62 protein-coding genes, 3 pseudogenes and 1 riboswitch (1 of these 66 cut by a window edge) are annotated in these 55,324 nt (G+C 55.0%); of the genes and pseudogenes, 57 read left to right on the top strand and 8 right to left on the bottom strand.

Annotated elements, in window-relative coordinates; genetic code table 11:
* Nucleotides 1-367, bottom strand: partial view of a DUF309 domain-containing protein gene (locus GJ1_RS06920; RefSeq protein WP_066230308.1) — the 5' portion only. 173 nt of this gene lie to the left of the window's left edge; 367 of the gene's 540 nt are visible here — the first part of the coding sequence; its start codon is at nt 365-367; the stop codon falls past the left edge of the window.
* Nucleotides 368-551: 184 nt separating this feature from the next.
* On the opposite strand from GJ1_RS06920, the gene GJ1_RS06915 reads away from it, so the two are divergent.
* The 3 genes and pseudogenes from GJ1_RS06915 to GJ1_RS06905 form a co-directional block, all read left to right on the top strand.
* The gene (locus GJ1_RS06915) at nt 552-1,307 is read left to right on the top strand and encodes a segregation/condensation protein A (RefSeq protein ID WP_066230343.1); all 756 of its coding nucleotides are present in this window, start codon (nt 552-554) and stop codon (nt 1,305-1,307) included.
* Nucleotides 1,308-1,528: 221 nt separating this feature from the next.
* Complete coding sequence (gene scpB, locus GJ1_RS06910) at nt 1,529-2,185, top strand: SMC-Scp complex subunit ScpB (RefSeq protein WP_066230305.1); 657 nt, start codon at nt 1,529-1,531, stop codon at nt 2,183-2,185.
* A gap of 18 nt (nt 2,186-2,203) precedes the next feature.
* Nucleotides 2,204-2,602, top strand: a pseudogene (locus tag GJ1_RS06905) (hypothetical protein); the annotation flags it as partial.
* A 195-nt stretch (nt 2,603-2,797) separates the two neighbouring features.
* Here the strand turns inward: GJ1_RS06905 and GJ1_RS19250 are convergent.
* Nucleotides 2,798-3,052, bottom strand: coding sequence for a hypothetical protein (locus tag GJ1_RS19250; protein ID WP_066230303.1), 255 nt, complete (start codon nt 3,050-3,052; stop codon nt 2,798-2,800).
* Between the two features lie 162 nt (nt 3,053-3,214).
* On the opposite strand from GJ1_RS19250, the gene GJ1_RS06895 reads away from it, so the two are divergent.
* The 38 genes and pseudogenes from GJ1_RS06895 (at nt 3,215) to GJ1_RS06710 (ending at nt 37,552) form a co-directional block, all read left to right on the top strand.
* Complete coding sequence (locus GJ1_RS06895) at nt 3,215-4,528, top strand: superoxide dismutase (RefSeq protein ID WP_066230298.1); 1,314 nt, start codon at nt 3,215-3,217, stop codon at nt 4,526-4,528.
* Between the two features lie 269 nt (nt 4,529-4,797).
* Nucleotides 4,798-5,946, top strand: a complete 1,149-nt coding sequence (locus tag GJ1_RS06885) for a D-alanyl-D-alanine carboxypeptidase family protein (RefSeq protein ID WP_066230292.1) — start codon at nt 4,798-4,800, stop codon at nt 5,944-5,946.
* Nucleotides 5,939-6,535: a nucleoside recognition domain-containing protein gene (locus tag GJ1_RS06880; RefSeq protein ID WP_066230289.1), complete on the top strand. Its 597-nt coding sequence runs from the start codon at nt 5,939-5,941 to the stop codon at nt 6,533-6,535. The genes GJ1_RS06885 and GJ1_RS06880 overlap by 8 nt, the downstream gene beginning before the upstream one ends.
* Entirely contained in the window at nt 6,536-7,069 is a 534-nt protein-coding gene (locus GJ1_RS06875; protein ID WP_066230287.1) for a spore maturation protein, read from the top strand.
* 136 nt (nt 7,070-7,205) lie between these two features.
* Complete coding sequence (gene rluB / locus GJ1_RS06870; protein ID WP_066230284.1) at nt 7,206-7,937, top strand: 23S rRNA pseudouridine(2605) synthase RluB; 732 nt, start codon at nt 7,206-7,208, stop codon at nt 7,935-7,937.
* A 141-nt stretch (nt 7,938-8,078) separates the two neighbouring features.
* Complete coding sequence (resA, locus tag GJ1_RS06865) at nt 8,079-8,603, top strand: thiol-disulfide oxidoreductase ResA (RefSeq protein WP_066230282.1); 525 nt, start codon at nt 8,079-8,081, stop codon at nt 8,601-8,603.
* 13 nt (nt 8,604-8,616) lie between these two features.
* Complete coding sequence (resB, locus tag GJ1_RS06860; RefSeq protein ID WP_066230279.1) at nt 8,617-10,275, top strand: cytochrome c biogenesis ResB family protein; 1,659 nt, start codon at nt 8,617-8,619, stop codon at nt 10,273-10,275.
* Nucleotides 10,262-11,452, top strand: a complete 1,191-nt coding sequence (gene ccsB, locus GJ1_RS06855) for a c-type cytochrome biogenesis protein CcsB (RefSeq protein WP_066230277.1) — start codon at nt 10,262-10,264, stop codon at nt 11,450-11,452. Before resB ends, ccsB begins: the two co-directional genes overlap by 14 nt.
* Before the next feature lie 94 nt (nt 11,453-11,546).
* Entirely contained in the window at nt 11,547-12,272 is a 726-nt protein-coding gene (locus GJ1_RS06850) for a response regulator transcription factor (protein ID WP_066230275.1), read from the top strand.
* Entirely contained in the window at nt 12,272-14,065 is a 1,794-nt protein-coding gene (locus GJ1_RS06845; protein WP_066230273.1) for an ATP-binding protein, read from the top strand. The genes GJ1_RS06850 and GJ1_RS06845 overlap by 1 nt, the downstream gene beginning before the upstream one ends.
* Nucleotides 14,066-14,208: 143 nt before the next feature.
* Nucleotides 14,209-15,471, top strand: a complete 1,263-nt coding sequence (gene nagA, locus GJ1_RS06840; protein WP_245629352.1) for an N-acetylglucosamine-6-phosphate deacetylase — start codon at nt 14,209-14,211, stop codon at nt 15,469-15,471.
* Nucleotides 15,440-16,204 (top strand): glucosamine-6-phosphate deaminase, encoded by a 765-nt coding sequence (nagB, locus tag GJ1_RS06835; RefSeq protein ID WP_083509966.1) that lies wholly within the window; start codon nt 15,440-15,442, stop codon nt 16,202-16,204. Before nagA ends, nagB begins: the two co-directional genes overlap by 32 nt.
* Entirely contained in the window at nt 16,194-16,925 is a 732-nt protein-coding gene (locus tag GJ1_RS06830; RefSeq protein ID WP_066230271.1) for a GntR family transcriptional regulator, read from the top strand. The genes nagB and GJ1_RS06830 overlap by 11 nt, the downstream gene beginning before the upstream one ends.
* Nucleotides 16,925-17,305 (top strand): annotated as a pseudogene (locus GJ1_RS06825) (PTS transporter subunit EIIC); the annotation flags it as partial. The gene GJ1_RS06830 and the pseudogene GJ1_RS06825, both read left to right, overlap by 1 nt.
* Before the next feature lie 49 nt (nt 17,306-17,354).
* Nucleotides 17,355-17,483: a PTS sugar transporter subunit IIB gene (locus GJ1_RS19420; RefSeq protein WP_245629354.1), complete on the top strand. Its 129-nt coding sequence runs from the start codon at nt 17,355-17,357 to the stop codon at nt 17,481-17,483.
* Nucleotides 17,484-17,758: 275 nt separating this feature from the next.
* Nucleotides 17,759-18,508: a sensor histidine kinase gene (locus tag GJ1_RS06820; protein WP_066230268.1), complete on the top strand. Its 750-nt coding sequence runs from the start codon at nt 17,759-17,761 to the stop codon at nt 18,506-18,508.
* 3 nt (nt 18,509-18,511) lie between these two features.
* Nucleotides 18,512-19,213 carry a helix-turn-helix domain-containing protein gene (locus tag GJ1_RS06815; RefSeq protein WP_066230265.1) on the top strand — a complete coding sequence of 234 codons (702 nt, stop codon included), beginning with the start codon at nt 18,512-18,514 and terminating at the stop codon, nt 19,211-19,213.
* A complete protein-coding gene (locus tag GJ1_RS06810) occupies nt 19,213-20,502 on the top strand; it encodes a hypothetical protein (RefSeq protein ID WP_066230262.1) in 1,290 nt (429 codons plus the stop codon). The genes GJ1_RS06815 and GJ1_RS06810 overlap by 1 nt, the downstream gene beginning before the upstream one ends.
* 81 nt (nt 20,503-20,583) lie before the next feature.
* Entirely contained in the window at nt 20,584-21,489 is a 906-nt protein-coding gene (locus GJ1_RS06805; protein WP_066230259.1) for an acetamidase/formamidase family protein, read from the top strand.
* A gap of 12 nt (nt 21,490-21,501) precedes the next feature.
* Nucleotides 21,502-21,930 (top strand): annotated as a pseudogene (locus GJ1_RS06800) (APC family permease); the annotation flags it as partial.
* Nucleotides 21,931-22,076: 146 nt separating this feature from the next.
* Entirely contained in the window at nt 22,077-23,189 is a 1,113-nt protein-coding gene (gene tnpB, locus GJ1_RS06795) for an IS200/IS605 family element RNA-guided endonuclease TnpB (RefSeq protein ID WP_066230251.1), read from the top strand.
* A 367-nt stretch (nt 23,190-23,556) separates the two neighbouring features.
* Complete coding sequence (locus GJ1_RS06790) at nt 23,557-24,171, top strand: PH domain-containing protein (protein ID WP_066230248.1); 615 nt, start codon at nt 23,557-23,559, stop codon at nt 24,169-24,171.
* Between the two features lie 257 nt (nt 24,172-24,428).
* Nucleotides 24,429-24,627: riboswitch (cobalamin riboswitch) on the top strand.
* Nucleotides 24,628-24,761: 134 nt separating this feature from the next.
* Nucleotides 24,762-25,721, top strand: coding sequence for an ABC transporter substrate-binding protein (locus tag GJ1_RS06785; protein ID WP_066230245.1), 960 nt, complete (start codon nt 24,762-24,764; stop codon nt 25,719-25,721).
* Nucleotides 25,687-26,742 carry a FecCD family ABC transporter permease gene (locus tag GJ1_RS06780; protein ID WP_066230242.1) on the top strand — a complete coding sequence of 352 codons (1,056 nt, stop codon included), beginning with the start codon at nt 25,687-25,689 and terminating at the stop codon, nt 26,740-26,742. Before GJ1_RS06785 ends, GJ1_RS06780 begins: the two co-directional genes overlap by 35 nt.
* Nucleotides 26,739-28,208 carry an adenosylcobinamide amidohydrolase gene (locus tag GJ1_RS06775; RefSeq protein WP_066230240.1) on the top strand — a complete coding sequence of 490 codons (1,470 nt, stop codon included), beginning with the start codon at nt 26,739-26,741 and terminating at the stop codon, nt 28,206-28,208. The genes GJ1_RS06780 and GJ1_RS06775 overlap by 4 nt, the downstream gene beginning before the upstream one ends.
* Nucleotides 28,205-29,176, top strand: a complete 972-nt coding sequence (cbiB, locus tag GJ1_RS06770) for an adenosylcobinamide-phosphate synthase CbiB (RefSeq protein ID WP_066230237.1) — start codon at nt 28,205-28,207, stop codon at nt 29,174-29,176. The genes GJ1_RS06775 and cbiB overlap by 4 nt, the downstream gene beginning before the upstream one ends.
* Complete coding sequence (gene cobD, locus GJ1_RS06765) at nt 29,133-30,203, top strand: threonine-phosphate decarboxylase CobD (RefSeq protein ID WP_066230234.1); 1,071 nt, start codon at nt 29,133-29,135, stop codon at nt 30,201-30,203. The genes cbiB and cobD overlap by 44 nt, the downstream gene beginning before the upstream one ends.
* Entirely contained in the window at nt 30,200-30,757 is a 558-nt protein-coding gene (locus tag GJ1_RS06760) for a bifunctional adenosylcobinamide kinase/adenosylcobinamide-phosphate guanylyltransferase (RefSeq protein ID WP_066230230.1), read from the top strand. The genes cobD and GJ1_RS06760 overlap by 4 nt, the downstream gene beginning before the upstream one ends.
* Nucleotides 30,754-31,542: an adenosylcobinamide-GDP ribazoletransferase gene (locus GJ1_RS06755; RefSeq protein ID WP_066230225.1), complete on the top strand. Its 789-nt coding sequence runs from the start codon at nt 30,754-30,756 to the stop codon at nt 31,540-31,542. Before GJ1_RS06760 ends, GJ1_RS06755 begins: the two co-directional genes overlap by 4 nt.
* Nucleotides 31,500-32,150 carry a histidine phosphatase family protein gene (locus GJ1_RS06750; protein ID WP_066230223.1) on the top strand — a complete coding sequence of 217 codons (651 nt, stop codon included), beginning with the start codon at nt 31,500-31,502 and terminating at the stop codon, nt 32,148-32,150. Before GJ1_RS06755 ends, GJ1_RS06750 begins: the two co-directional genes overlap by 43 nt.
* On the top strand, nt 32,084-32,500 hold the full coding sequence (locus GJ1_RS06745; RefSeq protein ID WP_066230220.1) for a bifunctional adenosylcobinamide kinase/adenosylcobinamide-phosphate guanylyltransferase: 417 nt from the start codon (nt 32,084-32,086) through the stop codon (nt 32,498-32,500). Before GJ1_RS06750 ends, GJ1_RS06745 begins: the two co-directional genes overlap by 67 nt.
* Before the next feature lie 14 nt (nt 32,501-32,514).
* A complete protein-coding gene (locus GJ1_RS06740; protein ID WP_066230217.1) occupies nt 32,515-33,093 on the top strand; it encodes a cob(I)yrinic acid a,c-diamide adenosyltransferase in 579 nt (192 codons plus the stop codon).
* Entirely contained in the window at nt 33,090-33,578 is a 489-nt protein-coding gene (locus tag GJ1_RS06735; RefSeq protein ID WP_066230213.1) for an ECF transporter S component, read from the top strand. The genes GJ1_RS06740 and GJ1_RS06735 overlap by 4 nt, the downstream gene beginning before the upstream one ends.
* Nucleotides 33,571-34,287 (top strand): AIR synthase related protein, encoded by a 717-nt coding sequence (locus GJ1_RS06730; protein ID WP_066230210.1) that lies wholly within the window; start codon nt 33,571-33,573, stop codon nt 34,285-34,287. The genes GJ1_RS06735 and GJ1_RS06730 overlap by 8 nt, the downstream gene beginning before the upstream one ends.
* A gap of 111 nt (nt 34,288-34,398) precedes the next feature.
* Nucleotides 34,399-34,944: an RNA polymerase sigma factor SigX gene (sigX, locus tag GJ1_RS06725; protein WP_066230207.1), complete on the top strand. Its 546-nt coding sequence runs from the start codon at nt 34,399-34,401 to the stop codon at nt 34,942-34,944.
* Nucleotides 34,922-36,040 (top strand): RsiX family anti-sigma factor, encoded by a 1,119-nt coding sequence (locus GJ1_RS06720; protein WP_066230204.1) that lies wholly within the window; start codon nt 34,922-34,924, stop codon nt 36,038-36,040. The genes sigX and GJ1_RS06720 overlap by 23 nt, the downstream gene beginning before the upstream one ends.
* Nucleotides 36,041-36,338: 298 nt before the next feature.
* Nucleotides 36,339-37,151: a histidinol-phosphatase gene (locus tag GJ1_RS06715; protein WP_066230201.1), complete on the top strand. Its 813-nt coding sequence runs from the start codon at nt 36,339-36,341 to the stop codon at nt 37,149-37,151.
* 113 nt (nt 37,152-37,264) lie between these two features.
* Nucleotides 37,265-37,552 (top strand): nucleotidyltransferase family protein, encoded by a 288-nt coding sequence (locus tag GJ1_RS06710; protein ID WP_217994765.1) that lies wholly within the window; start codon nt 37,265-37,267, stop codon nt 37,550-37,552.
* A gap of 143 nt (nt 37,553-37,695) precedes the next feature.
* Here the strand turns inward: GJ1_RS06710 and serA are convergent, their stop codons facing one another.
* The 3 genes from serA to GJ1_RS06695 form a co-directional block, all read right to left on the bottom strand.
* Nucleotides 37,696-39,270, bottom strand: coding sequence for a phosphoglycerate dehydrogenase (gene serA / locus GJ1_RS06705; protein ID WP_066230196.1), 1,575 nt, complete (start codon nt 39,268-39,270; stop codon nt 37,696-37,698).
* 228 nt (nt 39,271-39,498) lie between these two features.
* Nucleotides 39,499-40,002, bottom strand: coding sequence for an inorganic diphosphatase (locus GJ1_RS06700; RefSeq protein WP_066230193.1), 504 nt, complete (start codon nt 40,000-40,002; stop codon nt 39,499-39,501).
* A 188-nt stretch (nt 40,003-40,190) separates the two neighbouring features.
* Complete coding sequence (locus GJ1_RS06695; RefSeq protein ID WP_011231729.1) at nt 40,191-40,439, bottom strand: ferredoxin; 249 nt, start codon at nt 40,437-40,439, stop codon at nt 40,191-40,193.
* Nucleotides 40,440-40,696: 257 nt separating this feature from the next.
* Between GJ1_RS06695 and GJ1_RS06690 the strand changes: the two genes are divergently transcribed.
* The 5 genes from GJ1_RS06690 (at nt 40,697) to GJ1_RS06670 (ending at nt 44,912) form a co-directional block, all read left to right on the top strand.
* Nucleotides 40,697-41,743: a YpbB family protein gene (locus GJ1_RS06690; protein WP_066230191.1), complete on the top strand. Its 1,047-nt coding sequence runs from the start codon at nt 40,697-40,699 to the stop codon at nt 41,741-41,743.
* Entirely contained in the window at nt 41,731-43,242 is a 1,512-nt protein-coding gene (locus GJ1_RS06685) for a RecQ family ATP-dependent DNA helicase (protein WP_066230188.1), read from the top strand. Before GJ1_RS06690 ends, GJ1_RS06685 begins: the two co-directional genes overlap by 13 nt.
* Complete coding sequence (locus GJ1_RS06680) at nt 43,239-43,823, top strand: CPBP family intramembrane glutamic endopeptidase (protein WP_066230185.1); 585 nt, start codon at nt 43,239-43,241, stop codon at nt 43,821-43,823. Before GJ1_RS06685 ends, GJ1_RS06680 begins: the two co-directional genes overlap by 4 nt.
* On the top strand, nt 43,820-44,353 hold the full coding sequence (locus GJ1_RS06675) for a LysM peptidoglycan-binding domain-containing protein (protein ID WP_066230182.1): 534 nt from the start codon (nt 43,820-43,822) through the stop codon (nt 44,351-44,353). Before GJ1_RS06680 ends, GJ1_RS06675 begins: the two co-directional genes overlap by 4 nt.
* A 112-nt stretch (nt 44,354-44,465) precedes the next feature.
* Nucleotides 44,466-44,912 carry a YpbF family protein gene (locus GJ1_RS06670; RefSeq protein WP_066230179.1) on the top strand — a complete coding sequence of 149 codons (447 nt, stop codon included), beginning with the start codon at nt 44,466-44,468 and terminating at the stop codon, nt 44,910-44,912.
* Nucleotides 44,913-44,940: 28 nt separating this feature from the next.
* Here the strand turns inward: GJ1_RS06670 and GJ1_RS06665 are convergent, their stop codons facing one another.
* The 3 genes from GJ1_RS06665 to GJ1_RS06655 are packed head-to-tail and all read right to left on the bottom strand — an operon-like array spanning nt 44,941 to nt 46,031.
* On the bottom strand, nt 44,941-45,510 hold the full coding sequence (locus tag GJ1_RS06665) for a manganese catalase family protein (protein WP_066230176.1): 570 nt from the start codon (nt 45,508-45,510) through the stop codon (nt 44,941-44,943).
* 33 nt (nt 45,511-45,543) lie between these two features.
* Nucleotides 45,544-45,804 (bottom strand): spore coat protein CotJB, encoded by a 261-nt coding sequence (locus GJ1_RS06660; protein WP_031408620.1) that lies wholly within the window; start codon nt 45,802-45,804, stop codon nt 45,544-45,546.
* Nucleotides 45,801-46,031, bottom strand: a complete 231-nt coding sequence (locus GJ1_RS06655; protein WP_012820740.1) for a spore coat associated protein CotJA — start codon at nt 46,029-46,031, stop codon at nt 45,801-45,803. The genes GJ1_RS06660 and GJ1_RS06655 overlap by 4 nt, the downstream gene beginning before the upstream one ends.
* A gap of 104 nt (nt 46,032-46,135) precedes the next feature.
* Between GJ1_RS06655 and GJ1_RS06650 the strand changes: the two genes are divergently transcribed.
* The 11 genes from GJ1_RS06650 to GJ1_RS18605 all read left to right on the top strand — a co-directional run.
* Nucleotides 46,136-46,528 (top strand): hypothetical protein, encoded by a 393-nt coding sequence (locus tag GJ1_RS06650; RefSeq protein WP_066230172.1) that lies wholly within the window; start codon nt 46,136-46,138, stop codon nt 46,526-46,528.
* Nucleotides 46,529-46,571: 43 nt separating this feature from the next.
* Nucleotides 46,572-46,832, top strand: coding sequence for a metallophosphoesterase family protein (locus GJ1_RS06645; RefSeq protein ID WP_245629350.1), 261 nt, complete (start codon nt 46,572-46,574; stop codon nt 46,830-46,832).
* A gap of 88 nt (nt 46,833-46,920) precedes the next feature.
* Nucleotides 46,921-47,511 carry a genetic competence negative regulator gene (locus GJ1_RS06640; protein ID WP_066230169.1) on the top strand — a complete coding sequence of 197 codons (591 nt, stop codon included), beginning with the start codon at nt 46,921-46,923 and terminating at the stop codon, nt 47,509-47,511.
* Between the two features lie 162 nt (nt 47,512-47,673).
* A complete protein-coding gene (locus tag GJ1_RS06635; protein ID WP_025948501.1) occupies nt 47,674-48,945 on the top strand; it encodes a Glu/Leu/Phe/Val family dehydrogenase in 1,272 nt (423 codons plus the stop codon).
* Between the two features lie 310 nt (nt 48,946-49,255).
* The gene (locus tag GJ1_RS06625; protein ID WP_066230165.1) at nt 49,256-50,248 is read left to right on the top strand and encodes a YpdA family putative bacillithiol disulfide reductase; all 993 of its coding nucleotides are present in this window, start codon (nt 49,256-49,258) and stop codon (nt 50,246-50,248) included.
* A 55-nt stretch (nt 50,249-50,303) separates the two neighbouring features.
* Nucleotides 50,304-51,275: an asparaginase gene (locus tag GJ1_RS06620; RefSeq protein WP_066230163.1), complete on the top strand. Its 972-nt coding sequence runs from the start codon at nt 50,304-50,306 to the stop codon at nt 51,273-51,275.
* Nucleotides 51,276-51,363: 88 nt separating this feature from the next.
* Nucleotides 51,364-52,041, top strand: coding sequence for a glutamic-type intramembrane protease PrsW (gene prsW / locus GJ1_RS06615; RefSeq protein WP_066230160.1), 678 nt, complete (start codon nt 51,364-51,366; stop codon nt 52,039-52,041).
* A gap of 92 nt (nt 52,042-52,133) precedes the next feature.
* Entirely contained in the window at nt 52,134-52,928 is a 795-nt protein-coding gene (gene sleB, locus GJ1_RS06610) for a spore cortex-lytic enzyme (protein WP_066230156.1), read from the top strand.
* A gap of 16 nt (nt 52,929-52,944) precedes the next feature.
* Nucleotides 52,945-54,288, top strand: coding sequence for a germination protein YpeB (gene ypeB, locus GJ1_RS06605; protein ID WP_066230153.1), 1,344 nt, complete (start codon nt 52,945-52,947; stop codon nt 54,286-54,288).
* Nucleotides 54,289-54,440: 152 nt separating this feature from the next.
* Nucleotides 54,441-55,109 carry a flagellar brake protein gene (locus GJ1_RS06600; RefSeq protein ID WP_066230337.1) on the top strand — a complete coding sequence of 223 codons (669 nt, stop codon included), beginning with the start codon at nt 54,441-54,443 and terminating at the stop codon, nt 55,107-55,109.
* A gap of 52 nt (nt 55,110-55,161) precedes the next feature.
* Nucleotides 55,162-55,324 (top strand): YpfB family protein (locus GJ1_RS18605; RefSeq protein WP_167346095.1); only part of this gene is annotated, 163 nt, incomplete at its 3' end.

Here is a 55,324-nt window from a genome sequence, read left to right as displayed (position 1 = left end):
CCCGGCATTGCTCGTACAGCGAGCGGTCGCGAATCGGCAGTTCGACGCTTTCGTACGGTTCGCCGTGGACGATCCGCTCGGCTGTCTCGTCGAGCAAGCGGGCGAGCGCTCTGTCATCGAGGCCGAGCCGCCGAATCATTTCTTGCGCTTCGTCAAGCAGCGCCCGCGCCCGGCGAATGAGGCGCAGCGCTCCCGAGACGTTGCCGCGCCGATAATGGTAAAAGGCGACCGCGATTTGGATGAGCACAAGCCAGCCTGTTTTTCGACCGTCTTGTTTCCAGTGTTCCTCTAAAATTTCGTGGCATTCAAAATAGTCGCGGTCGCCATGAAAATGGACTAAATATTCGATATACGCTTTCGGGTACATCAGCCATCGTTCCTTTCAAAATCGGACCGCGCCATGTGAAGACGGACGGCTCTCCTTCGATTATACGACTTCGGCGGTCTGTGGCGCAAAAAAGAGGCTGTTTTCTGTTCGCCTCGTTATGATACAATAAATGTACCGCAGCCGGGGACGAGCTGCACGAGCGGTGTTTGGAAAAAATGATGGGATGGATGTGCAATTGCCGTACAACGTCAAAATCGAAGCGTTTGAAGGGCCGCTTGATCTGCTTTTGCATTTGATCAACCGCTATGAAATCGATATTTACGATATTCCAGTCGCGCAAATTACGGAGCAGTACATGGCGTACATTCACGCCATGCAGGAGCTTGAGTTGGATATCGCCAGCGAATATTTAGTGATGGCGGCCACCTTGCTGGCGATCAAAAGCAAAATGTTGCTGCCGTCGCCCAATGAGGAAGCCATCGACGGCGACGTCGAATGGGTCGATGACAGCGACCCGCGCGAGGAGCTAACGCAGCGGCTACTTGAATATAAAAAGTTTAAAGAGGCGGCGCGCGAACTGAAGCGGCGCGAAGAGGAGCGGGCGCTCTTGTTTACAAAGCCGCCGAGCGACTTAAGCGCATATGCTGATGAGAAAAAGGCGGCGCCGCTTAATGTGGACGTATACGATATGCTTGGCGCCTTGTCGAAGCTGTTGCGCCGCAAAAAGCTGCAAAAACCGATGCGGGCGAAAATCGCTCGCCAAGATATTTCCGTTGAACAGCGCATGGCGGAAATTTTGCAGGAATTAAAGAAGGCGAACGGTCGGAAAAACTTTTACGAGCTGTTTCCGTCCTTCGATCGTTCGTATATCGTCGTGACGTTTTTAGCCATTTTAGAGTTGATGAAGCAAGATGAAATCATCGTTGAACAGGAACGGAATTTCAGCGATTTGTTTCTTGCGGCTAAACCAGCCGGCTGAGGCGGCGCGGTTTGGCCGCGGCGGTTCGCCATGGCGGGCCGCTTTCCTTTTGTCGTCCGTTGGGCCTAGGCCATGATGAGGCGGAAGGGAAGCCGCTGATTCACGATTTCGCTTGGCGAGACCGGAAAGGCTGGCGAATGGAGCAACCGTTAAGTAATGATGGAAACAGGAGGAAAGGAGGAAGGGGCGCCAACGAAGGAGTTTGGCGCGGTACAAGGACGATGGAACAAAACGAAACGGAAAAAACAGGCGGCGCCGGCGCGCCAAATCCAGCAAAGGCGATTGTGGAAGCGCTGCTGTTTGCCGCTGGTGACGAAGGGCTGTCGCTTTCGCAAATCGCCGCTGTGTTGGAAGTCAGCGAGCCGGAGGCAAAAGCGGTGATCGCTGAGCTGCAGGAAGACTGCCGCCGGGAAGAGCGCGGCATCCAGCTCGTGGAGCTTGGCGGCGTGTTTTTGCTGGCGACGAAAAAAGAGTACGCTCCATATTTAAAAAAGTTGGTTGAAGCGCCGGGGGCGTCGCCGCTGTCGCAGGCGGCGCTTGAGACGCTCGCCATTATCGCATACCGCCAGCCGATTACGCGCGCGGAGATTGAGGAAATTCGCGGCGTAAAAAGCGACAAGCCATTGCAGACGCTGATGGCGCGGGCGCTCATTAAAGAGGTTGGACGAGCCGAAGGAACCGGGCGGCCGATTTTGTACGGGACAACCCCGGAATTTCTCGATTATTTCGGGCTAAAAACGCTCGAGGAGCTGCCGCCGCTGCCGGAATGGGCGGACGATGGCGAATCCGAGCGGGAAGCGGATTTATTTTTCGGAAAATTAGCAGAAAATTTGAGCGATGGGCAGCCGAAATATGGTAAACTAAAGAAAAATGGCTGATCGGGAAGGAGAGCGCTCATGAACGTTTGCCGCCTGTACGGTGAAGAGCTGCAAAAGTCGCAATCGAACACGTTTGAAGACTATTTCAACCGCTCGGAAGTCACGTATCGCGACGGCGGCGAAGAGCGGACGCTGTCTGTGTTGTATTTGCGCCATTTTGAGGCGGCGCTGCTTGATTTGTTGCCGTATGAAAACGACCCGCTGTTTACAGTCAACGGGCGCGACATTTATTTGCGCGACATCGTTGCTCTCGTCTGTTTATGGCAAAATCCGGCGTATCGGCAGCGCAAGCGCGTCTATATTCACGATGAAGATGAATTGTGCCGCTATTTTGCCGGCGTCGATGCCAAAACGCTTCAGGCGCTCATCAGCGAATGGGCGGAAACCGGCGCGTGCCGTCTGCCGGAACGGTCGGCGCAACAGGGAAAAGCGGTTAGTGGGGCGTCTTTTGTCCGTTCCACGAGGAATGTAGCCAACAGGCGGGTTGGCCGAAACGGTTCCTAAATGGCAGGTCGGTCCATTCTTTATATGGAAAAAAAGCGGTTCCGTGAAGCGAACCACTTTTTTGTTGTTAAAAACGCCTGCTTAGCGAGCGGTTTTGTTGTTACTCCTCTATTCGGTCCGCGGCTTTGTAGGATCGCATGCCGGCGGCTTCACCTCGCCGGTTGTTTCCGCCAACTTTTGCAAGCAATAGCATTCCTCGCGCTCCATATGGTCGGCCATCAGCAGCGGCAGCAAGTCAAGCTCCTCGAGAATAAATCGACAATGATCGCCGAGAATTTGCATCCAAAAGCGGAGTTCAAAAAGCGCCTCCTGTTCAAGCGATTTGTTCAATAGTGATTGGCAGAATCCGCCGCAAGAGAGCACCGCGACGACTCTGCTCTTTCCCCCTTGCTGTCCTTTTCCTCATGATGACTGACCTCGCTCCAATATGTATGTGCGGTCGGGAATTTGGGTGAATGCGGACAATAACGATTTCCCGAAGACAGCATACGATATGGTGAAAAAATCAGGAGGAGGTTTTTGCCAATGGACGACCAAACGTTATTTGCCCGATATGCTGCCGAGGTGGGCGAGTGGGGAAGACAAGTTGAGCAGGCGCTGGCGCTGCGTGGGGTAAGCACCGAGGGCGTTTCAGTGTTGCGAAAGCTGATCGCCGAGCATGACGGGGAATGGACGGAAGAGGCGGTGCGTGAGCTTCAGCGCCTTGCCGATGACGTGTATGTCGGCGCGCTCCGCCATTATGCCATGGAAGCCGCCGCGTGGGGAAGACAGGTCGAGCGGGCGCTGTCTGCGCGCGGGGCGGCTGAGGATGTCGGTCTTTCCTCTTTGCTGGCGTACATCGACGAACATGGCGATGAATGGACCGAAGAAGCGATTTACGAGCTGCAACGGCTCGTCGACGACGTATACACCCGAGCCGTCCGTCTGACTGATTTGTCAGCTGCCGATCGGGAGGAAGAGGTGTTGCAAGAGCAGATGGAAGGGGATGCAGCGCTGCCTGAATCGGATGGCGAGAGCAAAGCAGACGAGGACGGATGGTCCGACACCAGCGGGGCGGTGGAGCGAGCGGAGAACGGGCAAGAGCCGGCTTTCGTGCAGGAGTCCTCCGACTTGCCGCCCGATGCAGCTGACGGCAAGCTGAGCCAAGCGGACGACGCGACCGAGGGGGGGCGGAGCCAGGCGGATGCGGCCGACGGCGGTGAGCCGCGCCAACAAGTGGCGCTCGGCCGTCATGTCTTGCCGCCGCTGCCGTACCGTTATGACGCGCTTGAGCCGCATATTTCCGAAGAAATTATGCGCCTCCACCATACGAAGCACCATCAAAGTTATGTCGACGGCCTCAACAAGGCGGAGCGGATGATGGCCGAGGCGCGCCGGACGAACAATTTTGATCTGTTGAAACATTGGGAGCGGGAAGCGGCGTTTCACGGTTCCGGGCATTATTTGCATACAATTTTTTGGTACAACATGCATCCGGAGGGCGGCGGAGAGCCGCGCGGGGAGCTGCGGGCGCAAATCGAACGCGATTTTGGCAGCTTTGACGCCTTTCGCCGTCATTTCACCGAAGCGGCGAAAAGCGCCGAAGGGGTCGGCTGGGCGCTGCTCGTTTGGGCGCCGCGAGCGCACCGGCTCGAAATTTTGCAGGCGGAAAAACACCAGCTCATGGCGCAATGGGATGTGATCCCGCTTCTTGTGCTTGATGTGTGGGAGCATGCCTACTATTTGCAATACAAAAACGATCGGGAGGCGTACATCGAGCATTGGTGGAACGTCGTTAACTGGCGCAACGTCGAGGAGCGCTTTCATGAGGCGCGGAAGCTGCGTTGGCAGCCGTTTTAAGCGGGCGGGGGTTTCCGCCCGCTTTTTTAGTACGCTCCCGCTGAAACGGAAGAGCCGTTTAGCGCAGGTGCGGGCGCAGCCATTGTTGCGGCATTTTTTCATCATATTTGTCCCATCGGCGCATACACTTGTACAAAACACGGCTTTGGGGTTCAGCCTGTTTCCGCCGCAATAATGCTTTCGCTGCGGCCGATTCAGCCTAAAGGGAAAGGAGGAACAGGCGATTCCTCCCCGCTCGTTGAAGGAGGGGGGATCCTCGCCGATAGGAGATGAACAAGCAGAAGCGGCTCATTGCGCTCATTCTTGCACTCGTTGCGGGGATCATGGCATTTGTTCCAGAGCAGATGCGCGCTATGGATGGGGTGAGCGCAAAAAGCGCGATCTTGATAGAGCAGCATTCCGGGCGGATTTTGTTTGCCAAGGATGCCTATACAAAGCGGCGCATCGCCAGCATTACGAAAATTATGACCGCCATTTTGGCGATTGAATCGGGGAAGATGGACGACACGGTGACGGTCAGCGCCCGCGCGGTCTGGACCGAAGGGTCGTCGATTTACTTGCGCGAAGGGGAAAAAATCAAGCTGCGCGATTTGGTATATGGACTGATGCTTCGTTCCGGCAACGACGCGGCGGTTGCCATCGCGGAACATGTCGGCGGCAGCGTCGAAGGGTTTGTCTTTTTAATGAACAAAAAGGCGGCGGAAATTGGGATGCGTGATACCGAGTTTGCCAATCCGCATGGGTTAGATGACGCGGAAAACCACTACTCGACTGCCTATGATATGGCGTTGCTCATGCAATATGCGATGAAAAATAAAGAGTTTCGCCGCATCTCGGGGACGAAAGTGTACCGCGCCCCCGCTCCGCCCGGTGAGGACGGCGCGCGCGTGTGGCGGAATAAAAACAAGCTGTTGACAAGTCTTTACGAATATTGCACCGGCGGCAAAACCGGCTATACGAAACGGGCGCACCGCACGCTCGTGACGACGGCGTCAAAAAACGGGATCGATTTGATCGCCGTGACGTTGGATGCACCCGACGATTGGAACGACCATATTGCTATGTACGAATACGGGTTTTCCCATTATCACATCGCCAAAGTGAGCGGCGAGCGGGTGGTCGACAAAATTTCCGATCGATTTTACCGCGGGCGGCTGCATGCGGTCCGCGATTTGCGATATCCGGTGACCGATAAAGAGGAGAGCGGGCTGCGAGTGAAAGTGTATTTGTTGAAGCCGCGCAAGGAATGGGAGGAGTCCCCAGAACGGGCGCCGACAGAGGTCGGGAAGGCGGTGCTTTATTTGCATCGAAAGGCGGTCGATTCTGTGCCGCTGCTGTACGAGCCGGACAAGGGGGAAAGCAGGCGGGGGCTGTTGTGGCAAGCACTTCAACTTTTAGGTGTGAGAAACGATGGTTAATGTCATTTGGGTGATGATGGCGGTCATTGGCATCGTTTTTGCGGCGGCCAACGGCACGATGGATGAAGTGAACAAAGCGGTGTTTGAAAGCGCCAAAGAAGCGGTGACGATCAGCATCGGGATGATCAGCATTTTAGTGTTTTGGCTCGGACTGATGGCGATCGCTGAACGCGCCGGCTTGCTTGACAGAGCAGCGCGTCTGTTTATGCCGCTCGTGCGCCGCTTGTTTCCCGAGATCCCTCCCGGCCATCCCGCGCTCGGCTATATCGTCTCGAATATGGTCGCCAACATGTTCGGTCTTGGCAATGCGGCGACGCCGATGGGCATAAAGGCGATGGAGCAGCTAAAAAAGCTCAATGGCGGCCGCGACGAAGCGAGCCGGTCGATGGTGACGTTTTTGGCCATTAACACATCGAGCATTACGCTCATTCCGGCGACCGTCATCTCGATCCGCATGACGTACGGTTCGGCGGCGCCGGGCGAGATCATTGGGACGACAATTGTCGCTTCGACGATTTCGACGATTGGGGCGGTATTGATTGACCGATACTATTATTGGAAACGGACGCGGAAAGGAAGGAAGCGATAAATGGCCATCGTCCACATTCTTTCCGTTTGGCTGATTCCTGCGCTCATCGTTTTTATTTTGCTTTATGGCACGGTCAAGAAAGTGCCGACGTACGAAGCGTTTGTGGAAGGCGGCAAGGAAGGGATCGAGATCGCGTTTTCGCTCATCCCGTATTTGGTCGGCATGTTGGTGTCGGTCGCCATTTTTCGCGCCTCGGGGGCGCTCGATGCCATGATGGAAGTGATCGAGCCGATTGCCGATGCCATTGGACTGCCGGCCGAAGTCGTTCCGCTTGCGGCTCTCCGCACGCTTTCCGGCACGGCGGCGCTCGGCATGACGACGGATTTGATCGCCACTTACGGACCGGACTCGTTCATTGGGCGCCTTGCTTCTACGATTCAAGGCAGCACGGAGACGACGCTTTACGTGCTTACGGTCTATTTTGGCGCCGTCGGCGTCAAAAAAATGGGTGATGCGTTAAAAGTCGGCATTTTGGCCGACATTCTCAGCTTTATTGTTTCTGTTTTCATCGTTTTGTTTGTATTCGGGCGCTAGCGGCGCCTCTGTTTTGTTTTCCCGCCCAATGGGCGGGCTTTTTGGTTGGCGCCAAAGAGGAATAATAAAAATAGAAAAGCGCCCTGCTTGTATCTGTCGAGCGGAAAGGGTAAGATGATGAAAGAGGTGAGAGAGAATGGAACGGTTGCAAAAAGTGATCGCCCGCGCCGGCATCGCGTCAAGGCGCAAGGCGGAAGAACTCATTTTGCAAGGACGGGTGAAAGTGAACGGCCGCGTCGTCACCGAGCTCGGCGTCAAAGTCGGGCCGCGCGACGATGTCGAAGTCGACGGCATCCCGATCGAGCGCGAGGAGCCGGTGTACTACTTGCTGTATAAGCCGCGCGGGGTGATTTCAAGCGTCAAAGATGACAAAGGCCGCAAAGTGGTGACCGATTTTTTCAAAGATCTGGACAAGCGCATTTATCCGATCGGGCGGTTGGATTATGATACGTCTGGGCTGCTTTTGTTGACGAATGACGGCGACTTTGCCAACCTGCTCATGCACCCGCGCTATGAAATCGAAAAAGTGTATGTCGCCAAAGTGAAAGGCATCCCGACGCGTGAACAGCTGAAACAGCTCGAGCAAGGGATCGAGTTGGAGGAAGGTATGACGGCGCCAGCGAAAGTGAAGCTGCTCTCAGCCGATCGGAAAAAGGGGACGGCGATTGTCGAAATCCGCATTCATGAGGGGCGGAACCGGCAAGTGCGCCGCATGTTTGAAGCGATTGGCTGCGAAGTGCTGAAGCTGAAGCGGGAGCGGTACGCGTTTCTCGATTTAAAAGGGCTTCGCCCCGGCGAATATCGCGAGCTGTCTCCGCATGAAGTGAAACTGTTGCGCGCGCTTGCCCAATCCGGAGGAAGAAAATGATGAAGATTGTCACATAACGTTCATATTCTTGCGTATAAACGAGCGAGGAACTTTGCTATAATGGAAAATGGGAGATTGTGAACCGCTTGCCTCCCTGCGGCGTCGGCTGCGGGGAGGAGAAACTTAAAAGGGGTTTGAACGATGAAAAAACAACAGCGCTTAGTGATGAGAACGACGATTTTGCTCGTGTTGCTCGCGGCGATCGTCTATACGATCTACACGAACTTTTTCACGGAGAAAACGGCGGTCGCTGTCGGTTCGACGGCGCCTGATTTTGTGCTGGCGGACCTGGAAGGGAACGAACATCGTCTCTCAGACTATCGCGGCAAAGGCGTTTTTTTGAACTTTTGGGGAACGTGGTGCAAGCCGTGCGAGCGGGAAATGCCGTACATGAACGAGCTGTACCCGATTTACAAAAAACAAGGGGTTGAAATTTTGGCCGTCAATGTCGGCGAGCCGGAGCTGAACGTCAAAAAATTTGCCGAACGGTTCGGGCTTGAGTTTCCGATCGTCATCGACCGCCAAGACCAAGTGTTGAACGCCTACAATGTCGGGCCGTTGCCGACGACGTTTTTGATCGACAAAAACGGCGAAGTGAAACAAATCATTACCGGAACGATGACAAAAGATGACATTCAGCGGCATCTAGAAAGCATCAAACCGTAAGGAGTTTTGCGTCATGGAACAAGTCAAATGCGAATGCGGCCACGTCAATCCGCACGGTACGGCGTTTTGTGAGTCGTGTGGCAAGCCGCTTGTCGATTTGGGAGAGAGACCACTTTTGGACATGCGCTACGAAGGAAGTGCGCGCCGGTCGCAAACGTATAAAAAAACGATCATCGACCAAATTTGGGCGTTTTTCTCGTCGGTCAAAGTCGGCGTGGCGCTCATTGTCATCACGCTTGTCGCTTCGGCGATCGGCACAATTTTTCCGCAACAAATGTACATTCCGCCGAACGTCGATCCGGCTGAATATTACAAGCAGCAGTACGGCTGGGCAGGGAAGTTGTATTATGAGCTCGGCTTTAACAACTTGTACGGCTCATGGTGGTACATTTTGCTCATCGCCTTAATCGGCGTCTCGCTCGTCATTTGCAGTCTGGATCGGGTCATTCCGCTGTACCGCGCCTTGAAGCGGCAAGGGGTGAAGCGCCATCCGCACTTTTTGGAGCGGCAGCGGCTGTTTGGCGTCTCGCATGTGAGCGATCTCGACAAGACGATGGCTGTGTTGAAAGAGCGGCTGGCTGCGCGGCGCTACCATGTCCGCGAGGAAGGCGGGCATTTGCTCGCTGAAAAAGGGCGGTTTTCCCGGTGGGGGCCGTATGTCAACCATATCGGTCTCATCATTTTCTTGATCGGGGCGATGCTCCGTTCGGTTCCCGGCATGTACACCGACCGGGTGATGTGGATTCCGGAAGGGGAGACAAAAGAAATTCCTGGGACGAACGGCCGCTACTTTTTAAAGAGCGAAAAATTTATTTTTGAAACATATGAGAAAGGCAAGGACAATGAAGTGTTCAACGCCGCCATCGATCGCGTCGGCAACGGGATGATCGCCAAAAACTATCAAACAAACGTCGTGTTGTATAAGCGCGTCGGCCCCGTGATCCCCGGCGCCAAGCCGAAGCTTGAAAAAGTGAAGGAGTATCCGATTCGCGTCAACGAGCCGCTGAAGTTCGACCATTATGCGCTCTACCAAGTCGATTTCCGCTTGAATGAGCCGAAAGCGATGTCATTTCAGTTGGCGGACAAGCAGTCGGGGAAAACGTTCGGCACGGTGACGGTCGACTTGTATGATCCGAAAGAGTCATACAATCTCGGACATGGGTATCGAGTCGAGCTATTAAGCTATTTTCCCGATTTTGAGTTTGACGAAGACGGCAATCCGTCAACGAAGTCGCGTGTGCCGAACAACCCGGCGTTCGTTTTCAAAATGTACGCGCCGGACCGTCCGAAAGGGGAAGTGAGCTTTGTCGCCATCCGGCAGACGATCGAGCCGTTTGGCGACAACAAATACAAAATGGCGTTCGCTGGGCTTCAAACCCGCAATGTTTCGGGGTTGACCGTCCGCCGCGACTTTACGCTTTGGATTTTAGGGCTAGGCGGCGTGATTTTCATGATCGGCCTCATCCAAGGAATGTATTGGAACCACCGCCGCATTTGGGTGCAGCGGATAAACGGCGAATTATGGATCGCTGCGCACACAAACAAAAACTGGTTCGGCTTGAAAAACGAGCTGCGCCGCCTGCTTGACGGCACTGGCGTCGCGATGCCGACCGATCGGCTCGAGGAAGAGAAACAAGCCGGACAAGGGGGACAAGCGCATGGCACAGCTTAGCAGTACATTGCTATATATCGCGTTCGTTCTATATTTAATCGGCACGTTCTTTTTTGGCGGCGCCATTCGCGACAAGCGAAAAGAGCGTCAAGGGAAGGATCGTTGGTCGCAGTTTGGCATCGCCGTAACGATTATAGGTTTTCTCGCTCAAGTCGGCTATTTTGTGACGCGCTGGATCGCCGCCGGGCACGCGCCGGTGAGCAACTTGTTCGAGTTTACGACGTTTTTCGGCATGATGCTCGTCGCCGCCTTCATCATTATTTATTTTATTTACCGGCTGAGTGTGCTCGGCTTGTTTGCGCTGCCGGTTGCGTTGCTTGTGATTGCCTACGCGAGCATGTTTCCGCGCGAAATTTCGCCGCTCATCCCCGCTTTGCAAAGCGACTGGCTGCACATTCACGTCACGACGGCGGCCGCCGGCGAAGCGATTTTGGCCATCAGCTTTGTCGCTGGGCTCATTTATTTGATCCGCGTCGTCGATCAATCGAAGCCGTCGAAACGGACGTTTTGGCTCGAAGTGGTCATGTTTTGCTTAATTACGACGCTTGGCTTTGTCATTGTTTCGACGGCATTTGGGCTTTCTGGGTATGAAGCGAAGTTCACATGGATTGACAAAAACAAGCAGACGGCTGAGGTCATTTACGACATGCCGGCGCTCGTTGGGCCGCACAAGGGCGAGCTTGCCAAAGAAAGCGCCGGCCGCATGGAGCCGCTTGTTGAAATGCCGGCTATGATCAACGCGAAAAAGCTGAACACAGTTCTTTGGTCGCTCATGGCTGGTACGGTGTTATACATTCTGCTCCGGCTCGGATTGCGGAAGCGCATCGCAGCGGCGCTGCAGCCGCTTGTGAAAAACGTCAATTTGGATTTGACGGATGAAATCAGCTATCGGGCGGTGGCGATTGGTTTTCCGGTGTTTACGCTCGGGGCGCTCATTTTTGCCATGATTTGGGCGCAAATCGCTTGGACGCGTTTTTGGGGCTGGGACCCGAAAGAAGTATGGGCGCTCATTACTTGGCTGTTTTACGCCGCCTTTTTGCACCTTCGTTTGTCAAAAGGTTGGCACGGTGAAAAGTCGGCATGGCTGGCCGTCATCGGCTTCGCCATTATTATGTTCAACTTAGTGGCGGTCAACCTCGTCATCGCGGGGTTGCACTCGTACGCCGGAACATCATAAGCAGGCAACCGGATGCTCTGTTGGCGGGCATCCGGTTTTTCGATAAACTAGAAAGCGGGGACGTTTTCCATTTTCGTTGGGAGGGTGTGTTGGGATGGAGAAGCAAGAAAAACCGATCCGCATTTTGGTAGTGGACGATGAGGAGCGCATCCGCCGGCTGTTGAAAATGTATTTGGAACGGGAAAACTATGTAATCGATGAAGCCGGCGACGGCAATGAGGCGCTCGAGAAAGCGTTGGCGAACGATTATGATGTCATTTTGCTCGATTTGATGCTGCCGGGGAAAGACGGAATTGAAGTGTGTAAAGAAATTCGCGAGCAAAAAACGACGCCGATCATTATGTTGACGGCAAAAGGCGAGGAATCAAACCGGGTGCAAGGGTTTGAGGTCGGCACGGATGATTACATCGTCAAGCCGTTCAGCCCGCGCGAAGTCGTGCTGCGCGTCAAGGCCCTGTTGCGCCGCGCGGCGAACGCTGCTTACGCGCCGGTGGAGACGACGGCGAAAGACGTGCTTGTGTTTCCGCATTTGACAATTGACAACGACGCTCATCGGGTGACGGTCGACGGCAAGGAAGTCAGTTTAACGCCGAAAGAATATGAATTGCTTCTCTTTTTGGCCCGCTCGCCCGACAAAGTGTTCGACCGCGAACAGCTGTTGAAGGAAGTATGGCATTACGAGTTTTTCGGCGACTTGCGTACAGTCGACACCCACATTAAACGATTGCGCGAAAAGTTGAACAAAGCGTCGCCGCAAGCGGGGAAAATGATCGTCACCGTCTGGGGCGTCGGCTACAAGTTTGAGGCAGTGAACGACTGATGTGGCTGTTTCGCAGTGTTGTCGGCAAGCTATGGTTTACGATTTTGCTGCTCGTCTCGTGCGTGCTGTTTATTTTAAGCATTTTGCTCATTAAATTTTTGGAAGATTATTATGTGCAGGAAGCAGAAAACGACTTAACCCGCCTGGCGACGAAAGTGGCTGAAGTGATGCACGACTATCGCGATGAGCAGCTCGCCCGCTCGATCGCTTGGACGCTTATGGACAACCGCACGAAAGCCGTCATTGTCGCCGACGAGTCGCACTATTGGTATTCGCCTGGCGACGCTGGTTTGGATAATATGCCGCTGTCTTCCATCCGCCAAGATCGGGATTTGCGCCGTGTGCTGACCGAGCGGGAGACGGTGAAAAAACGTCTGTATGCGCCGGAGTGGCAGCCAAAAGAAAAGCTGCCCCGCGATATGATCATCGTCGGCGTGCCGATGTCGATGCCGGACGGCAGCCGCGGCGCTGTGTTTATTTACCAATCGCTTGAAGCGATTGAACAGGCGACCAGTCGTACGAAAGAGCTCATTTTTCTCGCCGCATTTATCGCCATTGTCATGACGACGTTTTTTGCCTTTTTCTTATCAACGCGCATCACCGCCCCGCTCCGGAAAATGCGTCAAGCCGCGTTCGAAATGGCGCGCGGCCATTTCGATATGAAAGTGCCGATTTTAACGAACGATGAAATCGGTGGGCTGGCGATGGCGTTCAACCAAATGGGGCGGCGTCTGCAGTTTAACATCAACGCCTTAAACCAGGAAAAAGAACAGCTCGCCAGCATTTTAAGCAGCATGGCCGACGGCGTCTTGACGTTTAACCGCGACGGGGAAATTTTGATTACGAACCCGCCGGCTGAGCGGTTTTTGCAGGCGTGGTATTTTGAGCAAGGGAGCGACGCGGAAGCGATGGCGCCGCTGCCGCCGCAAGTGAAAGAGCTGTTTGCCCGCGTCGTCCGCGAGGAGAAGGAGCAATCGACCGAAGTGACGCTGCAGGGGCGGACGTGGGTCATTTTAATGACGCCGCTGTACGGCAAAACGATGGTGCGCGGCGCGGTCGCCGTTTTGCGCGACATGACCGAAGAGCGGCGGCTCGATAAGCTGCGCAAAGATTTCATCGCCAACGTCTCGCATGAATTGCGCACGCCGATTGCCATGCTGCAAGGCTACAGCGAGGCGATCATCGATGATATCGCGGCAAGCGAAGAAGAGAAAAAAGAAATGGCGAAAGTCATTTACGACGAGTCGCTGCGCATGGGCCGCCTAGTCAACGATTTGTTGGATCTCGCCCGCATGGAAGCCGGCCATATCGAGCTAGCGTACGAACAAGTTAAGCTCGTTCCTTACATCGAGCGGGTGATCCGCAAGTTTCAAGGCTTGGCGAAAGAAAAGCAAATCGAGCTGACTGCTGAGTTTCGCGACCGGGACATCGAAATCGCTCTCGATCCCGATCGGATCGAACAAGTGCTGACGAACTTAATCGACAACGCTATCCGCCATACGGAATCAGGCGGCGCGGTCCGGCTCATCGTTGAACGGAGCGGCGACGGCGTGACAATCCATGTCCAAGACTCCGGTTCCGGCATTCCCGAGGAAGACTTGCCGTTTGTGTTTGAACGGTTTTACAAAGCCGATAAAGCGCGCACGCGCGGCCGTTCCGGCACCGGGTTAGGCCTTGCCATCGCCAAAAACATCGTGGAAGCGCATAAAGGGCTCATTACCGTCCATAGCAAACTGAACGAAGGAACGACGTTTTCCTTTTATTTGCCGTCCGGTGAGCCGAAAGAAGCATAGCGCCGTTTGGAAGAGCGGGGAAGCCGCCGCTTCCCCGCTTCTTTAGTGCTGGAGTGAGTAGATTGCCAGTCAAAGCTCATTATAGTGGTATAGACAACTAGATTATATAATGTTATAATAGGAACAGAAAGTGAGGAACCGCTATGAAGCGATGGATATTGAAAAATGCCGCGGTGTATGCAGAAACAGGAAACATTGAACAAGGGTATGTGCTGATCGAAGGGGAAAAAGTGGCCGCGATCGGTCCGATGTCGTCGTGCCCAGCGGATGCCGGAGCAGAAGTGATCGAGCTTTCTCCGCAGTTTGCCGTCGTGCCGGGATTCATTGACGTTCATATTCATGGGGCGGCTGGGGCGGATGTCATGGATGCGACCCCGGAGGCGCTTGACGCGATGGCGAAGGCGCTGCCGGCGGAAGGAACGACAAGTTTCTTAGCGACAACGATGACGGCGCCAGGAGGACAAATCGAAGCTGCGCTTCACAACGTCGCTCGCTATATGGCAGAGGCGAACAGGCCAGGGGCGGCTGAAGTGCTCGGCGTTCATTTGGAAGGGCCGTTTTTGTCGCCAAAGCGCGCCGGAGCGCAACACCCGCGTCATCTCGCCGATCCGGACATCTCACTGTTCCAGCGCTGGCAAGAGGCGGCGGGCGGCCATATCCGCCTTGTCACGCTTGCCCCGGAGCGGGATGGAGGGCTTGAGTTGGTCGCTTATTTAAAGAAAACGGGGGTTGTCGCATCGATCGGCCATTCCGATGCCGTTTACGATGAGGTCCAAGCGGCGGTCTGCGCAGGGGTGACGCACGCCACTCATTTGTTTAACGGGATGCGCGGCATCCACCACCGTGAACCGGGTGTCGCCGGTGCGGTGCTCATGCACGATGAGGTGATGTGCGAGTTGATTGTCGATGGGCTGCACGTTGCGCCGCCGATGGTCCGCTTTGCTTACCGGAATAAAGGAAGCGATGGGCTCATATTAATCACCGATGCGATGCGGGCAAAATGTCTAGGTGATGGGCGGTATGAACTTGGCGGCCGGGAAGTGATCGTTCGGGGCGGAGAGGCGCGGCTTGCCGACGGCACGCTGGCGGGAAGCGTACTCAAGCTTGGTGAGGCCATCCGCCGTGTGCTCGATTACACCGGCTGCACGCTTGAAGAGGTGATCCGCATGGCGAGCTGGAATCCGGCGAAACAGCTTCGCATCCTTGATCGGAAAGGAAGCTTGCGGCCCGGCAAAGACGCCGATGTCGTCGTCTTGAATGAGCAATATGAAGTCATGATGACGTTTTGCCGTGGTCAGCTTGCCTATCGCAACGTGGCATCCAATGGGGGCGCGGCGCAAGCGACAGCAGAGGAAGCGAAGGAGGCGATGAACGATGATCAAGCTCATCGAAGCAGCGGATTATGACGAGATGAGCCGCCAGGTTGCCGCGATCATCATCAGGCAAGTCAAGGAAAAGCCGGATGCCGTTTTGGGGTTGGCGACCGGCTCGACGGTGCTTGGCACGTACCATGAGCTTGTCGCCGATCACCGTCAAAACGGGACGTCCTACCGACGAGTGCGCACAGTCAATTTGGATGAATACGTAGGCCTTGGCCCGGATCATCCGAACAGCTACCGTTATTATATGAATCATCATTTGTTTGGCCAACTCGATATTCCGATCGATCAGACGCATGTGCCGGACGGTTTGGCCGTTGATCTTGACGAAGAATGCCGTCGCTACGAGCGGCTTATCGATGAATTGGGCGGCATCGATTTGCAGCTCTTGGGCATCGGCCGCAACGGCCATATCGGGTTCAACGAGCCTGGGACGCCGTTTTCGACAGCCACCCACGTCGTCGAGCTGACCGAGCTGACACGGGAAGCGAACGCCCGATTTTTCCCGTCGTTTGATGACGTGCCGCGCTACGCCATTACGATGGGGATCGCGACCATTTTGCGCAGCCGCCGCATCGTGCTGTTGGCGTCAGGGGAGGAAAAAGCAGAGGCCATTGCCCGGCTTCTCGAAGGCGTTGTCACACCGGACTTGCCGGCTTCAGCGCTTCACCTTCATCCGGACGTGACGATCATCGCCGACCGGGAGGCGCTAGCGCTCATCCCGAAGGAAAAGCGGCGGGGGATGCGCCATGATCGATAAACAGTCGCCGATTCCGATTTACTATCAGCTCGAGCAATATATGAAAGAAAAGATCGAAAAAGGGGAGTGGCAGCCGGGCGAGATGATCCCGTCTGAGCGCGAGTTGGCGGAAATGCATGACATCAGCCGGATGACCGTTCGGCAAGCGGTCAACAATTTAGCGAACGATGGCTATCTCATCCGCCGGCGCGGGAAAGGAACGTTTGTCGCCGCGAAGAAAATCGAGCAACCGCTGAAAGGGCTGACGAGTTTTTCCGAAGATATGCGGGCGCGCGGCATGACCCCCGGCACGATCGTCCTCAGCTTTGAGATGGTTCCGGCTTCCGAGAAGCTCGCCCAAGGACTTGGCGTCACGGAAGGCGATGGCCTTTACGAAGTCCGACGCCTTCGGTTGGCCGACGGGGTGCCGATGGCGCTCGAGACGCTCTATATTCCCGTCCGTCTTGTTCCGGGACTGACGCGCGATGTTGTAAACGGTTCCGTCTATGAATTTATCGAAAAAGAAAAAGGACTGATCATCGGTTCCGCTGTTCAAACACTGGAAGCATCTGTCGCCCGCAAGGTGGAGGCGGAGCATCTGAAGATTGAAGAAGGGGCTCCGGTGCTGCTGCTTGAGCGCCGCACGTGCCTCGCCGACGGTCGGCCGATGGAAGTCGTCAAGTCGGTGTACCGCGGCGACCGGTACAAATTTATGATTGAGATGAAAAGGGGAGGATCATGATGTTAGGCTTTTTACAGCGGCTTGGAAAAGCATTAATGCTGCCGATTGCCGTTTTGCCGGCGGCAGGATTGTTGCTTCGGCTCGGTCAGCCTGATTTATTGAATATTCCGTTTATCGCCGCCGCAGGCGATGCCGTGTTTTCCAACTTGGCGTTGATTTTCGCCATCGGTTTTGCGAAAGACGGCAACGGCGCCGCCGCGCTGGCTGGAGCGATCGGCTACTTTGTCTTGACAAAAGGGGCGGCTGCCATTGATAAGGACATTAATATGTCCGTATTAGGCGGCATCATCTCCGGGGTCATCGCTGGGCTTTTGTACAACCGTTATCACGATATCAAGCTGCCGGATTGGCTCGGCTTTTTCGGCGGCCGGCGGTTTGTGCGCGCAAATTGACAATTGCGTAACGCGCTTGCGCCTAAAAGTGAAAGACATGTCAAAAGTCAATGAAGCGGAGTTGAAGCGTTTGGGAGCGAAGGGCGTGCTTCGCCTCAACCAAACGGATTTGCAAGTGGTGATTGGCACCGATGTTGAATTTTTAGCCAACGCCATGCGAAAATGATAAGCCAAATGCATGAGAATGCAAGGGGGGAAGATATGGTTTTTTGATCGTGTTCGATGCATATATACCAGAAATTAAGATAAGGAAAGGTGTCCCCGCTCTTTTGGGGCACCTTCGTTTTTTGAAGTGGAGAGTAGGGCGCTCATCAAGAAGATGGGGGAGTGGAGTTGCGGCTGTGGGAAATGGACTGCCTTACACCCCAGCCTCTGTTTTTTTATTTTGTGCTAAAATAAAAAATAAATGCAAAAGTGTTGCAAATGGCGGGGAGAATATTGATGATCGCCGAGCCGTTGTTTCATCTCATTCTCATTTTCAGCGTATTGTTGCCGCTCGTGTCGTTGACGGTTTTAGCGCTGTTAGGGGTAGCGGAAAAAGAAGTAGATTATTGGCAGCTGGAACATGCGCGCATCCGTCTGGAAAAAGAGCTCCAAGAAAGCAAGTATATGCAGCTCCATCAACAAATCCGCCCGCATTTCTTTTTCAATGCGTTGAATGCTTTCTTATCCTTGGCTCGTCTAGGAAAAAATGAAGAAATGATCCGGGGGATGGAACATTTTGCGTTGTTTTTGCGCTATAGTTATGAACCGAAACAGCCGCTTATTCCGTTCAAGCAGGAATGGGCGCATACAAACAACTATCTGGCGGTGCAGCAGCTTCGCTTTGGCTCGAGGCTGTCGGTGTCGGTACACGTAGATCCGGACGGGGAGCGGGCGCTCATTCCTTGTTATACGCTGCAAACACTGGTGGAAAATGCGTTCAAGCATGGTCTTGAGAAAAAAACGGGTGAAAAATGTTTGACGATCGATTTTCGACGTCAAGGCAACTGGGTATATTTGCGCGTCTGCGATAATGGCAATGAAGGGAAGGAGTTGTCCATCGCGAATGGAGGTGTCGGCTTGGAGAATTTGCGCAAGCGGTTTGCTCTTTTGTTTGATTTGCCGACTCAGCTTGTGTTGCAAAAAGATGAACGCGGATGGACGGAGGCGCTTGTCGTTTGGCCGTATGTTCCAGGGGATGAGGGATGAACGATGAAGGTGTTGATTGTCGATGACGAATATTTGGAATTGGAGCAACTCACGTATTTGGTGAAGCGGAAATATCCACATTGGGAGGTATGCACGGCGGAGGATGCCGCAGAGGCGAAACGGTTGGCCGCGTCCCATCGCTTCCGGCTGGCGCTGATCGATATCCACCTTCCGGGACAGTCTGGGTTGGATTTGGCCCACGAACTCAAACAAAAACAGCCCGATCTCGCCTTGATCGTTATTACAGCCTACCAAGATTTTGCTTATGCCAAACGGGCGATTCAGCTTGAAGTGCTCGACTACTTGGTGAAGCCGCTCATTGAGAGCGAGTTTGATCAGGCGTTGTCGAAATTTGAACAAAAGCATCCGGAAGCGCTTGTCTCGTCCCCGCTCATCCGCGGGGCCCTCGAATATGTGCACCACCATTACGCGCAAAAAATCAGCTTGACCAAGGCGGCTGCCGCCGTGCACGTCCATCCGGCTTATTTGAGCAAGCTGTTTGTTGAGGAAGTCGGCATCCACTTTAAGGATTACGTCAATCGCTACCGAATTGAAAAGGCGAAAGAGCTATTGATCAAAAAGCCGGACTGGTCCATGGCGCGCATTGCTGAGGAGACGGGGTTTTCCAGCCAACATCATTTCAGCCATTCGTTTCGAAAATATGTCGGTGTGCCACCTACGAAGTATAAGGAGATCAATGGATAATGGACTGGTATATGCTTTTATTCATGGCATGCGTACTGCTGCTTGCTGCTGTGCCGCATATTGGTCGCTGCAGTTTTGTAGGGGCAGAGGCGCTTGGATTAAGCAAAGGGGTCAATGCCCTGTTAATGCGTTTCGCATCCGGAGAGCTGCTGTTGTTTGGATGTTATGCCTTTATTCATGGTGGAGTGGCGGCGGGGGTGGCGACGGCTATGGCGGTATGGGCCGCCATTTTTGTAGTTTGGCGTTCAGCAGCGGCTGTCCGCTATCGCTCCCTAACAGAGGACGGAGATCGTTGGCCGGACTGCTGTTTTACGGCGCGGGCTTTGTTTTTCTTTCGGTTTTTTGTTCGCCTTCTTTCTATTGGCCGGCTGCTTACCGTTGTCGTGTTATGCGCGTATTTGCTGCAACAACTCTTTCGTTTTTCTCCGTATTTTTTATTCATTTGGCTCGTCTATGTGTACGTGTTTACCGTGCTCGCCGGTTGGTTGGGAATGCGGAAAATCGGAACGGTTCTGTTATACATTGTCTATATAGTGATGGGAATGGTTCCGTTTGCCTATTATCTAACAGGCGGTGTGGCGCGGCAATATGAGATGATTGTGCGCACTGTCCCAGCTTTTCTCGATGTGAACATGGCTTCGTTGTTCGTGTTGTTTTGGGTTGTGCTGACGGCGGCTGCCGGGCAATGGTTGGCTGACGAGTATGTATGGGATATTGCATCAATATTGAAAAAAGAACGCGTTATGCTGACATTTTCTATGGCCGCGTTTTGCCTTGCTCCGCTTCCGTTGGCCGTCGCAGCCTTATGCGTCCCGTATGCGGCGGCCGCTTCGACTGCCGCCATACTGAAACGGTGGCTGCTCCATTCTTCTGTCTTGATTGCCTGGCCGCTTACTATTGCCTTGCTGGCGGCGTTGTCACTCAGCTTATCCCTTTCCTTGCATTCCGTTGTGCAAATCTTTTGGCGCAGGTGGAGCAGGCATCTCTCATGGACATATGTCATCTCTTTTTTGCTTGTACTAGCCCTCTTTTTTATTGCTCCCCTTCTTCCGATGCGGATGGTTATATTCCTGACCGCCTTGCTTGCCTCCTCGTGTTTTGGGTTGGTTGCTTTACGGACAGGAGAGAAACCGATGGGGGTTATAGGCATGATCGGATGGGCATGTTTGTTTGCTATCGCCTGGCGATGGGGAATGCGCTATCATGAGTTGGAGGCCATAGCATGGAATGGGATTGGCAGTTTCTTGTTTACTCAGATTTATCGATTAATTCAAAAAATAAAGAAGTAACAAAAATGAATCAAAAAAATGCAAAACAGTTTGTTTGCTCCCTGTTATAATGAGACAAAAACGAAAGGGAGGAAAGCGAACATGTCATTTGTTCCGTGCACGACGGCCATTTATGCATTTAGCAAAAACCACCAACCGGTTCGAACAGTCCAGTCAGGGGAAACGTTTGTCATCGAAACGTACGACTGTTTCCAAAATCAAATTACTTCAAGCGAAACGCCGTTTGACTCGATCGATTGGAATCATATCAATCCGGCGACCGGACCGATCTATATTGAAGGGGCGGAACCCGGTGACATTTTAGCGGTAAAAATTGAACAGATTCGCCTCAAAGGACAGGGGGTCATGGCTGTCGGCCCAGGGCTCGGGGTGCTTGGCGATCGGATTCCGCAGTTTGAGGCGAAAATGATTCCGGTGGAAGAAAACCGGGCCGTATTTGACGAGCATCTTTCTATTCCATTAAATCCAATGGTTGGCGTCATCGGGGTAGCGCCGAGCGGTGAGGATGTGTCGTGCGGAACGCCCGGGCCGCATGGCGGCAATATGGATACAAAGCTCATTACAACAGGGGCAACCGTTTATTTCCCGGTCTTTGTCAAAGGGGCGTTGTTCGCATTAGGCGATTTGCATGCGGCGATGGGGGACGGCGAAATCGGCGTGTCTGGCATCGAAATTCCGGGGGAAGTGACGGTCACCGTCCGGGTGATGAAAGGATATTCGCTCCACCATCCGCTGTTGCAAAACGATGATGGCATTGCGACGATCGTCTCGGCCAAAACGTTGGATGAGGCGGTCAAACAGTCGGTTGAGGAAATGGTTGATTTGCTGTTGCCGCACACTCCGTTGACGCTGAACCATTTGACGATGGTGCTCAGCGCCGCCGGCCAGACGCAAATCAGCCAAGTCGTTGATCCGCTTGTTACGGCGCGCTTCTTTGTGCCGCGCTTTGTGCTCGAGGCATACGGCGTCCGCCTATTTGGGGAGTAAGGAGGGACGGAGATGATGCAATTGGAAACGAAAACATCAGTCGAGCAGCTCGGTTATAAACAGGAATTAAAACGGTCACTCACCTTTGTTGACTTGTTAATTTACGGAATGGTGTTCATGGTGCCGATCGCTCCTTTCGGCATTTACGGGTATGTGGCCCAAGGGTCAAAAGGGATGGTCGCCTTAGCATACTTAATCGGAATGGTGGGGATGATTTTCACCGCCTTGAGCTACGCCAGAATGGCCGAGGCGTTTCCAATCGCTGGGTCGGTGTATTCCTACGCCCAGCGTGGGATTAATGAGTATGTCGGGTTTATGGCCGGATGGGTCATTTTGCTTGATTACATTTTCGTTCCGGCTCTTCTCTACTTAGTCAGCGCCGCCGCCTTGGCCGACATTGTGCCGCAAGTGCCGATTTACGTGTGGCTCGTTCTGTTTATCATTCCCAACCGAGAAGACCCCCACTTCTACGCGTGAGCGGAAGTGGGGGATGAATCGGCATTCGCCATCACTCTCTCTTGCCTTCAACGAACAAAAGGTGTAAAATAGAGGATAGAACAAATGTTCTGTAAGGGGGAGGGAAGGTCATGCACAAAGCCTACCGCTTTCGGTTGTATCCCACCCGAACACAAGCGGAGCTCATCCACCAAACGATCGGGTGCTGCCGGTTTGTGTACAATCACTTTTTGTCCGAATGGAATCAGGCGTATGAAACAACAGGGGTGGGGCTTAGCTATAACGAGTGCTCCAAGCGGTTGACTGCGTTGAAGCAAACGCTCCCGTGGCTGAAAGCGCCCGATTCGACCGCCTTGCAAAATGCATTGCAACAGTTGGCCGAGGCGTTTGATCGATTCTTCGATGGAATAGCGAATGCTCCCCGCTTTAAAAGCAAAAAACACCCGAACCAGTCGTACACCGCCCAGTGCAACTGCCCAAAGAAGGGGCGCCCATCGATCGAAGTGGACGGCCATCGGTTGAAACTCCCCAAGCTCGGATGGGTGGCGTTTGCCAAAAGCCGTGAGGTGGAAGGCCGCATTCTTTCGGCTACCATTCGCCGCAACCGAACGGGGAAGTATTTTGTTTCGATCCTCGTGGAAACGGACATTCCCTCATTGCCCCCAACGGACAAGCAAGTGGGCGTCGATTTGGGGTTGAAACATATGGTGGTTCTTTCCACTGGAGAGAAGGTCGAACACCCTCAGTATTGGCGCCGATACGAAGAAAAGCTGGCGTACTGGCAGCGGGTGATGGCCCGCCGGAAGCCGGGCGGTTCGAACTGGCGCAAAGCCCGCTTGAAAGTCGCCAAGCTTCATGAGAAAATCGCCAACTGCCGGAACGATTTCCTGCACAAACTGTCCACCCGCCTCATCCGCGAAAACCAAGTGGTGTGCGTGGAGGACTTGCGTGTGCAGAACATGCAGAAGAATCGCAAGTTGGCCAAACGCATTTCGGATTCCGCGTGGGGGCGCTTGCTTCGGATGCTCGAGTATAAAGCGAAATGGTACGGGCGGACGTTGGTTCGTGTCGGCCGCACGTTTCCATCGAGCCAATTGTGCTCGTGCTGCGGGCGCCGGCATGTTGAGGTGAAATCGCTCGACATCCGCGAGTGGGTGTGCCCGAACTGCGGAGCCGAACATGATCGGGACGAGAACGCCGCCCGAAATATTTTGCAGGAAGGGCTTCGTTTGCTGTCTTCGTAAGACAGCTGAACCGTGGGACGCACGGGGATGGCTTGGCGAACAGCCTGCCGTAGGGCGGGGGTTCCCAAGAATCTCCCACCTCGAAGCGCAAGCGTAGGTGGGAGAGCGTTCAATTGATCTTTTTGCGGCTCACCAACAAAGACTCCCGGCTAAGTGGAGAATTATAGACTCCTGCATGGCCTGACGCCGGCATAAAAGGCGTTGGGCCTTTGATTTTTGGCGGCGATGAAACGTTTTTCCGATCTCGACGTATTACATAGATGAAAGGTATGAGATTACGGCGCCTTGTCAAGGCAAAACGCGTTGTGCTTGTTCGCTGCATGGTGGGCGCCAATAAAAATTGGGAAACCGGAGAGGAGAAATGAGCATGTTTGGAAAAGTCGCCGCTGATGTGCTCGGATTGAGCGACATCGGCACGGTCATTCAACCGAAAGACTATGACAAAGTGGATGCCGATGATTATGTGATGCACGAGGATGGGGAGAAAATCTATTTTCTTATCAAATCGAAATCGGATGAGTATTGCTTCACCAACCGCGCGCTCATCCATTTGGACGGCACAAGCGCGACGAGCAAAAAACGGACGCTGCGCCGTTACGATTACTATAAGCATCCGATTTCCGACGTGTCGCTCGAAACAGCCGGGACGGTCGACCTGGACGCGGAAATCAAATTTAAAATTGGGCCGCACTCATACTCGATCGATGTGCATAAAAAGCATATTGAGGAACTGAAAGATTTGTATAAATCGCTGCTGGCGATCGCTGAGATTTGCCATGAAAACGAAATGAAGTTCGACTATGCCGAGCGGAGTCTGGAATTGGCGGCCAAGGTGTTTGCCAACATGCGCGGCGACGGCGCCAACATTGCGGCCGATTTTCAAGCGGTGAACGAATATGCGTTTCAATGGCTGACCGAAGCGAAAAAGAACTATACAGTGAAAGATTTCGGCTTTGTGTTTGACAAATATATTCAACAGTGACGAGATGAAGGTTGTATCGGGGAAAGACGCCGTGCCAGAGGCGAGGTATCTTTCCTTATTTTTTTTTCAAGATGGCAGTATAGATGGGGCAGCTGCTTTTTGTCTGCAGGAGAGGGCTAGGATCATTCCGCATATGTAGGAGGAGAGCGTGATGGATAAACACCAACAAGTCATGATCACCGTTTCAGCCTGCTGTAAATTCATAGTTGTCAAATGCTAAACGCTGCATTATTATAAAAATGTCCATATCCGACAAATTCATCAACTCGCAGCAAGGTGCCGTGAAGGCTTAATAGGGAATCCGGTGGGAATCCGGAGCTGTCCCCGCAACTGTCAATGCGGACGAAATGAAATCGCCACTGTACGGACAGATGGCTTGCGCTGTTTTCCGTACGGGAAGGCTTCAGAGTAGGAGGAAGCATGAGCCAGTAGACCTGCCTTGCTTGCAGCAGTTTCCGACTCTTCGGGGGGTGAGAAGCGGAAACGGTGGCACAGGCTTGTTTTGCGCCTGCATAGGCCGTTTCGCGCTCATTCCCCCGCCAGGACGGAATGGGCGTTTTTATTTTGCACAGCAGGAGGGGGAACAAAGAATGAAACGTTGGACATGGCCGACGGTGTTGGTGGCGCTATTCCTTTTGGCTGCCGTGCTAGTCGGTTGCAGCGGTGGGACCAATAGCAACGCCCAGCCGGCGAAAAAAGAAGAGCCGAAAACGGAACAAGCGGCGTTTCCGGTGATGGTGAAAGACGGGCTCGGCGAGGATGTGACGATCAAAGCCGAACCGAAAAAGATCGTTTCGCTCATCCCAAGCAATACGGAAATCGCCTATGCGTTGGGGCTTGGCGAGAAAATTGTCGGCGTCAGCGATTTTGACAATTATCCGGAAGACGTCAAAACGAAAACGAAAATCGGCGGCATGGAGTTTAACGTCGAGAAAATCATTTCGCTCAAGCCGGATCTCGTCTTGGCCCACGCGTCAAGCGCCCATAACTCGCGCGATGGCCTGCAGCAATTGAAAGACGCTGGCATCACTGTGCTCGTTGTCAATGATGCGAAGTCGTTTGATGATGTGTATGCGTCCATCGAATTGATCGGCAAAGCGACCGGGACGACGGGCAAAGCGAAGCAAGTGATCGATGAGATGAAAGAGAAGCTTGCGCAAATTCAAGAAAAAGCAAAACAAATCCCAGCGGACAAACAGGCAAACGTCTGGATTGAAGTGTCGCCGCCGCCGCAAATTTATACAGCTGGCAAAGGGACGTTTATGGATGAGATGCTTCAAGTGATTTCAGCGAAAAACGTCGCCGGCGGCTTGGAAGGCTGGCCGATGGTGACGGAAGAAAAAGCGGTCGCGTACAAGCCGGACGTCATCATCACAACGTACGGCGGAGCGAAGCAAGTGCTTGAGCGCGCCGCTTGGAAAGACGTGCCGGCGGTGAAAAACAAGCGGGTGTATGACGTCAACTCCGATTTAGTGAGCCGGCCGGGACCGCGCCTTGCCGAAGGGGTCGAGGAACTTGCCAAAGCCGTTTACCCGGATGTGTTCAAGTAAAACGCTGATGTACGCTCTGGCCGTTACAACGGCCGTCCTTTCGTTGCTCGTAGGGATATCGACAGGATCGCTGTCGATTCCCTTTTCTTCTATTATCGGCATTCTCGCCGCCGAATGGTTCGGGGTGCCGCTTCCGTCTGACATTCCGGCCGATTGGGTGCCAATTGTGATGGCCATTCGCCTGCCGCGCGTCGCGCTCGCCTTTTTGGTCGGCGCCTCGCTGGCGATGGCCGGCGCGGCGTTCCAGGGGCTTTTAAAAAACGCGCTCGCCGATCCGTACACGCTCGGCGTCTCATCCGGCGCCTCGGTCGGAGCGGTGCTTGTCATTTTTCTCGGCTGGCAATGGCCGCTGTTTGGGACGTTTACGCTGCCGGTTGTCAGCATTTTGTTCGGCATGGCGACGCTTGCTGCCGTTTTGGCGTTCACCCGCGCTGTTGAGCGGCAACTGTCGGTTGAGACGATCATTTTAGCCGGCATTATTTTCGGCGCCTTTTTCAGCGCGCTCATTTCGTTGATGATCGCCCTAACCGGCGAAGAGTTGCGGCAAATCATTTCCTGGCTGATGGGGAGCGTGGCGATGCGCGGTTGGAAGTACAGCGGGCTGCTCTTGCCGTTTTTTCTCATCGGCGCGGTGGTGCTTATCGCCAACGCCCGCGAGTTGAACGCGTTTGCTTTTGGCGAGGCGGCGGCGCTTCATGTCGGTGTTGATGTTACGCGCCGAAAAGTGATCATTTTGACGGCGGCGGCGCTGCTTACAGGGGCGGCGGTGTCGGTGTCGGGGACGATCGGTTTTGTCGGGCTTGTCGTTCCGCATATGGTCCGGCTCGTTTGCGGGCCGAACTACCGGGTGCTGTTGCCGCTGTCGCTCTTGTATGGCGGCGCGTTTCTTGTGCTCGCCGATGTGGCGGCGCGGACGATCATTGAACCTCGCGAACTGCCGATCGGCGTCATCACCTCGTTGATTGGCGCCCCGCTGTTTGCGGTGTTATTTTTCCGAAAAACAAGGCGAAAGATGGGATGACGATGCTTGAGGTGCGCGCCGTATCACATCAGTATGGGTTAAAGCAAGTGCTTGATCATGTGACGTTTTCCGTGGAAAAAGGGGAGCTGTTCGGCATCGTCGGGCCGAACGGCAGCGGTAAAACGACATTGCTCAAACTCATTAGCAAAGAGCTCCCGCTTGTAAGCGGGGAGATCACGATTAGCGGTCAGCCGCTTTCGGCGCTGTCAGCGAAGCAATGGGCGCGGATGGCCGCTGTCCTGCCGCAGACAGCGGAAACGGCGTACGGCTATACGGTCAAGGAAACGGTGGCGCTCGGCCGCTACGCCCATCAGCGCGGCTTGTTTCCAACGTGGACGAAAGAGGATGAAGCTGCGGTTCAAGAAGCGCTCGCCGCCGTCGGCTTGATCGACAAAATCGATGAGCCGCTTGAACGGCTGAGCGGCGGAGAGCGGCAGCGCGCCTATTTGGCGCGGGCGCTCGCTCAAGAGCCGCAGCTGCTTCTGTTGGATGAACCGACGAACCATATGGACATAAGCGGGCAAGTCCGGCTTTTGGACCGGCTCGTGGAAGCTGCGCGCTCCCGCGGCCTGACGGTTGTCGCCGTCTTTCACGATATGAACGTCGCTAGCTTATACTGCGATCGGGTGATTGTGTTAAAAGAAGGAAAAACAGCAGCGCTCGGCGCCCCGGCGGACGTGATGACGCCGGCGCTGCTTCAGGAAGTGTTTGCCGCGCCAGTGGTGCGTCAAGCCCACCCGGCGGCGGCGAAACCGGTGTTCTCGTTTGTGCCGAAAGGAAAAGAAGAATCACCAGCCGCCGGGCTTCGTTTGTCCTTTCTTGATGACGCCGCTGTTCTTGCCGCCCGAAAGCCGCTTCGCGTCCTGTCTTCTGCATTGATCGGCGCCGGGTTTCAATGGGCGACCCATTTCGTCAACCGCCAAGTTGGCTTGGATTATGATTGCCGCGATGCGGAAGAAGACATGCACCGTTATTTGGAGCAGCGCGGGTTTTTGCCGGAACGAACGGTCGGCATGATGACAGCGGTTGACGTCCGTGATGCTGTGTGGGTTCAGGAGGAAGGGGAAGCGTTTTTGGTTGCGGTCATGGCGACGGCCGGCGTCGGCAATGCAATTGATGCGGCGCGGTCGTGGCAGCATAAGCCGTTTGCGGTGAAACCGGGGACGATCAATATGGTTGTTGTCATTGATGGAAGGCTCACCGATGCCGCGTTCGTGCAAGCGGTCATGACGGCGACGGAAGCGAAGGCGAAAGCGCTCGCTGACCGTTCGGTTTGCGACCCGGAAACGGGGACAGTCGCCACCGGGACGTCGACTGATTCGCTCGCCGTGGCGGCGACGCAAACCGGGCGGACGTTTGCCTATGCCGGAACGGCGACTGAACTGGGGCGGGCGATCGGCCGGCTCGTGTATGAAGCAGTAACGGAGGCGCTTGACCGCTACAAGCGGCGGAGGGGACGGCCATGACGCACCTGTTCGCGTTGACGGTGGCTCTTCTGCTCGATGCCGCCTTTGGCGACCCGCGCTGGCTTCCGCATCCCGTGCGCGGCATGGGGAAGTTGATCGCTTGGCTTGACCGACGCTGGAATCAGGGGGCAAAGCGGCGGGCGAAAGGTGCGGCGGCCGTGGCGGCGGTGTTGGCGGTCGTTTATGGGTTGTCGGCGTTGGTCGTTTATGTGGGATATACGCTGTCGGTGTACGTGGGGGTGGCGGTTGAGGCGGCGCTCATTTTCACCGCCATTGCGACGAAAAGCCTCGCTGAAGCGGCTGAAGAGGTGCGCCGGCCGCTTGAAGCGGGCGATCTTCCTGCGGCGCGGCGGGCGCTGTCGATGATCGTCGGCCGCGATACCGAGCAGCTTGATGAAGCCGGCATCACCCGCGCCTGCGTCGAAACGGTGGCGGAAAATACGAGCGACGGCATCACCGCCCCGCTCTTTTATGCGGCCATTGGCGGCGCGCCGCTCGCTATGCTGTACCGGGCGGTGAACACATGCGATTCGATGATCGGCTATAAAAACGAAAAGTATCGCGAATTTGGCTGGGCGGCCGCCCGGCTGGATGATGCGCTCAACTACGTTCCGGCGCGGCTGACGGCGTTCCTCATGGTATTGGTTTACGGCGGCCGTCGCTTTCGCCGTTCGTTGGCGATTTTGCTTCGCGATGCCCGCCGCCATCCGAGCCCGAACAGCGGCTGGCTCGAGGCGGCGATGGCCGGTCTGCTTGGCGTGCAGCTTGGCGGAACGAATACATACGGCGGCGTCGTCTCAGAGCGGCCGACGCTCGGCGACCCGGATGTTCCGCTGCGCTCGGCTCATATCCGCCAGGCGGTCGGCATGATGATCGGAACGGTGCTTGCGTTTACGTTATTGCTATGGATCGGAGGGATGATCGTTGCGTTGGCCGGCGCATGGGGCGAATCCGCTCGCGCTTTATGAACAGTGCGGACTGGCGGCCCCGAGCGATTATATCGATTTCAGCGTCAATACGAATCCGTACCGGCTGCCGCCGTCGGCTTGGCCGGACGGCGAGGAATGGATCCGCTGGGCGGCGGAGTATCCAGATCCGGAAGCGAAGGCGCTTAGGGAGCTTCTTGCTAAGCAAGAACGGCTTCGGCCGGAGCAAGTGCTTGTGACAAACGGGGCGGCGGAGGCGATTTATTTGTTGGCCGCGCTGCTTGCCGGCCGGCGCGTCGGCATCTTGGAGCCGACGTTTTCCGAATACCGGCGCGCCTGCCTTGCTTACGGATGCGAAGTCAAGTCTTTGATGGCAGAGGAAAGCCGCGGCTTTTCGTACGACATTGACAAAGCGGCGGCATGGGCGTCGGAGTGCGACGCGGTCTTTTTCTGCCATCCGAACAATCCGACCGGAACCGTGATGCCAGAGCGGGAACTTCATGCGTTCATCGCCGCAGCGAACGACGCTGGGACGTATGTCGTCGTCGATGAAGCGTTCTATCCGTTTTGGAGCGGCGGATTTACAGCGGTGCGATGGCTGGGCCGCTATCCACGCCTCATTGTGCTTCGGTCGTTGACGAAAATCCACCATCTAGCCGGCGCGCGCCTCGGCTATGTGGCGGCTGATGAAGCGGTGATCGCTTCGCTGAAAACGCGTCAGCCGCCGTGGAGCACAAGCCGCATCGCGCAACAGCTGGCGCTTCGTTTCGCGGCGATGGAATCGTTTGTGGAGTGGACGAAAGAGCGAATCGCCGCCGAGCGGGAGCGGGTGTTTCGGTCGCTGCCGCCCGGCCGGTATGCCGTCTCGCCGTCGGTTGTCAATTTTTATTTGTTGCGCCCGCTCTCCGGTCGGACGGAGGAGCTGTTTTTCTATTTATTGCAACAAGGAATCGTCCCGCGGCATACGATGAATTTTCCTGGACTGGACGGACGTTACGTGCGGCTCGCGGTCAAAACGCAGGTGGAGAACGATCGGCTGCTTGAGGCGCTTGCGAGGTGGGACGGATGATTGTGTTTGTGAGCGGCGCTGTGCGCAGCGGCAAAAGCGAAGCGGCGGAAGCGTGCGCCATCCGGCTTTCTCGCGGCGGCCGGCTTCATTATATCGCCACCGCTCAAGCAACGGATGAAGAAATGGCGGAGCGCATCCGCCGCCATCGAGAGCGGCGGGCGGCGCAGGCCGCGTGTTGGACGGTGTGGGAAGCTCCGTTCACTTCCCGTGAGATTGTGGTTTCCTTGCAGGTTGGCGATGTCGTTTTGCTTGATTGCTTGACGGCCTGGCTGGCCGACGAACTGTTTTTCAGCGAAAGTTGGAAAACGGAAGAGTCCGCCCAGGCAACCGCCCGCCGCTTGCTTGACGAAGTGCGGGCGTGGGCTGCCGCCTGCCGCGCGGTCGTCATCGTATCGAACGAGCTGTTTTCGGGGGGAGTGCCGGATGATCCTGGCACATTCCGCTACATGAAAACGCTTGGGTTGCTTCATCAGCAGTTGGTTGCGGAAGCGGCGGTCGCCGCGGTTGTCGAATGCGGCCTTCTTCGGGTGAAAAAAGGGCGGTGGCCGCAATGAAGCAAGCATGGAACGGCTGGCTGTTGGCGCTGCAGCTGTTTACGATCATCCCGATTCGTCGCTCGATCGAATGGAACGGCGCCCATGTCCGTTGGCTCGTGCGCTGCCTGCCGCTTGCCGGGGCGCTGATTGGAATGCTTTCGGCCGGAGTGTATGCGCTCTTTTCATCGTTTTCGTTTGGCTCGCCGCTTGTTTGGGCGCTTTTCCTCCTTTGGCTGAGCATTTGGATGGCCGGGGGGATGCACGCTGACGGCTTTATGGATGTGAGCGACGCGTTTTTTTCGTATCGCGACGTCAAGCGGCGGCAAGAGATTATGTCCGATTCGCGCGTCGGAGCCTTCGCCGTCTTGTCGCTCGGTTGTTTGTTGTCGTTTCGCTGGCTGTTTTTGTACGAGTCGCTCCAGGCTGGCATACCGCCGGCGCTGTTCATCGCTGTTCCGTTGTTGTCGCGGACTGGTTCCGCCTTGCTTCTTTCCGTCGGCAAGCTGGCGAAGCCGACAGGAATGGCGGCGGCGCTAGGCGAATATAGTTCATGGCACGATGCTGTTTGGGCGCTTGGACTCGCTTTTGCGCTGCTTTCGCTTCTTTGTGCATCCGCTGTCATTCCTATGCAAACAGGGGCGGCGCTGGCCGCAGCGGCCGTGGTCTTGGCGGCGGCAGCCAAGCCGTGGGCGGGAAAACAGTTTGGCGGCATCACCGGGGATGTGCTCGGAGCGTTCATTGAAGGGGGAGAGACGCTGCTATGGGGCGTCATTTGGCTGTTACACTCATCCGCCATGGGATGACCGAACTAAATCGAAGGAAGGCGTATATCGGCTGGCTGGATGCGCCGCTTGCGGCGGAGGAGAGCGATAGGCTATGCCGGTTGCAGTGGGGGCCGTTTGATCCAGTGGACCTTCTTGTCACCAGCGACCTTCGCCGTTGCCGGGAGACGGCCGCCTTGCTGTTTGGCGGACGCGAAGCGGATTGGTGCACAAGCCGTTGGCGCGAACTTTCCTTTGGCGCCTGGGAAGGAAAAACGTTTGCTGAGCTGGAAGCGGAACCCGCTTACCGCCAATGGCTTGCGTCGCCCTTTTCTGCGGCGCCGCCCGGCGGGGAGCGCTATGCCGAGTTTCAGGCGCGCATCAAACAGGCGCTCGCGGAGACGATCGCTTTGGCCGAGCAAAGCGAAGCCCGCCATGTCGTGATCGTCACCCATGGCGGCCCGATGCGCTTCCTGCTTGGACAGTACGCGCCGGATGCCCGGCCGTTTTGGGAATGGGAGGTGCCGTTTGCCGGCGGATATACGTTTGAGTCGACGATCGAGCGTTGGAAAGGGGGAGAGCGGTGCATTTCGTTGTCGGCGGTGCGTTTCAAGGAAAACGAAAATGGGTGCGGGAACGGTACGGAATAAACGATGGAGTTCATATTGTATGGCATGACGGTTATGTGGAGCCGTATGGACCGCCGGGCGGCGTCAAAACGGCAAAAACGGTCGTCTTCGCCGGGTTGGAAGCGGCCATCCGCCGCCGGCCGGACGCAGACGAGTGGGAAACCTATTTCCGCGCTTGGAAGCGGTGGGAAGCGGCAAAGCCTGACCGTGCGGTCGTCTGGATCGGCACCGATGTGACGCAAGGCATCGTTCCGGTTGATTCGGAAGAACGGCGCTGGCGCGACGCAGTTGGAATGTGCTACCAGAGGCTGGCGTCCATGTGCTGCCGCGTCGACCGGCTTTGGTGCGGGTTGGCGGAACGATTGAAATAAGGGGGAGAAGAAAAGTGAAATTGTATACGCGGACCGGAGACCAAGGGAAAACGAGTTTAGTCGGCGGGCGCGTTGACAAAGACCATTTGCGCGTCGAGGCGTACGGGACGATTGACGAGGCGAATTCGTTCATCGGTTGGGCGCTTGCGCTGCTTTCAGGCGATGAGCGGTTTCGCGACCTTTGCGCCGAACTGCAAAAAATCCAGCACGAGCTGTTTGACTGCGGCGGCGATCTGGCCATCGTCAACGGCAAGCTGCCGTATAAAGCGAACGAGGAGATGGTCGCGTTTTTAGAGGAGCGCATTGATGCATACATGCAAGAGGCGCCGCCATTGCAAAAATTCATTTTGCCGGGCGGCTCCAAGGCGGCTGCGGCGCTTCATATGGCGCGCACGGTGACGAGACGGGCGGAGCGGTGCATCGTTTCCTTGCAAAAAGCGGAGCCGATCAACGATGTCGTGCTCAAATATATGAACCGCCTGTCCGATTATTTGTTTGCCGCTGCTCGGGTTGTGAACGCCCGTTTAGGGGTGAAGGACATCGAGTATGAACGGAGCGCCATTGTGTTCCGTGACAAGGAGGAGAAGCAATGACCCGCCGATTCGCTTGGATAGCTGTTTGTTTGGCGCTTTCTGTCATCGGATCGTTTATTAAGCTGCCGACGTTTGTCGGCAGCATCGCTTTAGACAGCGCGCCGGCGCTTGTCGCCGCTGCTGTGCTTGGCCCGCGTGCTGGGGCGGCCGTCGCTGGGCTGGGGCATTTAGTTTCGGCGTTGATCGGCGGTTGGCCGCTCGGCCCGTTCCATTGGCTTGTCGCCCTGGAGATGGCGGGGCTTGGCGCGTTGTTTGCCGCCATATACGGACGGGGATGGAAACTAGGCAGCGCTGTCGTATTTTTCATCGGCAACGCCTTCGCAGCGCCGCTGCCGTTGGCCGTTTCGTTCGGCTGGCCGTTTGTTTTCGCGGTCATTCCACCGCTTTCGACCGCCGCCGCGATCAACGTGTTGATCGCGATGGCTGTCATGCCGGCTGCCATACGCCTAGCGGCAAAGGCAGGGGTGGGGGCGCCGCATGCGTGACGTGCTTTTTCTTCCGTTTGCCGACGGCATGGAGCTCGCTGTTGCCGCCGACGGTTCAGCGGCGGTCGGGGACAAGCCGGCTGACGCCGTGTCCGCTCCGGTGGACGTCGTGGCGTATTTTGCCGTCCGCGTCGCTTTAATGGAATTGTTAAGCGTTGGGGCGGAAGCGAAAGCCGTTGTGCTGCAAAACTTCATCGCCGATGACCGGTGGGAAGCGCTTTGCCGCGGCATCAGGCGAGCGTGCCGCGAGCTGGGGATCGATCTCCCTATCACCGGCAGCAGTGAATCGAATTTTCCCACCGTGCAGTCAGCGCTTGGGGTAACAGCGATCGGGCTTGTGTCGGCCGGACGGAAGCGGATCGGCGTGACGCCGGATGCGGCAAAGTTTGCCGTCATCGGCCGGCCGCTCGTCGGCCCGGCCGTGCTGGCGCATTCCCAATGGGTCGCGCCGCTGTCGCTGTTTGTCGAACTCCTAGCTTCTCCATACATTTACGAGTTGATCCCGGTCGGTTCCAAAGGCATTTACTACGAATGGACGCAGCTGTTGACTGCCAACGGCCGCCAATGGCGGTCCTGCGCCTGCCCGCTTCCGCTGTTTGCCTCCGGCGGCCCGGCGACGTCGGTGCTTGTCAGTTACGATCCGGCTGGGGAAAGCAAAATAAAGAGACAAACCGGCCATCTCTTTTTTCCGCTGTTTGCTGAGCAGTAGCTGCCTGTTTTTAGGTCAAAAAAAGATTCTCTTTTCACGCTTGACCCATTATCATAAAGATAATGGGATTTTTTTGCTGTGGTCCATGGGGAGAATAGGGGGAGAGAAACGATGGACCCCGTCTTTGAACAGTTGTATGAAAAGTACCATGACGATTTGTTTAATTTCCTGTTCTACATGGTGCGGAATCGAGAGCAGGCCGAAGATTTGGTCCAGGAAGTGTACGTGAAAGTGCTGCGCTCATACAAGCGGTTTCAAGGGCAATGCAGCGAAAAAACGTGGCTGCTGTCCATTGCGCGCCATGTGGCCATCGACTTTTTCCGCAAGCAAAAGCGGCGGCGCCAATGGGCCGGCCCGTCGGAATGGAGCGAGGAGCAAATCGGCGTTAATGAGCTGATGCCCGAGGAAATTGCGATTCAAAAAGAGGAGATTCAGCTCATGTACCGTTGCTTGGCGCGTTGCACGGTCGACCAGCGGCTCGTGCTCATTCTCCGGTTCATCCAGTCGCTGTCGATTGCCGAAACGGCGGCGGCGCTCGGCTGGACGGAAAGCAAAGTGAAAACAACGCAGCACCGCGCGTTAAAGGCGCTCAAGCAGTATATGGAGGAAGAGGCAAAGCGGGAGGGATGGCGGCGTGAAAAAGCTCAATTGGAATGAGCGATGCATCGAACATGATCTTGAACAGCTGCCCGTCATCAAAGACCGGCGTACAAAAGAAGAGGTGTATGCCCAGCTGGCGCGCGCTCAGCGGCTGGCGCGTTGGAAGCGGCGTTGGCTTTCGGCGGCCGTATCGGCAGCCGTGCTCGCAGCGGCCGTTTATGCTGGTCCGCATCTCATCGTTCCAAAACGCGCGGACAAAAACGAGGCTTTCTCGTCCCCTGTTCAGACGCTGCAGGCGGATGGCGCTTCTTCTCATCCAGAAGTGATGACGGCCGCCGAAGTGGCGCCGATGGCTGTCACCGAATCGGGGAATGCGATGGTTGTCGCCCTGCCTGATGAGCACATCGGCCAAGTGGTGCCAGTGGCCGTGCCTCTTTTCGGGCGTCTCGCTCCGGAAGAACGGCTGACCGCGGCGTTGCGAGAGCTTGACCGCCCTCCGTTCAAGGAAGCGGCCGCATGGCTTGATGGCGTGAAGATGACTCCGGCGGCCGGCGATGGGCGCGTATGGGTTGTTCGCGTTCCAGCTGGCCATCGCGTATTTGCCGCCAGCCATGAGGAACAACGCCTTTTTTTCGAGGCGGTCGTGGAAACTGTGCGGCAAATGGGCGGGCGGAGCATCCGCTTTTTCACCGGGGAGGAAGAAGGCCTTCATTTGCCGTCAGTGGGGCGGTTCAAAACGATAAAAATCAGCGGGCAAAAACGAATGTATTATAAAAACCGCTCTTCTTTGTTCAGTCATGCGGTGCTCATTCCGATGCCAAGCAGCGCCCGTTCGTTTTCTGAAGCGCTGCGGCAGATGAAAAAATCGGCCATCCGCGGGCTTGAACCGGTTATTCCGTCAGGGGTGGAAGTTGGTTTGGTCGATGTTGATGGGCGTCATGCTACTGTTCGGATTCATTTTTCCACCTCGCCAAGTGCGGATGAAGCGGCGAGCATGGCAGAGGCGGTGTTGCTGACGGCGAAAGAGTTTGGCCTGCTTGACGTGACATTCGAGGCAAGCGGCTTATCGGCTCTTGGCCCATATCCGCTCGGGGAGCGGATCAACGTGCCCACCGGCCCGAACGCCGCGCTGCTGACGGCGGACGGCCCGTAGCCGTCGGCTCGGGCCATGGGCCGCATTTGTTACAGTTTTGTTAATGTCTTCGCCGTGCTGTTCTATCGGTGATGATTTTGACATAAGACATAGATGGCGCAAAGAAGGAAGGCAAGGAGGGTTGAGCAATGGAGGATATCATGACACGGTTCTTGGCAGTCGCCGGCGTAGCGGTATGCGTCGCGTTGTTGTTTCTCGTCGGCGCTAACGGGTGATTGGATGAATATTCGCAAAACGGTTGTCCTTTCTTGCGGTAATGCGTTATAATGAGAAAAACAGCAGGAGAGGAGAAACGCCGATGTTGACCGATTACCACAACCATTTGGAGCGGGGGACGCTGACGCTCGATTATTTGCGCCAATTCACCGATGAAGCGGCGAAAAAAGGCATTCAGCATTTCGGCATTTCCGAGCACGCGTACCATTTCTATCAAACGAAAAACATTTTGTCAAATCCGTGGGTCGAGGCGCGCCGCTGCTACGATATGGCCGATTACGTCCGGTTGTTCCACGAAGCGTGGGATGCGGGCATCGATGTGAAAATGTCGATTGAAATGGACTATACACCGGGCAAACACGAGGAAATGGCCGCCTTCATCCGTTCATACGAGTTTGACTATGTCATCGGTTCGATCCATTGGGTCGATGATTTCGGCATCGACTTAGTCGAATATCGCCATGAGTGGGAACGGCGCGATTTGTACGATACATACCGCAAATATTTCGACCAAGTCGTAACGCTCGCTGAGTCCAATTTGTTTGATATTATCGGCCATCTCGATCTAGTGAAAATTTTTAAATACGTCCCCGAAGATGAGGAATTTTTGCTTGAACAATACGACCGAGCGACAACAGCGCTCGCCAATTCGAAAACGTGCGTCGAAATCAGCACCGCCGGGCTGCGCAAGCCGATTGGCGAACTGTATCCGGATCCGCGCCTGTTGAAAATGTGCTATGAAAAAGGTATTCCGATCGTGTTGTCGTCCGACGCGCACGTGCCTGAGCACGTCGGCGCCGACTTTGACAAGGCGGTCGAACTCGCCCGCAGCGTCGGCTACACCGAGCTGATGACGTTCTCGAAAGGCGAGCGGAAAGCGGTGCCGCTCGGCTGAACGGAACGAATGGATGAAGCACGCAGGCTTCTTAATGGGAGACTGCGTGTTCTTATGATTGGACGGCGGTTTCGTTGCACGATGGATGATATAATAAATGTGAGGGACGTATGATGCTTTATGATCGTCTTCGGGAGAAGCGTGACCTAATTTTCGAAGTTGCCCAGAAACACGGTATTCAAAATATAAGGGTTTTCGGTTCGGTTGCAAGACTAAAGGATGTGCCTGAAGGTGATCTTGATTTACTTGTGAATGTTGAAGAAGGAAGAAGTTTGTTTGATTTAATTCGCTGCAAACAAGAAATGGAAGATTTGCTCCAAGTGAAAGTCGATGTGGTTACAGAACATGCTCTGCACTGGCAGATCAAAGAGGACGTATTAAACGAGGCGATCCACCTATGAAAAACGACAGGCTCTATTTGACGCACATTTTGGAGTGCATAGAAACTATTCAGTCGTACATTCCGAAGGCCATAATGTGAAAAAGCGCAGGTCCCTTTTTAGGATGCCTGCGCTTTTCGCATGTCCGGCGTTCGAGCGGGCGGTTACGCTTCGAGCCGTTTCACCGTTTCGATGTCATCAATTTGCGCCAATGCGTTTAATACGGCGTCATCGACCGGTTTGTCAAGCGAGAGGATCATCATCGCTTTTCCGCCGGCTTCTTGGCGGCCGACTTGCATCGTGGCGATGTTGACGTCATGCGCTCCGAGCACGTTCCCGACTTTGCCGATCATCCCCGGACGGTCTTGGTGTTGGATGTACAAAAGATGGCCCTCCGGGGCGAAGTCGATGGCGACGCCGTCAAAGTGGACGATGCGGTCGCCGTAGTTCGGCACGTGCGTTCCTTTGATCGTGAACGTTTTGTTTTCGCCATGGACGGTGAGTGAAATGCAGTTGGCGTAGCCGTGCGTTTCATCGGAAAATTTTTCACCGTATGTGATGCCGCGCTCTTTCGCGATCATGGCGGCGTTCACCTCGTTGACGGTTGAGGCGACGCGCGGCCGCAGGAAGCCGGCAAGCAGGCTGCGGGTGATATACGTCGTCTCCAAATCAGCGACCGTGCCGGCGTAGGTGACCGACAGCTCTTGCACCGGGATGTTCATAAACTGCGACGCAATTAAGCCGAGCTTGCGCCCTAAATGATAGAATGCTTGAATTTTTTCATAGACGTCTTTCGACAGAGCCGGCAAGTTGATCGACGAGGTGACCGGCTGTCCTTCAAAGAAGTGAAGCAGTTCTTCCGCCACTTGGGTGGCGACGTTCAGCTGCGCTTCAACGGTCGATGCCCCCAAATGCGGCGTAACGATCACATTGTCAAACGTCAAAAGCGGGTGGTCGCCCGGTGGTTCTTGTTCGAAGACGTCGAGGGCGACGCCGGCGACATGTCCGCTTTCCAAAAACGGAATGAGCGCCTGTTCGTCGATGATGCCGCCGCGGGCGCAGTTGATCAAATAGACGCCTTTTTTCGTTTTTGCCAAGTTTTCTGTGCCAAGCAAGCCTCTTGTCTCTTTCGTGAGCGGCGTATGGACGGTGATGATGTCAGCCGCCGCCAGCACTTCATCAAGCGATTGAATCGACACGCCGAGTTTTTCGGCGCGCTCTTTCGTCAAAAACGGATCGTAGACGAGCACAGTCATCCCAAAGGCGCGCGCCCGTTTGGCGACTTCCGAACCGATGCGGCCGAAGCCGATGATGCCAAGTTTCTTGCCGAACAGCTCCTTGCCGACAAACGCCGAGCGGTTCCATTCCCGCGATTTGACCGAAATGTGCGCCTGCGGAATATGGCGGACGAGCGCCGCCATCATGGCAAACGTATGCTCGGCGGCGGAAATCGTATTGCCGTTCGGCGCGTTGATGACGACGATGCCGCGTTTCGTCGCCGCGTCGACATCGATGTTGTCGACGCCCACCCCAGCGCGGCCGACGATTTTCAAATTCGGCATTTTCTCTAATAGTTCTTCTGTCACTTTGGTGGCGCTGCGCACGAGCAAAGCGTCAAATGTATGCAATTCGCCTTCCGCTTCGCTCACTTTCTTTTGCACGATGTCAATGTGCGCCGATGTACGCAACGGCGCCAACCCTTCTTCGCTGATGGCGTCGGAAACGAGTACGCGAAACACAGTGGGTGCCCCTTTCTGTTTCAAGGATGTTAAATTTCTGATAATTTAACATGCGAAAGCGGTTTCTGTCAATGGGAGAAAGAGAAGTCATACCAATGAAAACGTTTTTTTGTTTTGGAATGTTCGTATTTTGAAAAAGAAAAGCGCCCATATCTAAAAATATGGGCGCGATTGTTCGGGAATAGAAACATACAGCGTTTCCGATGAAATAAGCGTCTTCGTTCAGAATTATTTATTTTTCTGTTCATTGTAGCGGGCGATGCACTCGTCGATCAATTTAGCGGCCGCTTCCGGCCCTTCCCATGTGCCGATTTCCGTCCGTTTCCCTTGCAAATCTTTATACCGCTCAAAGAAGTGAGCGATTTCTTTCAGTTTGTGCTGCGGAAGATCCTCAATCGAACGTACCTCATCAAAGCGCGGATCTTCGACGGGAACGCCGATCAATTTCGCATCTTCTTCGCCGCTGTCAACCATGTTTAAGTAGCCGATGACGCGCGTGTCGATGACGCAGCCCGGGAACGTCGGATTTGTTGTGATGACCAAAATGTCGAGCGGATCGCCGTCAAGCGCCAGAGTATTTTGCAAGTAGCCGTACTCAGCCGGATAAAACATCGGGGAATACAAGACGCGGTCGAGCTTGAAAATGCCCCGCTCTTTGTCGAATTCGTACTTGTTTTGGCTTCCAGTCGGAATTTCGATAAACGCTTCGACAACTTTATTTTCAAATGCCATAACCCGTTCCTCCTTTGCTGGTTATGTATGCATGGAAACTTGTCCACCCAGCCAGGCGCGGCGGACAAGACAATCTTATTGTAGCACGTCCGCCCAAGATGCGCTACTTGTGAAATGGCATTTTTTCACGCTTGCACCAAAAAACCCTCTTGCCGACAAGGCAAGAGGGAGAATGTCAGTCGAATTTATTAGTCGAATTTATTCGGATCGCCGTCAAACGGCTCGTCAGCGACTTTAATCGACTCGGTCGGACAGCCTTCAAAAGCGTCCATCATATCATCAATCAAAATTTCTGGCACTTCGACGATGCCTTGGTTGTCGTCAAGAGTGACGTAGGCAATGCCGTCCTCGTCATAGTCGTAAATGTCCGGAGCGGCGGCGCCGCAAGCCCCGCAGGCGATGCAAGTTTCTTTATCCACAATCGTATACTTTGGCATAAAAATCGAACCTCCCCAAGTTTATTGGAAACGGACGGGCCATCTCCGTGTTGCCTGCTCGGAAATGAACTTTTCACTTTTATAATAAGACCGCACGGCCCGCTTTTCAACAAAAAAATCGCTCTCTTGTATTTTTACACATATGCATCTTATTTAATTTTGTTATTATATGGCTGAACTGCTGCCAGCCGTTCGACTTTTTTCCGCCGACCGGCCGGGCGATTTTTGCTACAATAGAGGCGAAGGAGGAACTTGTGATGCGCCAACGCTATGCCTCTTTTTTGCTCGCCCATTGCCTGCGCCGCTTCAACGGCGAACGGACACTGGCGGCGGTATACCATTTGTTTTCTGGAAAAAAGTCGGCGCAGACGTTGCAAGACAGCAAATGGTTTCAACTTGAATCGTTTTTCGGCACGTGGAAAGACGTGACGATGGCTGTGCTTGAGGGAGCGGCGAGGACGCTCGTTGAACAGCGGTTGGCCGCACCGGGGGGGAACCGGACGTACAGGCTGACGGGGGAAGGGCGGAGGTGGCTCGCCGAGCAGGAGACGTTCTTTCCCCGCCATCTGAACGGCTGGCGCTATCATGAGGCGGAACCGCTGTTTTGGCAGCGGCTTTCGCTCATTGGGCAAACGTTGTCAAACCTCGTTTATGGGCGGCGTTTTGTTCCGATTTGCCGCGATGAACGGACGCTTCAGTGGGTGAAGCAATATTTGCTTGCGAAAGGATCGCGGCAAACGCTGGCCGAGTTGTTTTACAAGGAGCTCGTCCAATTGCTTGAGGCCGTTTCGGAAGAAGCGGCGGCGATCTTTACGCTGCGGCTGACAAGCGCGGTCCGCATCGGCTGGACGATGGAGCAAATCGCCGCCCATTTGCAAAAAGATGCCTTGTACGTGCAGTTTCAGTTCCGCAACGTGCTTCATTACATGATGGCGGAAGCTGAGGCTGGACGCGCTCCGATGATGGCCGAGTTGATGAGCGGACTGGCACCGGCGGTGCTGACGCAATCGGCGCAAAAAACGTACGAATGGCTGCAGAAAGGAAAAACGGTCGGGGAGATTGCCGAACTTCGCCGTTTGAGGCGAAGCACGATCGAAGACCACATTGTCGAAATCGCCGCCAATGTGCCCGGCTTTTCGATCGCCCCGTTTGTGGATGATGAGAAGGCGGCGTCCATCCGGGCGGCGGCGCGGGCGCTCAAGACGCGCAGGCTCAAGGAGATTCGCGAGGCGCTTGACGGCAAGGCCAGCTATTTTGAAATTCGGCTCGTGTTGGCAAAGGAAGTGGGACGTTGGACGAACTGACGAAAATGTTGCGCATGTGGTTTGGACATGACTCGTTCCGCCCGGGGCAGCGGGAAGTGGCGGAAGATGTGCTTGCTGGGCGCGACGTGTTGGCGGTGCTGCCGACCGGAAGCGGCAAGTCGCTTTGCTACCAGCTGCCGGCGTATTTGCTTCAAGGCAGCGTGCTTATCGTTTCGCCGCTTGTGTCGCTCATGGAGGACCAAGTCGAGCAGCTGCGCCGGCGCGGGGAAAAGCGGGTGATTGCTTTTCACAGCCTGCTTGATGCCGAAGAAAAATGGCAGGCGCTCGCTTCGCTTGAAGCGTTTCGTTTCATTTACGCGTCGCCGGAGATGCTGCAGTCGGCAAAATTTTTAGCGGCGCTTCGGCGCGTACGCTTCTCGCTGTTTGTCGTCGATGAGGCGCACTGCATTTCTCAATGGGGATATGACTTTCGCCCAGACTTTTTAAAGCTTGGGGAGATCCGGCGCTCGCTCGGAGCCCCGCCGTGTTTGGCGTTGACGGCGACGGCGCCGCCCGAGGTGCAGGATGATATCATTCGCACGCTCGGAATGGATGGCGCCCGCCGCCATATTTATTCCGTCGACCGCCCGAACATCGCCTTACAGGTGGAGCACTGTTCGTCAACAGAGGACAAAGCGGCGCGCTTGGCCGACTATGCGAGGCGTCTCGAAGGCCCGGGGATCGTTTATTTTTCGAGCCGGCAATGGGCGGAAGAGATGGCGCGCCGGCTCGAACAGTGCGGCGCGGGGCGGGTGGCGTATTATCATGCCGGCATGGACGGGGAACAACGGCTGCTCGTGCAGCAGCAATTTTTATACGGCCAGCTTGACATCGTATGCTGCACGAGCGCGTTCGGCATGGGCGTGAACAAAGAAAACGTCCGGTTTGTGCTTCATTTTCATATGCCGGCCCAGCTCGAGGCGTACGTGCAGGAAATCGGGCGCGCCGGGCGCGACGGGGCGCCAAGCCTTGCCGTGCTATTTTACGCGGACGGCGACCGGGCTATCGCTCAGGCGGTGGCGGAGGCGGAGCTGTTAAGTCCGCACGAGCTGCGTGAGTGGTGTTGGCGGCTGTCGGAAGGATCTGGATGGGAAACAGCGATGGCGGCGCTCGAGGCGGCCGGATTAACCGACATACAAAAGCGGCTGTTGGCGTATTTTTTAGAACGGGAACAACGGGTGATGCCTGGTCGGCTGACGGCAGAGACGAAAGAGCGGCTGTACGGCAAGATGGCGACCGCTATCGAGGCGCGGCGGCGCTGGAAGCGGAAAAAACTGCAGGAAATGGATGAATGGGTGCATTTGTCCTCGTGCCGGCGTCAGGCGCTTGTCCGCGCGTTTGGCGAGGAGCTGACGGATCGGCGGGATGTCTGCTGCGATCGCTGCGGGCTTTCGCTTGACGGCTATGAGCGAGCCGCCCGCCGTCCGGAGGCGGCGCCGGTTCGCCATTGGCGCGAGGAGCTGTGGGACATGTTTTTTGGCGGGGGGGCGGACGAATGAAGCGGCAAAGTGAACAAATCCGGCAGATGACGGAGCGCGAGGTGCTTTTTCACCTTTATTTAACGCAAGGGCTGCTGCTTCTTGCCGCCGGCGGCTGTTCACTCTTTTTGTTCGATTGGGCGGAGTGGCGCCAGCTTTGGCAGTTTGATCTCATCGATGTGCTGCTATACGGAGCGGGCGGGGCGGCGCTCGTGCTGACGGCCGATTTTTTGGCCATGCGCTATTTGCCGGATGATTGGCATGACGACGGTGGAGTGAATGAAAAATTGTTCCGCCGCCGCTCGATTGCGCATCTCTTTTTTTTATGCGCGCTCATCGCTGTGACGGAAGAATGGCTGTTTCGCGGCATCGTGCAGACGCATTGGGGGCTTTGGGCGGCAAGCGCCATTTTTGCGCTGTTGCATGTGCGCTATTTGGAAAAATGGTTTTTGTTTTTGATGGTGGTGCTCGTCAGTTTGCTTCTCGGCGCGCTTTACGAACAGACCCAGAGTTTATGGGTGACGGTTGTCGCCCACTTTTTGATCGATGTGGTGCTCGCTTTGCATATTCGGCTGCAGCGGGAGGAAGGGGTGAAGCGATGAAAGGAATGGAGGGGCGCCGGGCAGGGCGGCGCTTGCGGCTGGATGAGAGCGCGCCGCCCTCACGCATCAAACGGCGGCGGAAAAAAGAGGAACAAAAGCGAAAATACGTACCGTCCCGCCTGCTTGTGTTTTTATTTTTGGCGCTGCCGGCGGCCGTGCTGGCCATCCATCATGTCCAATCGAAGTCGGGCACGGTCACGGTCGTCCGGCATGAAGGGGAGAGCGGCCGTGAGACGGTGCGCATTATTCGGGACGACGAAGTCAAGGGAGCCAAACAGGCGGCCAAACCGAAGCAGAAGGGCGCTGCCGATCAAGGAGACGTCGGCGATCGGGAAAAGACCGACACCAGTGATGAACGAGGAAAAATCATCACCCATGTCGTCGCGGCCAATGAAACGCTCTACAGCATCGCCATGAAATATTACGGCACGCCTGATGCGATCGATCTCATCAAAAAGGAAAACGGCTTGTCGACGGGCCGTCTCAAGCCAGGGCAAACGCTGCGCATTCCGCTTCGTGAAGAACATTGAGCGGCCGCCTTTTTTGATCAAAAAATATGCCTGCCTCCCCTTGCTTTTTTGTTCTAACGCAGTTGGCCGCAGCATATGATGGACAATAGAATGGGACAAGGGGGAGAGGATGATGGTCCATTTTCCGGATGAATTTCCCCTCGATGAAGTGGCGAAAGAAATGTTGCTCGCTGTCATCGAAAAAAAGAAAAAATGGGAGCGGTTTGAAAAGCGGACGTTGCTTTTGCAGGCGGCCGCGTTTGTCGGCTTGGCCGTTTTCCTTCTTTATATTTTGGCCAAGGCGGCGTCTTTCGGGACGTGGGGCGAGCGGATCGCCTGGTTTTTCGCTGCGCCTGTCCATGTGTTCATTCTGCTTCTTCTAGGCACCGTTTATTGGGCGGGCGTCTACTACAAAGGAAAAAGCGAAAAGGCGGAAGACGATTTTCACGCCCTTCGCTGTGAGATCATCCAAAAAAGCATCGATTTATGGAAAGACGAAGAACAGTGGAACGGGCGCCATCGATTGTTTGAATGGATGAAGCGGGAGTACGACATCAATCTTTATTATGAACAAAGCTGAGCGGGGGTTCCGCCCAGCTGCCGTTGGCTTAGAAAACCTTTTTATGGTTGCGCTCCTCTTTTAAAATTTCCACCGCTTCGCGGAACCGCTGGGCATGGATGATTTCCCGCTCGCGCAAAAAGCGGAGTCCGTCGTTTAAATCGGGGTCGTCGCTCATATTGATGATCCACTGATAGGTCGCGCGCGCTTTTTCTTCGGCCGCGATGTCCTCATACAAGTCGGTGATCGGATCGCCTTTCGCTTGAATGTATGTCGCTGTAAACGGATTGCCGGCGGCGTTATGGTAAAATAGGGCGCGCTCATGGTCGACATAATGCGGTTCCAGCCCAGCTTCTTTTAATTGTTCGGGCGTCGCGTCCTTCGTTAATTTGTACACCATCGTCGCGATCATTTCGAGATGGGCGAGTTCTTCCGTACCGATGTCGTTTAGCAGCCCGATGACTTTTGGCGGCAGCGTATAGCGCTGGTTTAAGTAGCGGAGCGCCGCCGCCAGCTCTCCGTCCGCCCCGCCGTACTGTTCGATCAAATATTTCGCCAGCCGCGGGTTGCACGTGCTGACGCGGACCGGGTATTGCAGTTTTTTCTCATAAATCCACATGATCCGTTCCTCCTTGCGTTCATGATGGATCGGCTACACTTGCCAAGGCCACGGTGCGTCGTCCCAGTTCCATGGGTAGTTGGAATAGCTATGGCCAAACTGCTCAAGCGGGCCGTAGGCGGCTTCAAACTGTTTTTTCAGCTGCTTCCGTTTTTGCGCCAGTTGGTTAAACTGTTGAATCGCCTGGTAGTCGTTTGGATGGGTGTCTAAATACAGCGTCAGCTCGACGAGGGCAAAGTCGACGGCTTGCAGCTCCTCGAGCTGCTCGTAATACTCTTTCGGCATTTGTTTCATGAGCCATCACCTTTTGTCTTCGTTTCGTAAGGGCTGTAGTACGGATCGTAAAATACTTGCCAAAGCGTCCCTTTCATCAATGCTTCGCGAAGCGGAAATTGCGGCAAGTTCGGCGGCTGGAATCCAACGTATAAGTTTGGCGCGGTGACGTATGTTTTCACGCGGATCGGCGGGCACGGGTCAAACGGGCTGATGTACGGCTCATATTGTTTTCGCGTTGTGAACATGAAACCCCTCCTTTTTTGGCAAAGTTCAGTCTATATGTATGATAGAGCAGTGTCGTTCATGCCTGTTTGTCATGACGAATCATGGCAATAATAAGGAGGAAAAAATGGGCCGCCTATGGGTGATCGCCTCTGTCGCTGTCATGTGCACGTATTTGTTTTTTCGCTGGCTGCCGCCGTTTGAGCCGTTTTCTCCAGCCTTGTTTTTGACGCAGCTGTTGTTTTCCCCGCTTAGAACATGGCTTTCATTCGCTTGTTTTTTGCTTGGCGTCGCCGCCAACGGAACGCTTCTCCGCATCGCTGCAGCCGGGACGATGCGCTTGTTGTCCGGCCGGCGGCTCCGCTTTGGCCAATGGCTGTTCAGCTTGGCGGCGCTCGGCCATTTGTATTGGGCGTTTCGGTTTCATTGGCGACTGGCGGCGCTTTTTTTCGTTTTTTCCTGTTTATATGGTATGATGTCAATGAGAAACGGTCGGTCGACGCAGGGCAGCCTGCTTTAGCAGGAGGAATTTATACTGTAATAATATGGTAATTATCGCCCTTATGAAAGATGAGCATCACATTTCGCTTTTGTTGAGCGGCCATACGCACGGCGGGCAAATCCGGTTGTTTTCGTTTGGGCTGTATGAAAAGAGAGGACTTAAATGGCGCGGCCGCACTGCTTTATTCACGAGCAACGGCTATGGAACGATTGGGGCGCTGCTCCGCCTCGGAGCGCCGGCAGAGGCTCATCTCATCACGATTGCATCTGAAAAGCAAACTGCTGAGAAAAAATGCTTGTCTAAAACAGGGCAAACGATGTAAACTCATTAATAACAATAAAACGAACCAATTGCCGCTTGCGTCATACAATAACGGTAAGAGATGGCTCTGTAGGTAAGGAGGGGTGCCGATGCGTCTTGAGCGCTTGACCCACAACAAAATTAAAATTTTCCTGACGTTTGACGATTTGCTGGACCGCGGGTTGACGAAAGACGATTTATGGAAAGATACGTTTAAAGTTCATCAGCTGTTCCGCGATATGATCGAGGAAGCAAGCGAAGAGCTCGGTTTTGAGGTGAACGGATCGATCGCGGTCGAAGTGTACTCTTTACCGGCACAGGGCATGGTCGTTATCGTCACAAACGAAGGCGACTACGACGACATCGAAGAAGAGTTCGCCGACGATTATATCGAAATGCAAGTAACGCTCGATGAGAGCGATGACATATTTTACGAATTCCAAACGTTCGAAGATGTCATCCAGCTCGCTCATCGCCTCCATGCGGTCGGTTGCCTTGACGGCACGCTCTATTCCTACCAAGGCCGCTTTTACTTGCATGTTCCTGATGAACCGCCGATTCCGCTCGACAACTTTGTCGCCTTGCTGGCCGAGTTTGGCAGCCCGGCCACGATAACGATACATCGTGTGCAAGAATATGGGAAGCGGCTGATCGAACGCCGCGCGATCGAGCAGCTCGTTCGTTATTTCCGCGCCAACTGAGGAAGAGAAAGACTCCTTGAAATGGACAAGGAGTCTATTTTTTCTCGCGGGTCGTTCCGTGGGCCGCTTCGTCATTTTTCCTTTGCATCCGCCAACAGAAGGTGTATACTATGACATGAAAGGCGACAAATTATTATAGCGAGCTTATAGGAGGTTTACGGTATGGCAGCCGATAAGCATACGGAAGAGAAAGAACAACAATACGACGTGCTGGCATCGACACAAATTGTTATACATAGAGCGTTGGAAAAGCTCGGCTATCCGGAAGAAGTGTACGAGCTGCTGAAAGAGCCGATCCGCGTGTTGACGGTTCGCATTCCGGTGCGCATGGACGACGGGTCGGTGAAAATTTTTACCGGCTACCGCGCGCAGCATAACGATGCGGTCGGTCCAACGAAAGGCGGCGTGCGCTTTCATCCTGATGTGACGGAGCGCGAAGTGAAAGCGCTGTCGATTTGGATGAGCTTAAAGTGCGGCATCGTCGACTTGCCGTATGGCGGCGGCAAAGGCGGCATCGTCTGCGACCCGCGCACGATGTCGTTCCGCGAGCTCGAGCGGCTAAGCCGCGGCTATGTGCGCGCCATCAGCCAAATCGTCGGCCCGACAAAAGACATCCCGGCGCCGGACGTGTTCACGAACTCGCAAATTATGGCGTGGATGATGGATGAGTACAGCCGCATCCGCGAGTTCGATTCGCCGGGCTTTATCACGGGAAAACCGCTTGTTCTCGGCGGTTCGCACGGCCGGGAAACGGCGACGGCCAAAGGAGTGACCATTTGCATCCGCGAGGCGGCGAAAAAACGCGGTTTGTCGCTCAAAGGGGCGCGCGTCGTCGTGCAAGGGTTTGGCAACGCCGGCAGCTATTTGGCGAAGTTTATGCACGACGCCGGGGCGAAAGTCGTCGGCATTTCCGATGTGTACGGCGCCCTGTACGACCCGAACGGGCTCGACATCGACTACTTGCTTGAACGGCGCGACAGCTTTGGCACGGTGACGAAGCTGTTTAAAAATACGATTTCGAATAAAGAGCTGCTTGAGCTCGATTGCGATATTTTGGTGCCGGCGGCCATCGAAAACCAAATTACGGCCGAGAACGCTCCGCGCATCAAGGCGAGCATCGTCGTCGAGGCAGCGAACGGACCGACGACGCTCGAGGCGACGGAAATTTTGACGCAGCGCGGCATTTTGCTCGTTCCGGACGTGCTTGCAAGCGCCGGCGGCGTGACCGTGTCGTACTTCGAATGGGTGCAAAACAACCAAGGTTACTATTGGACGGAAGAAGAAGTCGAACAGCGGCTTGAGAAAGTGATGGTCAAAGCGTTCAACAACGTGTATGAAATGGCGCAGACGCGCCGCGTCGACATGCGCCTTGCCGCCTACATGGTCGGCGTCCGCAAAATGGCGGAAGCGTGCCGGTTCCGCGGCTGGGTGTGAGCGCAGCCAACGCTTGCACGTGTTGGCCACAAACAATCGCCTGTTTTTCCGCTCCTCGGGACAAGAGCGTTGGCGGGCGGCATTCATCGAATCTTGAAGTGTCGGCTGCTTGAGGAGGCGCTTGTCGCGCGTTCGGCCGGCGTTCTGGGCTTTGTTGGTTGCGGCGAAAAAGCGGAAGATCGAACGATGGCCATCATTGGCCATTGCGCGGATCGCCATGCCCCGAATAAGCGCCGATGTTTGCAAGCTTTGGCGAAATCCCCTATCATAAGATAGGGGATTTTTTGCTTCGTGCGAGGTGACAAGAACGATGAAAGAGGAGAAAATTATTATCGTCGGCGGCGGGCCGTGCGGGCTGGCGGCGGCGATCGCTTTGCAAGACGTCGGATTTTCGCCGCTCGTGATCGAGAAAGGAAACATCGTCCATTCGATTTACCGTTTTCCGACGCATCAGACGTTTTTCAGCACGAGCGATCGGCTGGAGATCGGCGGCGTGCCGTTTATCACTGAAAACCGGAAGCCGACGCGAAATCAAGCGCTCGCCTATTACCGCGAGGTCGTCGTCCGCAAGCAGGTGCGCGTCAATACGTTTGAAGAAGTGAAAACAGTCAAGCGGCAGGAAGACGGGACGTTTTTTATTGAAACGACAAAAGGGACGTACCGCGCGCAATATGTCGTTATCGCCACCGGCTATTACGACCATCCAAACTATATGAACGTGCCGGGGGAAGAGCTGCCGAAAGTGATGCATTACTTTAAAGAAGCGCATCCGTACTTCAACACTGACTGCGTCGTCATTGGCGGGAAAAATTCGAGCGTCGACGCGGCGATGGAGCTTGTGAAAGCTGGAGCGCGCGTGACGGTGCTGTACCGTGGCAACGAGTATTCAAAAAGCATTAAGCCGTGGATTTTGCCGGAGTTTGACTCGCTTGTGAAGAAAGGCGTCATCCGCATGGAGTTTCGCGCCCAGGTGAAAGAAATTACCGAAGATGCGGTCGTTTATGAAGTGGACGGGGAAACGAAAACGATCAAAAACGACTTTGTGTTTGCCATGACCGGCTATCATCCGGACCATCGCTTTTTGATGAACATCGGCGTCCAGATCGACCCGGAAAGCGGCCGGCCGCATTACGATCCAGAGACGATGGAAACGAACGTGCCGGGGGTGTTTATCGCCGGCGTGATCGCCGCCGGCAACGATGCGAACGAAATTTTTATCGAAAACGGCCGCTTCCATGGAGAGTATATCGCCGCCTGCATCGTCCGGCGCGAACAGGAGGCGTCAGCCAAGCAGCGGCAGTAGCGCTTCATGGGCCAATACCTTATGATGTTGAAGCGAGAAAGCGAGGGTGGCTTGCGTGACGAAACGAAAAGTGGTGCTGCTTGCAACCGGCGGCACGATTGCGAGCAAGCGTAGCGAACGCTCCGGCCGCCTGAGAGCCGGAGCGCTAAGCGGTGAAGAGCTCGCGGCGATGTGCCATTTGCCGAAGGAGATTGAAGTCATCGTTGAGAGCGTGTTTCAACTGCCGAGCATGCATTTGACGTTTTCGCATTGGCTCGAGCTGAAAAAGCGGATTGAGGAGCATTTCGCCGACCCGTCTGTTGATGGCATCGTCGTCACTCATGGGACGGATGCGCTTGAAGAAACGGCGTATTTTTTCGATTTGACGATCAATGATCCGCGGACGATCGTCGTCACCGGCTCGCAGCGGGCGCCGTCTGATTTAGGCAGCGATGTGTACATCAACATCCGCCATGCCATTTACGCCGCATGCGCCGAGCCGCTGCGTGGAGCAGGGACGGTCGTTGTGTTCAATGAACGCATTTTTGCCGCGAAATACGTGAAAAAAGAGCACGCCTCGAACATTCAAGGGTTCAACGCGTTCGGTTTCGGCTATTTAGGCATCATTGACAACGATGAGGTGCACGTGTACCAAAAGCCGATCCGGCGCGAATATTACAAGCTTGTGCGCCCGCTTCCACCCGTGGACATTGTGAAATGTTATTTAGAAGCGGACGGCAAGTTCATTAAAGCGGCTCGGGAAAGCGGCGTCGCCGGCATTGTGCTTGAAGGGGTCGGCCGCGGGCAAGTGGCGCCGAAAATGGTCGATGAGATCGTCAAGGCGATCGAAGCGGGGATCAAAGTCGTTGTGACGACAAGCGCTGAGGAAGGGGCGGTGTACACGACGTACGACTATCCCGGCAGCGCCTACGATTTGCATAAAAAAGGCGTCATTCTTGGCAGCGACTACGATGCGAAAAAGGCGCGCATCAAGCTTGCCGTCGCTCTTGCTGCCGACGCCGCCGTTGACGGCTTGTTCGCCTATTAGGCGACAAGCGGGCCAGCAATTCCTCTTTTTTTCTCCCTCGTTTCGTGGTACGATGAAGTTAAAAATGCCAAAGAAACGGGGATCGGGGATGTTTTCGTTGATTTCCGCCGGCGTCGCCCCCGGGGTGGCGCTGCTTAGTTATTTTTATTTAAAGGACGAATATGAGGCTGAGCCGCTTTCGTTTGTGTTGCGCATGTTTTTGTTCGGCGTCTTGCTTGTGTTTCCGATCATGTTCATCCAATACGTGCTGGCGGAAGAAGGGATCGTCGCGTCGCCGGCGGTCGAAGCGTTTCTTTCGGCCGCGCTCCTTGAGGAGTTTGTCAAATGGTTTGTCATCTATTTTTTTGTATACGACCACGACGAGTTTGACGAGCCGTATGACGGCATTGTGTACAGCGCCAGCGTCTCGCTCGGGTTTGCGACGCTGGAAAACATTTTGTACTTATTGGCCAACGGAGTGGAGACGGCCATCGCCCGGGCGTTTTTGCCGGTGTCCAGCCATGCGCTCTTTGCTGTCATCATGGGTTTTTATTTCGGCAAGGCGAAGTTTGCCGGCCAAAAACGCCGCTATTATTTATGGGCGTCGTTTTTGCTGCCGTTTTTTCTCCATGGCGTCTATGATTGGCTGCTGCTTGCCAAAGAGCGATGGGGATATTACATGGGGCCGTTTATGCTCGCCTTATGGTGGGTGGCATTGCGCAAAGTAAAACAAGCGAAAGGATATGCCCGCTGCCAAGCGGTGCCGCCAGTGAAAAGTCAAGCGTGACATGCTTGGCTTTTTCTTTTCTTTTCGCATAAAAAAGGGAAATGGAAGGAAAATAGGGGTAAAAACGGTGTGTGTGGACGGGAGGTTCGCATATGGCAAGGAAATGGGTCCTATTCATCGCATTGGCTGTTTGGACATGCATTTACCCATCAGGCTATGCTTCCGCGTTTTCTCCGCAAGTGATTCAGCGCGGAGCGGTTGGCGATGATGTCATTGAACTGCAGGCGCGGCTGCAATACCTCGGGTTTTACAACGGGAAAATTGACGGTGTCTTCGGCTGGCGCACGTATTGGGCGCTGCGCAATTTCCAATACGAATACGGCTTGCCGGTCGACGGGTTGGCTGGGGCAGAGACAAAACGAAAATTGGTAAAGGCTTCAAAATATTACGAGCAGTTTGTCAAAGAGCAAATCCGCCAAGGAAACGATTTCACCCATTACGGCGGCATTCCGCTCAGCCAGCAGGTGAAAAAACGCGGCGGAGGTTCGTCGCGGGCGGCAATAACGACGGCGTCCAACGTGCCGAAAGGGTTTTCGCAAAACGATATTCGGCTGATGGCAAACGCTGTTTACGGGGAAGCGCGCGGCGAGCCGTATATCGGGCAAGTGGCTGTTGCCGCCGTTATTTTAAACCGGCTTGAGCATCCGTCATTTCCGGACACGGTCGCCGGGGTGATCTTTCAGCCCGGCGCATTCACCGCGGTCGCCGATGGGCAAATTTGGCTGACGCCAAACGAAACGGCAAAAAAAGCGGTGCTTGATGCGATCAACGGCTGGGACCCGACCGGTGGAGCGATTTACTACTTCAACCCGGCCACGGCGACGAGCTCATGGATTTGGAGCCGTCCGCAAATCAAGCGGATTGGAAACCATATTTTTTGCAAATAATAAGGAGGGAGACAGGATGGTGCGAAACATACTGATTGCGGCGCTTGTCGTCGCCGTCATCGGCACCGGCTACTGGGGCTATCGCGAGCATCAGAAAAAAAACGCAATCTTAATTCATGCGGAAAACAATTATCAACGCGCGTTCCACGATTTGGCCTATCAGATCGATTTGCTGCATGACAAGCTTGGGGCGACGCTGGCGATGAACTCGCACGCCTCGTTGTCGCCGGCGCTCGCTGAAGTGTGGAAAATTGCATCCGAAGCCCACTCCGACGTCGGTCAACTGCCGCTGTCGCTTTTGCCGTTTAACAAGACGCAAGAGTTTTTATCGAAAATCGGCGAGTTCAGCTACCGGACGGCGGTGCGCGATCTGGAAAAAGAGCCGTTGACAAAGGAAGAGTACAAGACGCTCGAGGCGCTGTACAAAAACGCCGGCGCGATCCGCCAAGAATTGCGCAACGTGCAGCATTTAGTGCTGGAAAACAATTTGCGTTGGATGGATGTTGAGCTGGCGTTGGCGACGAACGACCAAAAAGGAGACAATATCATTATTGACGGCTTTAAAGCGGTGGAGAAAAACGTCGATACGTTCTCGACTTCGTCTGAGTTCGGCCCATCGTTCATCGGCCTCGCTAACGAGGAAAAAGGCTTTGTCCGCGCAAAAGGACGCCCGATTTCCAAAGACGAGGCGAAGCGGGTCGCCCGCGAGTTTCTCGGCTTAAAAGGAACAGAGAAAATTAAGGTGACGGAAAGCGGCAATGGGGCGGACGAGCGGTTTTACAGTTTAACGATTCACGACTCGAAAACAAAAGGCGATATTTACATGGATGTGACGAAAAACGGCGGATATCCGATTTGGGCGTTAAACAGCCGTCCGGTCGGCAAGCCGAAGATCAGCTTGCATGAGGCGCTCAACCGCGGGATGGCGTTTTTGCGCCGGCACCAATTCACCGGCTTTGAGCTGTATGACAGCACGCAATACGATAATGTCGCCGTGCTGACGTTTGTCAAAAGCGAAAACGGCATCCGCATTTACCCGGAAGCGATCCAAATGAAAGTAGCGCTTGACAACGGCCATGTCGTCGGTTTTACGGCACGCGATTATTTGTCATCGTCGATCCCGCGCCCGCTGCCAAAACCGACGCTCACCGTCGAGGAGGTGAGGAAAAAGGTCAACCCGCATTTGAAAGTGATGGAGCAGCGCCAGGCAGTCATTATGCACGATTTGCAAAAACCGGTGCTTTGCTATGAGTTTTTAGGAACGCTTGGCGGTGAAACGTATCAACTGTTCATTAACGCCGCAACCGGCCTTGAAGAAAAAGTCGAGAAGCTCGAAAGCGTGGAGCCGAACTACGGATGAACATAAGGGAGGAAAAGCGGGGACTGTCGGCTTTTCCTCTTTTTTTGGCAAAGGCAGCCGGGCGGTATGGTATAATAGTCGTGGGACATCATGCGGGTCAGCGAAACGATCGCCGGTTCGGCAGCTGGCTGAAAAGGGGAAAAGGAAACATGATGATCAAAATCGGGGATTCGATCCGGCTTGAGCCGTCGGACGGCTCAGCGCGGCAATACCGAAGCAAAGCGCTCGCCATCGCTGACGGGGCGGTCCATATCAGCTATCCTATCGATGAACAGAGCGGAAAAACCGTTTATTTGTTGAACGGGATGCAGTTTAGAGCGAGCTTTGTCGGGCAAGACGGCGGTTTATACATGTTTGATACTGAGGTGAGAGGGAAAATCCGCGATCCGTTGCCGATGGTCGTCTTGGCTTACCCGGGCGAGGAATACGTCGTGCGCATCCAGCGCCGCCGCTATGTGCGGGTGAAAGCAAATGTCGATGCGGCTGTCCATCCGCTTGGCGGCGAGTTCGCCCCGTTTGTGACGATGACAGTCGATATCAGCGCCGGCGGAGCTGCCCTTCTTGTTCCATCGTCGCACGCTCCGCTTCTGCGCCCCGGCATGGCGGTCGAGCTATGGCTTGCGCTGGCGATGCGCTCCGGCGAATACCATTACGTACAGACGAAGGCGTCCATCGTGCGCATGGCCGATGGCAGCCGCGGCATGGCGAAAATGTCGGTGGAGTTCACAGACCTCGCCCCCCAAGACCGCGTTCGGCTCATCCGCTACAGCTTTGAACGGCAGCTTGAGGAGAGGAAATGGGAGAACGAACAGAATAAATGAGCCGGATGCGTGGAATACTGCTAGAAAAAATGGAAGGCAGGAGGCGCGGGCCATGAAACGGATCGAAGGGCTGTTGTGGAAGCTTGTCGTCATCCAAGCGGTTTGCTTGTTGATCGCCCAATGGCTTGTGCTGTACACCAAAGCCCCCTTGTATATCGGCAAGGTGTACGAATACGAAGGGGTAGCCAAGCCGGAAAAAATGAAAACCGTTGAAG

Source organism: Geobacillus jurassicus NBRC 107829 (assembly GCF_001544315.1).
Lineage (GTDB): Bacteria > Bacillota > Bacilli > Bacillales > Anoxybacillaceae > Geobacillus > Geobacillus jurassicus.
The sequence above is the reverse complement of the archived record's forward strand: the minus strand, read 5'-3'. Positions and strand labels throughout refer to the sequence as shown.

Excerpts from the sequence above, each read along its gene's own strand:
- nagB (WP_083509966.1), top strand. The coding sequence starts at position 15,440 with ATGATCAAGCTCATCGAAGCAGCGGATTATGACGAGATGAGCCGCCAG.
- GJ1_RS06815 (WP_066230265.1), top strand. The coding sequence starts at position 18,512 with ATGAAGGTGTTGATTGTCGATGACGAATATTTGGAATTGGAGCAACTC.
- GJ1_RS06700 (WP_066230193.1), bottom strand. The coding sequence starts at position 40,002 with ATGGCATTTGAAAATAAAGTTGTCGAAGCGTTTATCGAAATTCCGACT.
- prsW (WP_066230160.1), top strand. The coding sequence starts at position 51,364 with ATGTTTTCGTTGATTTCCGCCGGCGTCGCCCCCGGGGTGGCGCTGCTT.
- GJ1_RS06845 (WP_066230273.1), top strand. The coding sequence starts at position 12,272 with ATGTGGCTGTTTCGCAGTGTTGTCGGCAAGCTATGGTTTACGATTTTG.
- GJ1_RS06645 (WP_245629350.1), top strand. The coding sequence starts at position 46,572 with ATGAAAGATGAGCATCACATTTCGCTTTTGTTGAGCGGCCATACGCAC.
- GJ1_RS06675 (WP_066230182.1), top strand. The coding sequence starts at position 43,820 with ATGAAAGGAATGGAGGGGCGCCGGGCAGGGCGGCGCTTGCGGCTGGAT.
- GJ1_RS06655 (WP_012820740.1), bottom strand. The coding sequence starts at position 46,031 with ATGTTCACAACGCGAAAACAATATGAGCCGTACATCAGCCCGTTTGAC.
- GJ1_RS06695 (WP_011231729.1), bottom strand. The coding sequence starts at position 40,439 with ATGCCAAAGTATACGATTGTGGATAAAGAAACTTGCATCGCCTGCGGG.
- nagA (WP_245629352.1), top strand. The coding sequence starts at position 14,209 with ATGAAGCGATGGATATTGAAAAATGCCGCGGTGTATGCAGAAACAGGA.
- scpB (WP_066230305.1), top strand. The coding sequence starts at position 1,529 with ATGGAACAAAACGAAACGGAAAAAACAGGCGGCGCCGGCGCGCCAAAT.
- resA (WP_066230282.1), top strand. The coding sequence starts at position 8,079 with ATGAAAAAACAACAGCGCTTAGTGATGAGAACGACGATTTTGCTCGTG.
- GJ1_RS06850 (WP_066230275.1), top strand. The coding sequence starts at position 11,547 with ATGGAGAAGCAAGAAAAACCGATCCGCATTTTGGTAGTGGACGATGAG.
- GJ1_RS06820 (WP_066230268.1), top strand. The coding sequence starts at position 17,759 with ATGATCGCCGAGCCGTTGTTTCATCTCATTCTCATTTTCAGCGTATTG.
- GJ1_RS06810 (WP_066230262.1), top strand. The coding sequence starts at position 19,213 with ATGGACTGGTATATGCTTTTATTCATGGCATGCGTACTGCTGCTTGCT.
- GJ1_RS06625 (WP_066230165.1), top strand. The coding sequence starts at position 49,256 with ATGAAAGAGGAGAAAATTATTATCGTCGGCGGCGGGCCGTGCGGGCTG.
- GJ1_RS06650 (WP_066230172.1), top strand. The coding sequence starts at position 46,136 with ATGGGCCGCCTATGGGTGATCGCCTCTGTCGCTGTCATGTGCACGTAT.
- GJ1_RS06785 (WP_066230245.1), top strand. The coding sequence starts at position 24,762 with ATGAAACGTTGGACATGGCCGACGGTGTTGGTGGCGCTATTCCTTTTG.
- GJ1_RS06715 (WP_066230201.1), top strand. The coding sequence starts at position 36,339 with ATGTTGACCGATTACCACAACCATTTGGAGCGGGGGACGCTGACGCTC.
- GJ1_RS06830 (WP_066230271.1), top strand. The coding sequence starts at position 16,194 with ATGATCGATAAACAGTCGCCGATTCCGATTTACTATCAGCTCGAGCAA.
- GJ1_RS06755 (WP_066230225.1), top strand. The coding sequence starts at position 30,754 with ATGAAGCAAGCATGGAACGGCTGGCTGTTGGCGCTGCAGCTGTTTACG.
- ypeB (WP_066230153.1), top strand. The coding sequence starts at position 52,945 with ATGGTGCGAAACATACTGATTGCGGCGCTTGTCGTCGCCGTCATCGGC.
- ccsB (WP_066230277.1), top strand. The coding sequence starts at position 10,262 with ATGGCACAGCTTAGCAGTACATTGCTATATATCGCGTTCGTTCTATAT.
- GJ1_RS06710 (WP_217994765.1), top strand. The coding sequence starts at position 37,265 with ATGCTTTATGATCGTCTTCGGGAGAAGCGTGACCTAATTTTCGAAGTT.
- GJ1_RS06730 (WP_066230210.1), top strand. The coding sequence starts at position 33,571 with ATGCGTGACGTGCTTTTTCTTCCGTTTGCCGACGGCATGGAGCTCGCT.
- sleB (WP_066230156.1), top strand. The coding sequence starts at position 52,134 with ATGGCAAGGAAATGGGTCCTATTCATCGCATTGGCTGTTTGGACATGC.
- tnpB (WP_066230251.1), top strand. The coding sequence starts at position 22,077 with ATGCACAAAGCCTACCGCTTTCGGTTGTATCCCACCCGAACACAAGCG.
- GJ1_RS06735 (WP_066230213.1), top strand. The coding sequence starts at position 33,090 with ATGACCCGCCGATTCGCTTGGATAGCTGTTTGTTTGGCGCTTTCTGTC.
- GJ1_RS06895 (WP_066230298.1), top strand. The coding sequence starts at position 3,215 with ATGGACGACCAAACGTTATTTGCCCGATATGCTGCCGAGGTGGGCGAG.
- resB (WP_066230279.1), top strand. The coding sequence starts at position 8,617 with ATGGAACAAGTCAAATGCGAATGCGGCCACGTCAATCCGCACGGTACG.
- GJ1_RS06635 (WP_025948501.1), top strand. The coding sequence starts at position 47,674 with ATGGCAGCCGATAAGCATACGGAAGAGAAAGAACAACAATACGACGTG.
- rluB (WP_066230284.1), top strand. The coding sequence starts at position 7,206 with ATGGAACGGTTGCAAAAAGTGATCGCCCGCGCCGGCATCGCGTCAAGG.
- GJ1_RS06875 (WP_066230287.1), top strand. The coding sequence starts at position 6,536 with ATGGCCATCGTCCACATTCTTTCCGTTTGGCTGATTCCTGCGCTCATC.
- sigX (WP_066230207.1), top strand. The coding sequence starts at position 34,399 with ATGGACCCCGTCTTTGAACAGTTGTATGAAAAGTACCATGACGATTTG.
- GJ1_RS06790 (WP_066230248.1), top strand. The coding sequence starts at position 23,557 with ATGTTTGGAAAAGTCGCCGCTGATGTGCTCGGATTGAGCGACATCGGC.
- GJ1_RS06660 (WP_031408620.1), bottom strand. The coding sequence starts at position 45,804 with ATGAAACAAATGCCGAAAGAGTATTACGAGCAGCTCGAGGAGCTGCAA.
- GJ1_RS06690 (WP_066230191.1), top strand. The coding sequence starts at position 40,697 with ATGCGCCAACGCTATGCCTCTTTTTTGCTCGCCCATTGCCTGCGCCGC.
- GJ1_RS06750 (WP_066230223.1), top strand. The coding sequence starts at position 31,500 with ATGGGGCGTCATTTGGCTGTTACACTCATCCGCCATGGGATGACCGAA.
- GJ1_RS06680 (WP_066230185.1), top strand. The coding sequence starts at position 43,239 with ATGAAGCGGCAAAGTGAACAAATCCGGCAGATGACGGAGCGCGAGGTG.
- GJ1_RS06665 (WP_066230176.1), bottom strand. The coding sequence starts at position 45,510 with ATGTGGATTTATGAGAAAAAACTGCAATACCCGGTCCGCGTCAGCACG.
- GJ1_RS06805 (WP_066230259.1), top strand. The coding sequence starts at position 20,584 with ATGTCATTTGTTCCGTGCACGACGGCCATTTATGCATTTAGCAAAAAC.
- GJ1_RS06600 (WP_066230337.1), top strand. The coding sequence starts at position 54,441 with ATGATCAAAATCGGGGATTCGATCCGGCTTGAGCCGTCGGACGGCTCA.
- GJ1_RS06640 (WP_066230169.1), top strand. The coding sequence starts at position 46,921 with ATGCGTCTTGAGCGCTTGACCCACAACAAAATTAAAATTTTCCTGACG.
- GJ1_RS06760 (WP_066230230.1), top strand. The coding sequence starts at position 30,200 with ATGATTGTGTTTGTGAGCGGCGCTGTGCGCAGCGGCAAAAGCGAAGCG.
- GJ1_RS06880 (WP_066230289.1), top strand. The coding sequence starts at position 5,939 with ATGGTTAATGTCATTTGGGTGATGATGGCGGTCATTGGCATCGTTTTT.
- GJ1_RS06915 (WP_066230343.1), top strand. The coding sequence starts at position 552 with ATGGATGTGCAATTGCCGTACAACGTCAAAATCGAAGCGTTTGAAGGG.
- GJ1_RS06775 (WP_066230240.1), top strand. The coding sequence starts at position 26,739 with ATGACGATGCTTGAGGTGCGCGCCGTATCACATCAGTATGGGTTAAAG.
- GJ1_RS06670 (WP_066230179.1), top strand. The coding sequence starts at position 44,466 with ATGGTCCATTTTCCGGATGAATTTCCCCTCGATGAAGTGGCGAAAGAA.
- GJ1_RS19420 (WP_245629354.1), top strand. The coding sequence starts at position 17,355 with ATGTCAAAAGTCAATGAAGCGGAGTTGAAGCGTTTGGGAGCGAAGGGC.
- GJ1_RS06885 (WP_066230292.1), top strand. The coding sequence starts at position 4,798 with ATGAACAAGCAGAAGCGGCTCATTGCGCTCATTCTTGCACTCGTTGCG.
- cbiB (WP_066230237.1), top strand. The coding sequence starts at position 28,205 with ATGACGCACCTGTTCGCGTTGACGGTGGCTCTTCTGCTCGATGCCGCC.